Annotated in this window: 50 protein-coding genes and 1 riboswitch (1 of these 51 running past the window's edge); of the genes, 24 read left to right on the top strand and 26 right to left on the bottom strand. The window is 71.0% G+C overall.

Features of this window, described 5'->3' with window-relative positions:
• Positions 1-2,984: the 5' portion of an ATP-dependent helicase gene (locus AB1K54_RS04250; protein ID WP_371201457.1), read on the bottom strand. 286 nt of this gene lie to the left of the window's left edge; the window shows 2,984 of its 3,270 coding nt (coding positions 1-2,984); its start codon is at positions 2,982-2,984; its stop codon lies beyond the left edge, outside the window.
• A gap of 169 nt (positions 2,985-3,153) precedes the next feature.
• Between AB1K54_RS04250 and AB1K54_RS04245 the strand changes: the two genes are divergently transcribed.
• Positions 3,154-3,378 carry a DUF3107 domain-containing protein gene (locus tag AB1K54_RS04245; protein ID WP_371201456.1) on the top strand — a complete coding sequence of 75 codons (225 nt, stop codon included), beginning with the start codon at positions 3,154-3,156 and terminating at the stop codon, positions 3,376-3,378.
• A 1-nt stretch (position 3,379) separates the two neighbouring features.
• On the top strand, positions 3,380-3,670 hold the full coding sequence (locus AB1K54_RS04240) for a hypothetical protein (protein ID WP_371201455.1): 291 nt from the start codon (positions 3,380-3,382) through the stop codon (positions 3,668-3,670).
• A 68-nt stretch (positions 3,671-3,738) separates the two neighbouring features.
• Here AB1K54_RS04240 and AB1K54_RS04235 read toward each other — a convergent pair whose 3' ends face one another.
• Positions 3,739-4,452, bottom strand: coding sequence for a ferritin-like fold-containing protein (locus tag AB1K54_RS04235; protein WP_371201454.1), 714 nt, complete (start codon positions 4,450-4,452; stop codon positions 3,739-3,741).
• A 206-nt stretch (positions 4,453-4,658) separates the two neighbouring features.
• On the opposite strand from AB1K54_RS04235, the gene AB1K54_RS04230 reads away from it, so the two are divergent.
• Positions 4,659-6,167 (top strand): DEAD/DEAH box helicase, encoded by a 1,509-nt coding sequence (locus tag AB1K54_RS04230; RefSeq protein ID WP_371201453.1) that lies wholly within the window; start codon positions 4,659-4,661, stop codon positions 6,165-6,167.
• A gap of 196 nt (positions 6,168-6,363) precedes the next feature.
• Complete coding sequence (locus AB1K54_RS04225; RefSeq protein WP_371201452.1) at positions 6,364-7,215, top strand: endonuclease domain-containing protein; 852 nt, start codon at positions 6,364-6,366, stop codon at positions 7,213-7,215.
• Positions 7,216-7,222: 7 nt separating this feature from the next.
• On the opposite strand, the gene AB1K54_RS04220 is transcribed toward AB1K54_RS04225, so the two are convergent.
• Complete coding sequence (locus AB1K54_RS04220; protein WP_371201451.1) at positions 7,223-8,176, bottom strand: DUF817 domain-containing protein; 954 nt, start codon at positions 8,174-8,176, stop codon at positions 7,223-7,225.
• A 186-nt stretch (positions 8,177-8,362) separates the two neighbouring features.
• Between AB1K54_RS04220 and AB1K54_RS04215 the strand changes: the two genes are divergently transcribed.
• On the top strand, positions 8,363-8,749 hold the full coding sequence (locus AB1K54_RS04215) for an SHOCT domain-containing protein (RefSeq protein ID WP_371201450.1): 387 nt from the start codon (positions 8,363-8,365) through the stop codon (positions 8,747-8,749).
• 40 nt (positions 8,750-8,789) lie between these two features.
• On the opposite strand, the gene AB1K54_RS04210 is transcribed toward AB1K54_RS04215, so the two are convergent.
• A complete protein-coding gene (locus tag AB1K54_RS04210; protein ID WP_371201449.1) occupies positions 8,790-9,653 on the bottom strand; it encodes a PHP domain-containing protein in 864 nt (287 codons plus the stop codon).
• Between the two features lie 96 nt (positions 9,654-9,749).
• Here AB1K54_RS04210 and AB1K54_RS04205 point away from each other — a divergent pair, with 96 nt between their 5' ends.
• Genes AB1K54_RS04205 through AB1K54_RS04195 form a run of 3 tightly spaced genes read left to right on the top strand, consistent with a single transcriptional unit; the run spans position 9,750 to position 14,040 of the window.
• Positions 9,750-10,778, top strand: a complete 1,029-nt coding sequence (locus AB1K54_RS04205; RefSeq protein WP_371201448.1) for an endonuclease/exonuclease/phosphatase family protein — start codon at positions 9,750-9,752, stop codon at positions 10,776-10,778.
• Positions 10,779-10,822: 44 nt separating this feature from the next.
• Complete coding sequence (locus tag AB1K54_RS04200) at positions 10,823-12,241, top strand: aminopeptidase P family protein (protein ID WP_371201447.1); 1,419 nt, start codon at positions 10,823-10,825, stop codon at positions 12,239-12,241.
• Positions 12,238-14,040 carry a gamma-glutamyltransferase family protein gene (locus AB1K54_RS04195; RefSeq protein ID WP_371201446.1) on the top strand — a complete coding sequence of 601 codons (1,803 nt, stop codon included), beginning with the start codon at positions 12,238-12,240 and terminating at the stop codon, positions 14,038-14,040. Before AB1K54_RS04200 ends, AB1K54_RS04195 begins: the two co-directional genes overlap by 4 nt.
• 16 nt (positions 14,041-14,056) lie before the next feature.
• Here AB1K54_RS04195 and AB1K54_RS04190 read toward each other — a convergent pair whose 3' ends face one another.
• Both AB1K54_RS04190 and AB1K54_RS04185 read right to left on the bottom strand, forming a co-directional pair.
• Positions 14,057-14,713: an alpha/beta family hydrolase gene (locus tag AB1K54_RS04190; protein ID WP_371201482.1), complete on the bottom strand. Its 657-nt coding sequence runs from the start codon at positions 14,711-14,713 to the stop codon at positions 14,057-14,059.
• Between the two features lie 37 nt (positions 14,714-14,750).
• Positions 14,751-15,452, bottom strand: a complete 702-nt coding sequence (locus AB1K54_RS04185; RefSeq protein ID WP_371201445.1) for a general stress protein — start codon at positions 15,450-15,452, stop codon at positions 14,751-14,753.
• 40 nt (positions 15,453-15,492) lie between these two features.
• Between AB1K54_RS04185 and AB1K54_RS04180 the strand changes: the two genes are divergently transcribed.
• From AB1K54_RS04180 to AB1K54_RS04170, 3 genes are read left to right on the top strand one after another with little or no spacing between them, the layout of a single operon-like run.
• Entirely contained in the window at positions 15,493-16,785 is a 1,293-nt protein-coding gene (locus AB1K54_RS04180) for a magnesium transporter MgtE N-terminal domain-containing protein (RefSeq protein WP_371201444.1), read from the top strand.
• Positions 16,785-17,321 carry a DUF1003 domain-containing protein gene (locus AB1K54_RS04175; protein ID WP_371201443.1) on the top strand — a complete coding sequence of 179 codons (537 nt, stop codon included), beginning with the start codon at positions 16,785-16,787 and terminating at the stop codon, positions 17,319-17,321. Before AB1K54_RS04180 ends, AB1K54_RS04175 begins: the two co-directional genes overlap by 1 nt.
• The gene (locus AB1K54_RS04170) at positions 17,318-18,472 is read left to right on the top strand and encodes an Mrp/NBP35 family ATP-binding protein (RefSeq protein ID WP_371201442.1); all 1,155 of its coding nucleotides are present in this window, start codon (positions 17,318-17,320) and stop codon (positions 18,470-18,472) included. The genes AB1K54_RS04175 and AB1K54_RS04170 overlap by 4 nt, the downstream gene beginning before the upstream one ends.
• Positions 18,473-18,477: 5 nt before the next feature.
• Here the strand turns inward: AB1K54_RS04170 and AB1K54_RS04165 are convergent, their stop codons facing one another.
• Positions 18,478-18,858 (bottom strand): twin-arginine translocase TatA/TatE family subunit, encoded by a 381-nt coding sequence (locus tag AB1K54_RS04165; protein WP_371201441.1) that lies wholly within the window; start codon positions 18,856-18,858, stop codon positions 18,478-18,480.
• Positions 18,859-18,932: 74 nt separating this feature from the next.
• Here AB1K54_RS04165 and AB1K54_RS04160 point away from each other — a divergent pair, with 74 nt between their 5' ends.
• Positions 18,933-19,568 carry an O-methyltransferase gene (locus tag AB1K54_RS04160; RefSeq protein ID WP_371201440.1) on the top strand — a complete coding sequence of 212 codons (636 nt, stop codon included), beginning with the start codon at positions 18,933-18,935 and terminating at the stop codon, positions 19,566-19,568.
• Positions 19,569-19,624: 56 nt separating this feature from the next.
• Here AB1K54_RS04160 and AB1K54_RS04155 read toward each other — a convergent pair whose 3' ends face one another.
• The 3 genes from AB1K54_RS04155 to dapE all read right to left on the bottom strand — a co-directional run bounded on the left by AB1K54_RS04155 (position 19,625) and on the right by dapE (position 22,201).
• Entirely contained in the window at positions 19,625-19,798 is a 174-nt protein-coding gene (locus tag AB1K54_RS04155) for a DUF3117 domain-containing protein (protein ID WP_019179788.1), read from the bottom strand.
• A 94-nt stretch (positions 19,799-19,892) separates the two neighbouring features.
• On the bottom strand, positions 19,893-21,143 hold the full coding sequence (locus tag AB1K54_RS04150) for a hypothetical protein (protein ID WP_371201439.1): 1,251 nt from the start codon (positions 21,141-21,143) through the stop codon (positions 19,893-19,895).
• The gene (gene dapE / locus AB1K54_RS04145) at positions 21,131-22,201 is read right to left on the bottom strand and encodes a succinyl-diaminopimelate desuccinylase (protein ID WP_371201437.1); all 1,071 of its coding nucleotides are present in this window, start codon (positions 22,199-22,201) and stop codon (positions 21,131-21,133) included. Before dapE ends, AB1K54_RS04150 begins: the two co-directional genes overlap by 13 nt.
• 88 nt (positions 22,202-22,289) lie before the next feature.
• On the opposite strand from dapE, the gene dapD reads away from it, so the two are divergent.
• Complete coding sequence (dapD, locus tag AB1K54_RS04140; RefSeq protein WP_371201436.1) at positions 22,290-23,246, top strand: 2,3,4,5-tetrahydropyridine-2,6-dicarboxylate N-succinyltransferase; 957 nt, start codon at positions 22,290-22,292, stop codon at positions 23,244-23,246.
• 43 nt (positions 23,247-23,289) lie between these two features.
• The gene (gene ppk2 / locus AB1K54_RS04135; RefSeq protein ID WP_371201481.1) at positions 23,290-24,075 is read left to right on the top strand and encodes a polyphosphate kinase 2; all 786 of its coding nucleotides are present in this window, start codon (positions 23,290-23,292) and stop codon (positions 24,073-24,075) included.
• A gap of 56 nt (positions 24,076-24,131) precedes the next feature.
• Here ppk2 and AB1K54_RS04130 read toward each other — a convergent pair whose 3' ends face one another.
• The 8 genes from AB1K54_RS04130 to AB1K54_RS04095 all read right to left on the bottom strand — a co-directional run bounded on the left by AB1K54_RS04130 (position 24,132) and on the right by AB1K54_RS04095 (position 32,499).
• Positions 24,132-25,430 carry a citrate synthase gene (locus tag AB1K54_RS04130; RefSeq protein WP_371201435.1) on the bottom strand — a complete coding sequence of 433 codons (1,299 nt, stop codon included), beginning with the start codon at positions 25,428-25,430 and terminating at the stop codon, positions 24,132-24,134.
• Between the two features lie 188 nt (positions 25,431-25,618).
• On the bottom strand, positions 25,619-26,725 hold the full coding sequence (dapC, locus tag AB1K54_RS04125; protein WP_371201434.1) for a succinyldiaminopimelate transaminase: 1,107 nt from the start codon (positions 26,723-26,725) through the stop codon (positions 25,619-25,621).
• Entirely contained in the window at positions 26,725-27,045 is a 321-nt protein-coding gene (gene fdxA, locus AB1K54_RS04120; protein ID WP_371201433.1) for a ferredoxin, read from the bottom strand. Before fdxA ends, dapC begins: the two co-directional genes overlap by 1 nt.
• 9 nt (positions 27,046-27,054) lie before the next feature.
• Positions 27,055-27,531, bottom strand: a complete 477-nt coding sequence (locus AB1K54_RS04115; RefSeq protein WP_371201432.1) for a DUF6113 family protein — start codon at positions 27,529-27,531, stop codon at positions 27,055-27,057.
• Positions 27,532-27,562: 31 nt separating this feature from the next.
• Positions 27,563-27,877 (bottom strand): AzlD domain-containing protein, encoded by a 315-nt coding sequence (locus AB1K54_RS04110; RefSeq protein WP_371201431.1) that lies wholly within the window; start codon positions 27,875-27,877, stop codon positions 27,563-27,565.
• Positions 27,874-28,635 (bottom strand): AzlC family ABC transporter permease, encoded by a 762-nt coding sequence (locus AB1K54_RS04105; RefSeq protein WP_371201430.1) that lies wholly within the window; start codon positions 28,633-28,635, stop codon positions 27,874-27,876. The genes AB1K54_RS04110 and AB1K54_RS04105 overlap by 4 nt, the downstream gene beginning before the upstream one ends.
• 75 nt (positions 28,636-28,710) lie before the next feature.
• A complete protein-coding gene (gene typA, locus AB1K54_RS04100; RefSeq protein WP_371201429.1) occupies positions 28,711-30,624 on the bottom strand; it encodes a translational GTPase TypA in 1,914 nt (637 codons plus the stop codon).
• Positions 30,625-30,696: 72 nt separating this feature from the next.
• Complete coding sequence (locus AB1K54_RS04095; RefSeq protein ID WP_371201428.1) at positions 30,697-32,499, bottom strand: dipeptide ABC transporter ATP-binding protein; 1,803 nt, start codon at positions 32,497-32,499, stop codon at positions 30,697-30,699.
• 31 nt (positions 32,500-32,530) lie between these two features.
• On the opposite strand from AB1K54_RS04095, the gene AB1K54_RS04090 reads away from it, so the two are divergent.
• Entirely contained in the window at positions 32,531-33,139 is a 609-nt protein-coding gene (locus AB1K54_RS04090) for a PH domain-containing protein (RefSeq protein WP_371201427.1), read from the top strand.
• A 13-nt stretch (positions 33,140-33,152) separates the two neighbouring features.
• Here the strand turns inward: AB1K54_RS04090 and AB1K54_RS04085 are convergent, their stop codons facing one another.
• From AB1K54_RS04085 to AB1K54_RS04075, 3 genes are all read right to left on the bottom strand, one after another.
• Entirely contained in the window at positions 33,153-34,307 is a 1,155-nt protein-coding gene (locus AB1K54_RS04085) for an ABC transporter permease (protein ID WP_371201426.1), read from the bottom strand.
• Between the two features lies 1 nt (position 34,308).
• Entirely contained in the window at positions 34,309-35,826 is a 1,518-nt protein-coding gene (locus tag AB1K54_RS04080) for an ABC transporter permease (protein WP_371201425.1), read from the bottom strand.
• Positions 35,827-36,002: 176 nt separating this feature from the next.
• On the bottom strand, positions 36,003-37,832 hold the full coding sequence (locus AB1K54_RS04075; protein WP_371201424.1) for an ABC transporter family substrate-binding protein: 1,830 nt from the start codon (positions 37,830-37,832) through the stop codon (positions 36,003-36,005).
• 163 nt (positions 37,833-37,995) lie between these two features.
• On the opposite strand from AB1K54_RS04075, the gene AB1K54_RS04070 reads away from it, so the two are divergent.
• The gene (locus tag AB1K54_RS04070) at positions 37,996-38,841 is read left to right on the top strand and encodes a CPBP family intramembrane glutamic endopeptidase (protein WP_371201423.1); all 846 of its coding nucleotides are present in this window, start codon (positions 37,996-37,998) and stop codon (positions 38,839-38,841) included.
• 219 nt (positions 38,842-39,060) lie between these two features.
• Positions 39,061-40,155, top strand: a complete 1,095-nt coding sequence (locus AB1K54_RS04065) for a hypothetical protein (protein ID WP_371201422.1) — start codon at positions 39,061-39,063, stop codon at positions 40,153-40,155.
• A gap of 103 nt (positions 40,156-40,258) precedes the next feature.
• On the opposite strand, the gene gcvP is transcribed toward AB1K54_RS04065, so the two are convergent.
• The 4 genes from gcvP to AB1K54_RS04045 all read right to left on the bottom strand — a co-directional run bounded on the left by gcvP (position 40,259) and on the right by AB1K54_RS04045 (position 46,265).
• A complete protein-coding gene (gene gcvP / locus AB1K54_RS04060) occupies positions 40,259-43,174 on the bottom strand; it encodes an aminomethyl-transferring glycine dehydrogenase (RefSeq protein ID WP_371201421.1) in 2,916 nt (971 codons plus the stop codon).
• Positions 43,171-43,554: a glycine cleavage system protein GcvH gene (gene gcvH / locus AB1K54_RS04055; RefSeq protein WP_371201420.1), complete on the bottom strand. Its 384-nt coding sequence runs from the start codon at positions 43,552-43,554 to the stop codon at positions 43,171-43,173. Before gcvH ends, gcvP begins: the two co-directional genes overlap by 4 nt.
• The gene (locus AB1K54_RS04050) at positions 43,551-44,768 is read right to left on the bottom strand and encodes a glycine cleavage system aminomethyltransferase GcvT (protein WP_371201419.1); all 1,218 of its coding nucleotides are present in this window, start codon (positions 44,766-44,768) and stop codon (positions 43,551-43,553) included. Before AB1K54_RS04050 ends, gcvH begins: the two co-directional genes overlap by 4 nt.
• 141 nt (positions 44,769-44,909) lie before the next feature.
• Positions 44,910-45,005, bottom strand: a riboswitch (glycine riboswitch).
• Between the two features lie 87 nt (positions 45,006-45,092).
• Positions 45,093-46,265 (bottom strand): MarP family serine protease, encoded by a 1,173-nt coding sequence (locus tag AB1K54_RS04045; RefSeq protein ID WP_371201418.1) that lies wholly within the window; start codon positions 46,263-46,265, stop codon positions 45,093-45,095.
• A gap of 131 nt (positions 46,266-46,396) precedes the next feature.
• Between AB1K54_RS04045 and AB1K54_RS04040 the strand changes: the two genes are divergently transcribed.
• The 6 genes from AB1K54_RS04040 to AB1K54_RS04015 are packed head-to-tail and all read left to right on the top strand — an operon-like array spanning position 46,397 to position 53,125.
• On the top strand, positions 46,397-47,143 hold the full coding sequence (locus tag AB1K54_RS04040) for an NUDIX domain-containing protein (RefSeq protein ID WP_371201417.1): 747 nt from the start codon (positions 46,397-46,399) through the stop codon (positions 47,141-47,143).
• The gene (gene nadA / locus AB1K54_RS04035; RefSeq protein ID WP_371201416.1) at positions 47,140-48,489 is read left to right on the top strand and encodes a quinolinate synthase NadA; all 1,350 of its coding nucleotides are present in this window, start codon (positions 47,140-47,142) and stop codon (positions 48,487-48,489) included. The genes AB1K54_RS04040 and nadA overlap by 4 nt, the downstream gene beginning before the upstream one ends.
• Positions 48,486-50,180, top strand: coding sequence for an L-aspartate oxidase (gene nadB, locus AB1K54_RS04030; protein WP_371201415.1), 1,695 nt, complete (start codon positions 48,486-48,488; stop codon positions 50,178-50,180). The genes nadA and nadB overlap by 4 nt, the downstream gene beginning before the upstream one ends.
• Complete coding sequence (nadC, locus tag AB1K54_RS04025; protein WP_371201414.1) at positions 50,174-51,031, top strand: carboxylating nicotinate-nucleotide diphosphorylase; 858 nt, start codon at positions 50,174-50,176, stop codon at positions 51,029-51,031. Before nadB ends, nadC begins: the two co-directional genes overlap by 7 nt.
• A gap of 7 nt (positions 51,032-51,038) precedes the next feature.
• Positions 51,039-52,184 carry a cysteine desulfurase family protein gene (locus AB1K54_RS04020; RefSeq protein ID WP_371201480.1) on the top strand — a complete coding sequence of 382 codons (1,146 nt, stop codon included), beginning with the start codon at positions 51,039-51,041 and terminating at the stop codon, positions 52,182-52,184.
• On the top strand, positions 52,181-53,125 hold the full coding sequence (locus AB1K54_RS04015) for a glycosyltransferase family 2 protein (protein WP_371201413.1): 945 nt from the start codon (positions 52,181-52,183) through the stop codon (positions 53,123-53,125). Before AB1K54_RS04020 ends, AB1K54_RS04015 begins: the two co-directional genes overlap by 4 nt.
• Before the next feature lie 10 nt (positions 53,126-53,135).
• Here AB1K54_RS04015 and AB1K54_RS04010 read toward each other — a convergent pair whose 3' ends face one another.
• Positions 53,136-55,193, bottom strand: a complete 2,058-nt coding sequence (locus AB1K54_RS04010; RefSeq protein ID WP_371201479.1) for an ABC transporter ATP-binding protein — start codon at positions 55,191-55,193, stop codon at positions 53,136-53,138.
• Between the two features lie 202 nt (positions 55,194-55,395).
• Between AB1K54_RS04010 and AB1K54_RS04005 the strand changes: the two genes are divergently transcribed.
• Complete coding sequence (locus tag AB1K54_RS04005; RefSeq protein ID WP_371201412.1) at positions 55,396-56,925, top strand: DHA2 family efflux MFS transporter permease subunit; 1,530 nt, start codon at positions 55,396-55,398, stop codon at positions 56,923-56,925.
• Positions 56,926-57,068 lie beyond the last annotated feature (143 nt).

Raw genomic sequence — 57,068 nt, 5'->3', positions numbered from 1 at the left:
GCCGCCAGCTGCGCGTCGTCGACCACCTTCGGAGCGCTCACGCGGTTCTCGGACCGGCCCGTCTTGAGGTCGACCACGACCACCCTCTTGCCTCCCCCGCCGAACGGGACGTCTTCGCCGCGCTCAGGCGGATACACCTCGATCCGGTCGATCGAGCCGCTCAGCACCGCCGTCGCGGTGCCCTCCTGCGCCTCGTGCGCCGGTTCGCCGCCCTCGGCGGACACCGCGTCGCTCGCGAGTGCGCCCGTGTACGCGCGCACGCGGGGCGGGGCATCCGTCGCCTCGGGTGCCTCGATCGCGAGGCGGAAACGCGCCTCTGCGCCGGTCACCTCACCGCCCTCGCTCGCGAAGCGCGTGAGGTAGATCGCGAGCCGCTGCACGAGAGTCTCGGCCCACGCGCGCTCCTGCCGCTCGAGCCACGGCGCCTCGAAGTCGAGCTCTCCCCACCGCTCGTCGACGACGCGGCGCAGGTCGTCGATGCCGCCGCCGTGCTCCATCGCGGCGTGCAGGATCGTGCCCAGGCCCGACGAGAACGAGCGCGTATCGCCTCCGAGCGCCCGGATCGCCCAGTCCAGACCGCATGCCTCGAACCCCTCGAGCCGCGACGGCGAGACCTTCACCGGCGAGCGCTCCAGGTCGTGCAGGGGCGCGTCGGAACTGGGCGGCATCACGCCGTACCACTGCTCAGGCGCCGCGCCCGGCACCCCCGCCTCCGCCAGGAGCACGAGCTGGGCAGCGGATGCCGCGCGCGTCGCGTCGTCGTCGGTGGTCGTCAGCACACGGCGATGCCGGGCCACGAGCCCGCGCAGCGTGAGCGGATGGCCGGCCGCGGCATCGGTGTCGTCCTGCGGCTCGGGAAGGTAGGCGAACAGCGGGCTCGGCCCGAGATCGTCGTCGTCCACGGCGGTGACGACGAGCCGGCGCCGCGCCCGCGACACCGCGCGCGCGAACAGGCGCAGCTCTTCATGGAGCACCTCGCGACGCCGATCGAGGATGCCCGGCTGCACTGTGTCGTGGCCGGCCCGCCAGGCTTCGACGTCGTCGGCGAGACGCCACGCGTCGAGCAGCCCGCCGCGCAAGCGCGTGTTCGGCCACACCCCCTCCTGGAGTCCGGCGATCACGACGCACTCGAACTCGGCGCCGAGCGCCGCGGCGGGCGTCAGCAGCGCCACCGCGCCCGGACGATCGGGCGCCGTCAAGAGGTCTTCGGGAACCTCGCTGTCGAGGATGTCGCGGATGAAGGGGCCCGGCCCGACAGCTCCCGAGCCCTCGACCCCCGAACGCTCGACGTATCGCTTCGCCGCCCCGAACAGCGCCACGAGCGCATCCAGAGCCCGCCCCGCCTCGGCCGCCTGCGGCCCGGTTCCCGCGGCGCGCTGGCCCCAGGTGCGGTGCAGACCCGAGCGATCCCACACCAGCCACAGCAGGTCGTGGATCGTCTCGCCGCGCTCCCCCGCCTCGTGCACCAGCCGCAGGGTGGTCGCGAGCTTCTCGGCCCGGTGCGCGTCGGGCGCGTCGATCAGCGCGAGGACCGCGGGCTCGGCCATCGCCTCGGCCAGCAGCTCGCCCGCCGAGCGCGAGCCGCCGGCGGCGAGCTCGAGGGTGCGCAGCCGCGCCCGGACGCGACGCAGCCCCACCGCGTCCAGCCCGCCGTACGGCGTCAGCAGCGCGTCGCCGAGGGCGTCGGGGTCGCGCTCGTGAGGCTCGGCCAGACCCAGCCGCACCAGTCGCACCAGGTCGCGCACCACCTGCTCGCGACCGAGCGGGCGCGGCGCGCTCCCGGCGCGGACCGGCACCTCGCGCGCTGCCAGCTCGGTCTCGAGGTGGGCGATCTGCCGGGTGTCGTGGGCGATGACCGCCATCTCGTCCCACGGGATGTCGTCCATCACGTGCCACGTGCGCAGCACGCGCGCGATGCGATCCACCTCTTCGAAGGGCGACGCTGCCAGCACCGAGGCCACGCGCGGGTCGTCCACAGGCTCCCCCGGCGCTCGGCGGTGGTCTACCCGGCCGCTTGCCCCGATCGATGCGGTGACCGTTCGGGTGAGCCGTGTCAGCGCGGGCGACGCCCGGTGCGCGCCGCCCAGCACGTGGATCGGGCCGAGCACCCGCACGATGCGCTCGAAGAGCTCGGGGCCCGCGCCGCGGAAGGCTCCCGACCCGATGTCGGGATCGCCGAACGCGACGACTGCGATGCCGCGCTCGCGCGCCGCCTCGAGCAGGGCGACCCCGCCGCGCGTGAGCTCCTGCGCATCGTCGACGAGCAGCACCCGCAGCTGCCCGGCAGCGCCGATCGACCCCTCGCCCGCGCTCGCGAGGATGCCGGCGGCCTCGTGCACGAGCTCCGCCGGATCGCGGTGGGCGCCGCGCATGCGCGCGAGGGCATACCGGTAGTCCTCGAAGAACGCGGCAGCCGCCATCCACGTGTCGCGCCCGGTCGCCGCCCCGAGCGAGGCCAGCCCCCGAGGCGTCAGCCCGAGGTCGGAGCACTGCGCGAACAGCGCCCGCAGCTCGGCGCGGAAGGGCCTCGAGCGACGCACCGCCGAGCCGAGGGACTCGGGCCAGCGGTCGCGGCCGGCCGTCGCATCTTCTTCGTCGCCGGCCAGCAGCTCGGCGATGATGCGGTCCTGGTCTCCGGCGGTCAGCAGCAGCGGCGCCGGCTCGCCGCGCGCGACCGACGCGGCCCGCACGAGCTGAAAGGCGAACGACGCGACCGAGCGGGCGAGGGGCCCCGGCGCGGCGATGTCGAGCCCCGCGACGACGCGGTCGCGCAGGGCCGTGGCCGTCTGCCGCGTCGGGGTGAGCACGAGCAGCTGCTCGGGGCGCAGACCCCCGCTTCGCAGCAGCCGCGCCACGCGCGCCACGAGCGCCGCTGTCTTGCCGCTGCCAGGCGCGCCGACGACGACGCCGGATGCCTCGGGTGCGAGATCGACGACGGCTCGCTGCGCGTCGTCCTGTGCCGACGCAGGGCTTCCCGGGGTCATGACCAGCACGCTATCGCGCACCGGCGACATCGCCGCGATCGGCTCCGCGGGCTGGCGTGCCCGTTCGCCCACAGCGTGCGCCGCGCGCCCCGCCCGCGGGTCGCCGCGTTCCCGACCTGTCGTAGAGTTGCCATGCGCCCGATCCGGGCACGAGAGGAAGGGCAGTCACGTGGAGATCCGCATCGGCATCACGAACACCGGCCGCGAGCTCAGCTTCGAGACGAGCGAGAGCTCCGACGCGGTCAAGAAGTCGGTCGCCTCGGCCCTCGACTCGGGTGCCACGCACGTGACGTTCACCGACACCAAGGGCAACTCCTACATCGTGCCGACCGCGGGCCTGGCCTATGTCGAGCTCGGCACGGAGGAGTCGCGCCGCGTCGGGTTCGTGGCCTGACATGCAGATCCTCCTCGGGTTCATCGTCGGGGCGTGCATCGGCCTCGCGCTGCACTACGCCGCACCCCACCGCGACACGCGCGGTGTGGCCCTCGCACCGATCCTGGGCGCGCTCGCCGCGGGCCTGGCGTGGATGATCCTGACCTGGGCGGGCCAGGGCGTCGACAGCCTGTGGATCTGGCTCGCCGCCTTCGTCGCCCCCGCCGTGGTGGTCTACCCGACGCTGCTCGTGCTGGGTCGCGTGCGCATCGCGCACGACGAGCGCGAGCAGGCACGCCTGCGGATCGCCTGATCCGGCCGATCGCCTGATCCGGCGGATGCCTCGGCCGAGGCATCCGTCTCCGGCACTGCTGTGCGCTGCTACGCCGCCAGCCCCATCGCGTCCATGCGGCGCGAGTGGGCGGCCATGAGCTCGGTGAACACGGGCTCGACCTTGCGCTCGTCGGCGGCGTCCAGCCGCGCAGGTCGCAGCGCTCCGCGTGCGATGAGGAGCGTGTCGCCCACGAGCCTGCGGCCCCACATCGCCAGCAGGGACTCCCACTCCGGGTCGCTCGCGATGGCCGCGCCGAGGATGTCGACGATCGCCTCGCGGTCGTCGTCCGCCCGCAGCGCCCGCGCGACCCGGCGCCCGGTGTCGCCGTAGCTCGCCGACAGCGCGAGATAGAAGTCGTCGAGCATCCCCGCCGTGATGTGCACCGACAGCAGGGTCTCCTGCGGGCGCACGCCGTGGGTCGCGCGCCGGAACGCGTCGAGCGGCTCGCGGAAGGGCAGCATCAGTTCGGTCGGGTCGTCGCCGCGCTCGCGGATGAGCGCGACGAGCTCCTCGTGCTTGCGCAGCGCCGCGCCGGCCGCGCGCGAGAGGGCCTCCTTCTGCGCGAGCTCGGGGGTCGACGCGATCAGCTCGCTGAGCGTCTCGAAGAACCCGAGCTGCAGGTAGGCCGCCTGCCCGAGGAAGGTGTCGACGTCGGGAGCGAGCTGTTCGAACGCCACGCGCAACCCGTCGCCGAGGTCGCCGCGCGTGCGCAACTGCAGCTTGCGCCCGGTCTCTCGACGCTGCCAGAACCACCTCACCACGGCCCCAGCCTAATCGGCAGTCCCGGGCCGCACCGCGCGATCTCGAGCGGGTCCGGTATTCTGGAGGCGTCCCCGGCGTCGGACCGGGGCTCCCGCGCCTGTGGCAGAGAATGGGCGTGGACCGCATCTCCGCCCGCGCCGAGGCATTCTCCCGGCGCCCGGGCACGGACCCAGGCAGCATCTCACTGCCGGACAGGCACAGAATCGTGACGACCTTCGCCGAACTCGGCGTCGATCAGGACATCGTCGACACCCTCGCAACCCGCGGCATCATCGACGCGTTCCCGATCCAGGAGCAGACCATCCCCCTGGGCCTTCCCGGCCAGGACATCATCGGCCAGGCCAAGACCGGCACCGGCAAGACCTTCGGCTTCGGCATCCCCGTGGTCCAGCGCCTCGGGAAAGACCCCGCACCCGGTGTGAAGGCGCTGATCGTGGTGCCCACGCGCGAGCTCGCGGTGCAGGTCTACGAAGACATGGACATGCTGACCTCGGGCCGCTCGACCAGCGTCGTGGCCATCTACGGAGGCAAGGCCTACGAGGGCCAGATCGACCAGCTCAAGGCCGGCGCCCAGATCGTCGTGGGCACCCCCGGGCGCCTGATCGACCTCAACAACCAGCGTCTGCTCGACCTGTCGAACGCGACCGAGGTCGTGCTCGACGAGGCCGACAAGATGCTCGACCTCGGGTTCCTGCCCGACATCGAGAAGATCTTCTCGAAGGTGCCGGCGGTGCGCCACACGCAGCTGTTCTCGGCCACGATGCCCGGGCCCATCGTCGCCCTCGCGCGCCGGTTCATGTCGAACCCGATCCACATCCGGGCCACCGATCCCGACGAGGGCCTCACGCAGGCGAACATCCGTCACCTCGTCTACCGCGCGCACTCGCTCGACAAGGACGAGGTGATCGCCCGCATCCTGCAGGCCGACGGCCGCGGCAAGACGGTGATCTTCACGCGCACCAAGCGCGCCGCCCAGAGGCTCGTCGACGAACTGAGCGACCGCGGCTTCAACGCCGGCGCCGTGCACGGCGACATGAGCCAAGAGGCGCGCGAGCGCTCGATGGCGGGCTTCAAGGCCGGCAAGCGGGATGTGCTGATCGCCACCGACGTCGCCGCGCGCGGCATCGATGTCGATGACGTCACGCACGTCATCAACCACACGATCCCCGACGACGAGAAGACCTACCTGCACCGCGCGGGCCGCACCGGCCGCGCCGGAAAGACCGGCATCGCGGTGACGTTCGTCGACTGGGAGGACCTGCACAAGTGGGCCCTCATCAACCGCGCGCTCGAGTTCGGCCAGCCCGAGCCCGTCGAGACGTACTCGTCGAGCCCGCACCTTTACGCCGATCTCGACATCCCGGCTGGCACGAAGGGCCGCATCGCGACCGCCCCCAAGACGCAGACGGTCAAGTCCCAGCCGCAGCCCGAGAGGGCGACCGATGCCGCAGCAGAGGGCGAGTCGACCGGCGCGAGCCGTCGCCGTCGCCGGCGCCGCTCGTCGTCCGATCGCGTGGGCTCGACCTTCGAGGCACAGGCGGACGCCACCTCGACGAACCAATCCGACGGCGCCGCGGCATCCGACTCGGGCGACCGCGCCGACGGCGGCGGCACGCACAACGGGGGCGGCAAGGAGCACCACGACGGCAAGCCCGCTCCGGCACGTCGGCGCCGTCGTCGTGGCCCGCGCTCCAGCGCGCCCGCCGCGTCCTGACGCGCGGCGCGCGGCATCCAGAGAAGGGCGCTGCGCCGGAATCAGGACGCTGCGCCGACTTCGGTCCTGATCTCGACGCAGAAGCCTGATCTCGCAGCGCGCGGACGCCTCCTCCCCAGCGCGCCTCGAGCGCACAGCCTCCACAGATCCCACGCAACGCGAGTACGGCGCCCAGGCGCCCTGTGACGCTGGCCGTATGGGCAAGCATGTGCAGTTCCTCGAGTGGCTGGGTCGCAAGGGCGGTGTGACGCACACCCGTGAGGCGGGCCTCGCCGGGTACGCGAGCCGCACGATCGCCGAGGCGGAGCGCCGCGATCTCGTCCGGCGCATCCGCCGGTCGTGGATCGTGCTTCCGGGAACGGATGCCGCCACCCTGGCTGCGGTGTCGGTCGGCGGCCGGGTCACCTGCGTCACCGCCGCGTCCGCCCTCGGCATGTGGGTTCCGCACGCCGCGCAGGGCGCTGTCCCGCATGTGGCGGTCCCATCGACGGCTGGAAGAATCCCGCGTGAGGGCATCCGCCTGCACTGGGCCCGCGGACCCGCACCGATCCCCGCGCACGCCGTGCGCGAGCATCCGCTGAACGTGCTCGCCCATGTCGCGACGTGCCTGGATCGGGTCGACGCGCTCGCGGTGTGGAACTCGGCGGCGCGGATGCCACGGCTCGAGCCCGACGTGCTTCGATCCGTCGCGTGGTCCGACGCCCGCGCTCGCAAGCTGGCACGCGCGGTCTCGGTGCTGTCCGACTCGGGTCTGGAGACCCACGCGGTCGAGGGTCTGCGCGCTCTCGGCCTCCGGGTGCGTCAGCAGGTCTGGGTCGCCGATCAGCCCGTCGACGTGCTCGTCGGCGATCGGCTGGTCGTCCAACTCGACGGAGCCCATCATCTCGAGCAGGCACAGCGGCGCCGCGACATCCGTCATGACTCCCGGCTTCGGCTCATGGGCTACACGGTCATGCGCTTCGACTACCAGCAGGTGCTCTTCGACTGGCCGTTCGTCGAATCGACGATCACGGCGGCCGTCGCCCAGCGTCTGCACCTGGTGGCGTGACGCGGGATCAGGGCGATGCGCCGGAATCAGGACCCGATGCCGGGATCGGGCCTGTATTCGACGACGCAGCCTGATCTGGCTGCCCACGGCCGCGCCGCGCGGCGAACACCTCGACGGACGGCGGCCGCGGCGGATACACCCACGCCACGAGCACGACCGAGATGATCATGAGCAGGAACCACGACACGAGCTTCGTGATCGAGACCGGATTCCACCCCTCGGCCTGGCTCGGGTACAGCCACGCACCGGCCCACGTGCCGATGTTCTCGGCGAGATAGATGAACACGGCGACGCCCGCGAACGCCGCGAGCAGAGGCATCCGGATCACCCGCCGCCACACCCGCGCGTACATCACGGTGCGCAGCCACAGCACGATCACAAGCGCCAGCAGCACCCACCGCAGGTCCCACCAGAAGTGGTGCGTGAAGAAGTTGACATAGATCGCGGCGGCCACGAGCGCCGTGAGCCATCGGCGCGGGTAACGCGTGAACCCGAGATCGAAGAGGCGATACACGCGCACCATGTACGACCCCACGGCCGCGTACATGAAGCCGCTGAAGAGGGGCACCCCCGCGATGCGCAGCACGCCGTCGGCGGCATAGGCCCACGAGCCGACATCGGTCTTGAAGATCTCCATCACGGTGCCGGTGACGTGGAAGAGCACGATCACCCACAGCTCGCGGCCGGTCTCCAGGCGCGCGGCGACCATCACGACCTGGATGACCACCGCCGCGATCGTGAGGAAGTCGTTGCGTGCCAGCGCCGCCTCGTCGGGGTACCACAGCCGCACGGCGACGATCACCGCGAGCAGGGCCGCGCCGAAGACGCATGCCCATGCCTGCTTGAGCACGAACACCGCGAACTCCACGAGGTTCGCGCGCGCCCCTCGCTCGGGCGCGTTGCGCAGCAGACGATGGGCGACCGCGTCGATGCGCCGCTCGAGCGCGGTGGACTGCCGCATCCGTCTACGCTAACCCGCGCGGGCCGGCTCTCCGGATTCCCCCGCGGCGGGTGATCCTCCCTCCTTCGGGCAGCGCGTTCGCGCATCCCATTCCCTCAGGACTCGCGCCCCGCCATAATCAAGCCCAGGGGCGGTATCCGGCCGGCTCCGCGCTGCTGGCAGCGGCTTGACAACCGAGGAGTCTCGATGGACTTGTGGTCCAATTTCTGGAGCGTCATCTGGTGGTTCCTGTGGGCGTTCGTCTTCATCGCATACCTGTTCGCTCTCTTCGCGATCATCGGAGACCTCTTCCGCGACCAGAAGCTGAACGGCTGGTGGAAGGCGGTGTGGATCATCTTCCTGATCTTCGTGCCCTTCCTCACCGCGCTGATCTACCTGATCGCGCGCGGCAACGGCATGGCCCAGCGCAGCGCGAAAGAGGCCGCGGCCGCCCAGTCGGCTGCCGACCAGTACATCCGTCAGGTGGCCGGCGCCAGCCCGTCCGAAGAGATCGCGAAGGCCAAGGCCCTTCTCGACTCGGGCGCGATCTCGCAGGCCGAGTACGACCAGATCAAGGCGAAGGCTCTGTCCTGACCCGCTGAGCGCCGCGGTCGCCCGCGGCCAAGCGCCCCCGCTATGCGTAGACGGGGGCGCTTCCGCGTGCGCGCGCGATGAGACGCGCGAGCATGTCATCGCTCGTGGTGTGCTCGCCGGGCTGGTTGGGCTTGCCGAGGCCGTGGTAGTCGCTGGACCCGGTGACGAGCAGGTCTCGCTCGTCGCACAGGCGGCGCAGCACCCGCACGCCGCTCTCGCGGTTCTCGCGGTGGCCGAGTTCGAATCCGCCGAGTCCCGCGTCGAGCATCTCGTGCAGCAGCGGCATCGGCAGCAGCCCCGATCGACCCGCCGGGTGCGCGATGATCGGCACGCCCCCGGCGCCGGCCACGAGCGACACCGCCGTCACCGGATCGGGTGCGAACAGCGCCACGTAGTACGCTGCGCCCGGGCTGAGGATGCTCGAGAAGGCCTCGGCGCGATCGCGCACGACCCCTCGCGCGACGAGCGCGTCGGCGATGTGCGGGCGCCCGACGGTGGCGCCGTCGCTGGTCTGGGCGACGATGTCGTCCCAGTGCAGGTCGTAGTCGCGCGCGATGCGCTCTGCCATCACCCGCGCGCGGTCGAGCCGAGACGACCGGATGCGGTCGGTCATTGCCACCAGCGCCGCGTCGTCGGGGTCGAACAGGTACGCGAGCACGTGCACGCTGCGCCCGTTGTGCCGGGCCGAGAGCTCCATTCCCGGGATGAACGTCATGCCCAGCGATGCCGTGGCCTCGGCAGCCTCGGCCCAGCCCGAGGTCGTGTCGTGGTCGGTGAGGGCCGCGGTGCGCAGCCCTGTGCGATGGGCCGCCGCCATCACCTGTGCCGGAGGCTCGGTGCCGTCGGAGTGCGTGGAGTGCAGGTGGAGGTCGCTCGGCCCCTCGAAGCGCGCTCTGTCCGGCATCCTTCGAGGGTACCGCCCAGGGCATGACTCGCCGTGGATGACCGCCTCGGCCGGACGTTTCGGGATTTCCCAGCCTGCTCGCCTAGAGTCGCGTGCGTGCTTCGCCTGCTCGGGATCCTGATCGCCGTCCTGTGCGCGATCGCTGCCGCAGTCCTCACCTGGCCGGCGTTGTTCCGCATGGACCGCGTCTATCCGGTCGCCCAGGTGGTCTCGTTCCGCGGCGTGGTCGTGGTCGGGATGCTGGCGGTGCTCGTGATCGCGCTGCTGGTGGCGATCGCGCGCCCCGCCCGTGCGTTCGCCCTCTCGATCGCGGCGATCGCCGTCATCGCCGTGGTGGCCAACGGCGCGACGCTCGCCGCGCGCGGCATGGGCCGCGAGTCCCTGCCCGACCCGACGAAGACGAGCGTGCGGGTCATGACGTGGAACACCGCCGGCGACGCGACGGCACCAGACACGATCGCCCGGATCGCGGTGGCGATGGACGCCGACATCGTGGCGCTGCCCGAGACGACGATCGAGACCGGCGGGGCCGTCGCCGTCCTCATGCGCGAGCTCGGCCACCCGATGTGGGCGCACCACGCCGAGAACCCCACGACCGAGTGGGACGCCGGCTCGACGACCCTGCTCATCTCGCCCGACCTGGGCGAATACTCCGTGATCGAGTCGTCGCTGGACGGCTCGAGCAACACCTCGACCGTGCCGAGCGCGGTGGCGATGCCGATCTCGGGGGACGGACCGATCGTGGTGGCCGCGCACGCCGTTGCCCCGCGCGAATCGTACATGCAGAGCTGGCGCGACGACCTGCAGTGGCTCGCCGACCAGTGCGCCGTGCCGAACGTGATCCTCGCGGGCGACTTCAACGCCACGCTCGACCACATGGGCGGGCTCGGAACAGAAGGCGGAACGCTCGGGCGCTGCCACGACGCGGCCGCCGAGACCGGCAACGGCGCGATCGGAACGTGGACGACCACGCTGCCGGAGCTGCTGGGCGCCCCCATCGACCATGTGATGGCCACCGATGACTGGCACCCGACCGGCTCGCTGGTGCTCGGCTCGATGGACGGCGAGGGCAGCGACCACCGGCCGCTGATCGTGCAGCTCGACCAGGCGCCCGCGGACGACTGAGAATCGCCGGGTCGGGCGTGGCCGGTCCGTGGGAGACTGGGCAGATGAGCACGACAGGCGACACCACGAGCGAGATCCACGCCGAACCACAGGCCGAGGCCACCGCCACCACCAACCGCAAGCAGCCCTTCGGCCGCGGTTTTCTCGACACGATCTCGACCGGATGGGCCAACCGGCCGCAGTCCCTCCCGGCGCAGCGCGAGCAGGCCTCGTTCGCCGCGCGACGGCGTGAGGCGGTGTCGGCGGCGTTCCCCGGCAGACGGGTCGTCATCCCCGCCGGCGAGCAGAAGCAGCGCAGCAACGACACCGACTACGCGTTCCGCGCGCACTCCGCGTTCTCGCACCTCACCGGCTGGGGCGCCGACTCCGAGCCCGGCTCGGTGCTCGTGTTCGAGCCGCGGGCGGGCGGCCACGACGTCACGCTCTACTTCCGCGAGCGGGCCGACCGCACGACGGCGGAGTTCTATTCGGATGCCTCGATCGGCGAGTTCTGGATCGGGCCGCGCCCCGCACTCGCGGGCGTCGCAGCCGACCTCGGCGTCGCCACGGCGCACATCGACCACTTCGCGGCGGGCGAAGACGATGTGCTCCTCGGCGAGGACGACGACCTCACGCGCTTCGTGTCGGAGCTTCGGCTCACCAAGGACGACTACGAGCTCGCGCAGCTGCGCCTCGCGATCGCGGTGACCGCCGACGGCTTCGACGACATCGTCGCGAACCTGCCGCGCATCATCGAGCACCCGCGCGGCGAGCGCGTGGTCGAGGGCCTGTTCCACCAGCGCGCCCGCAACGAGGGCAACGGCGTGGGCTACGACACGATCGCCGCCTCCGGTCCGCACGCGTGCTACCTGCACTGGACCCGCAACGACGGCGCCGTGGTGGCGGGCGACCTGATCCTCATCGACGCGGGCGTCGAGGTCGACAGCCTGTACACCGCCGACATCACGCGGACGATCCCGGTCAGCGGCCGGTTCACCGACATCCAGCGCAAGATCTACGAGACGGTGCGCGAGGCGGCCGATGCGGCGTTCGCCGCCGCCCGGCCGGGCGTGACATTCCGCACCGTGCACGAAACGGCGATGTCGGTCATCGCCGCGCGCGTCGCCGAGTGGGGCCTGCTGCCGGTGACCGCCCAAGAGGCGCTGGATGCCGACGCCGGTGGCCAGCACCGCCGTTACATGGTGCACGGCACGAGCCACCATCTCGGCATCGACGTGCACGACTGCGCGCAGGCCCGCCGCGAGATGTACTACGACGGGCTGCTCGAACCCGGCATGGTGTTCACGATCGAGCCGGGGCTGTATTTCCAGATCGACGATGTGACGGTGCCCGAGGAGTACCGCGGCATCGGCGTGCGCATCGAGGACGACATCCTGATGACCGCGGACGGACCGGTCAACCTCTCGGCGGCGATCCCCCGCACCGCGGACGAGGTCGAGGACTGGGTCGCCCGGCTCGCATGAGCTTCACGCCGCCTGCGTCGTTCGCCACGCGCCCCACGCTCTCGGGCACGTTCGGCATGGCGGCCTCCACACACTGGCTCGCCACGGCGACCGCGCAGTCGGTGCTCGAACGGGGCGGCAACGCCTTCGACGCCGCGGTCGCGGGGGCGTTCGTGCTGCACGTCGTCGAGCCGCATCTGAACGGACCGGGCGGCGATCTGGTCGGCATCTTCGCGACGGCCGACGATGAGACGCCGACCGTGCTCATGGGCCAGGGGCCCGCGCCGGCGGCGGCCACGATCGAGCACTACCGCGGCGAGGGCCTCGAGCTGGTGCCGGGGGCGGGCGCGCTGGCGGCGGCGGTGCCCGGGGCGGTCGACGCGTGGCTGCTGCTGCTGCGCGACCACGGCACATGGGAGCTCACCGACGTCCTCGCGTACGCGATCGGCTACGCGCGAGGCGGCGTTCCGCTCCTGCCGCAGGCCGCGGCGACGATCGGGCGGGTGGCGGGGCTGTTCCGTGAGCACTGGCCCACCTCGGCCGCGCTGTGGATGCCCGACGGCGAGCCGCCCGCACCGGGCTCCATCGTGCGCAACCCGGCCTACGCCGATGTGCTCGACGGCCTCGTCCACACGTCCTGCACGGTGCGCGACGACGGGCCGGTGGGCCGCGCCGCGCGGATCGACTCGGCGCGGCGAGAGTGGAAGACGGGGATCGTGGCGCACGAGGCATCCGCGTTCCTGGCACGGCCGCACCGGCATTCCGAGAGCGGAACACACGCCGCCGTCATCACTCCTGACGACTTCGCCGCGTTCGATGCCGGGTACGAGCCGGCCGTCACGGCCCAGTTCCGCGGCGCGACGATCGCGAAGGCGGGCGCCTGGAGCCAGGGCCCGGCGATGCTGCAGACTCTGCGCCTGCTCGACCCGCTCGACGACGACCGCCTCGACCCTTCGCAGGTGATCGGCGCCCACACGATCCTCGAGGCGCAGAAGCTCGCCTATGCCGACCGAGACGCGTGGTACGGCGACGACGACGTCGACCTCGACACGCTCCTCTCGGACGACTACGCGGCCGAGCGCCGCGCGCTCATCGGCGAGACCGCCTCGGCCGAGCACCGCCCGGGACGGCTCGGCGGGCGCGACGGCTTCCGCCCGCCGCTGCGCACGGCCGATACCGCGCCTTCGGCCGCGGGCACCGGTGAGCCGACCGTCCAGACGTCGGGTCGAACGCGCGGCGACACCTGCCACATCGACGTGATCGACCGCTGGGGCAACATCGTGTCGGCGACGCCGTCGGGAGGCTGGCTGCAGTCGTCGCCGACGATCCCCGCGCTCGGCTTCTGCCTGGGCACACGCCTGCAGATGACGTGGCTCGAGCCGGGGCATCCGTCATCGCTCGTTCCCGGCCGCAGGCCGCGCACGACGCTCACGCCCACGCTCGTGCTGAAAGATGCGCGCCCGTGGTTCGCGATCGGCTCGCCCGGCGGCGACCAGCAGGATCAGTGGCAGCTGCTCGCGCTCCTGCGCATGATCGTCGGCGGCTACCGCGCGCAGGAGGCCATCGACGCCCCGGCGCTGCACACCACCGCGATGCCCGGGTCGTTCTGGCCGCGCGCGTGGACGCCCGCGGGCGCCGTCGTCGAAGATCGCCTCGGCGCCACCGTGATCGAGGGGCTGGAGCGCCGCGGCCACCGCGTGACGCGCGCCGGCGACTGGGCGCTCGGACGCGTGTCGGCCGTGGGGGTCGACCGCGACGCGGGCCTGCTGTGGGCGGCCGCGAACCCAAGGGGCATGCAGGGGTACGCGGCGGGGCGGTAGTGCGCCGCCTTCGGAGCTAGCGCGGCACGGCGAGGAACTGCGCCACCAGCGGCGCGAGTCCCGCCCCGATCTCGTCGGCCGGTCGCTTGCGCCCCTTCACCTCGAACGAGTGGCCGCCGCCCTCGATCCACGCGACGCGTGCGTCCTGGCACGCGGCGACGACCTCGTCCAGGCGCTCGCGGGGCTGGATGAAGGGGTCGTTCGTTCCTTCCACGAACAGCTGCCGCGCGGCCACGGCGGCAAGGTGCGCCGAGCGCTCCTTGTCGGGCCGCCCGGGCGGATGCAGCGGATACCCGAGGTACACCAGCGCCGCCGGCGAGATCGCCCCCTCGGCCGCGGCCATCGACGCCATGCGCCCGCCGTACGACTTGCCGGACGCGATCGCCGGCATGCCCGGCACGGCGGACGCCAGGTGGGTCATCGCCGCGGACCACGTCGCGATCGCGTGGGCGGCGGGCCCGGGCATCCGGCGCCCCGCCTCGACGTACGGGAACGCGAACCGCAGCGTCGCGAGGCCCTGCTCGCGCAGGGCGCGCGCGAAGCCGACGAGGAACGGATGCCGGTGCCCGGCGCCCGCGCCGTGCGCGATGGCCACAGCAGCCCAAGGTGCGGTGTCCGGAAGCTCGAGGTCGGCCGAGACCGGGGCGATCCCCTTGGGCAGCGCCACGGGAATCCGCTCTGCACCGGGCTCTGTCACCGCGTCCGGCCGATCACGCGCGCGGGTGGTCGCGATCGTCCGGCTCGGTCGGCGCGTCGGGGTCGGGGGGCGCGCCTTCCTCGTCCGCGGCATCCGTGCTCTCGGCGTCGGGCACGGCCGGGGCGACGCGCTGGCCGTACTTGGGCGGCTCGGACGAATCGGGCGCGACCCGTTCGCCGTACTGCGGCGGCCCGGGCCGTTGCGGTGCGGCCTCCGTCGCGGCAGGAGCCGACGCGGGCGTCGCCGGCACGGTGCCGAGCACCTGGCGGGCCCGGTGGATGCTGTTCGAGAGCACGTGCACCGCGTAGTTCTCGGCCACGACCTGCGTGACCGACGCGTAGTCACGGCGGCGGCGGACGATCGAGAAGGTGACGAGGCTCAGCAGCATGCCGATCGCGATGCCCACGAACAGCACCCCGACGAAAGCCTGGATCTGCACCGTGGGCGAGCCGAGCACGAAGATCGCGGCGAACAGCAGACCGAGCAGGAGTCCATTGACGGCGCCGGAGCGTGCCGCCGTGGCGTACCCGAGGCGACCGGTGACGCGTTCGACCGAACGCAGCCCGTTCCCGACGACGGAGATGTCGCGCGCGGGGATGTCGGCGGCGATCAGGGTCGACACCGCCTTCTGCGCGGCCTCGTAGGTGGTGAACTCCGCGACGGTGTGGCCTGTGTCGTCGGGTCCTTGCGGAAAGCGGCCGCCCATCATGCTCATGCCCCTCATCCTCCCACGCGGCCCGGACTACGCTGGACGGGTGAGCACGCAAAGGGTATTCGTCGCGCGCCTTGCTGGTTGCTCGGTCTTCGACCCCGCGGGTGACCGCCTGGGCCGCGTCCGTGATGTCGTCGTCATCTATCGAAAAGACGATCCGCCGCGGGTGGTCGGCCTCGTGGTCGAGATCCCGGGGCGCCGCCATGTGTTCATGTCGATCGGCCGCGTCAGCTCGATCGCGCCCGGCCAGGTCATCGCGACGGGTCTGATCAACGTGCGGCGGTTCCAGCCGCGCGGCGGCGAGGTGCGCGTGATGGCGGAGCTGTTGGGGCGGCGCGTCTTCCTCAACGACGGCTCGGGCGACGCCGTCATCGAGGACGTCGCCATCGAGCGCAGCCGCATCGGCGACTGGGACATCGGGCAGCTGTTCCTGCGCCGTCCGAAGACGAGCGCGTCGCCGTTCGCCAAGGGTCCGACGACCTTCGCCGCGTGGGCGGACGTGCGCACGAGCGCACCGGGCGAGGCGCAGTCGGCCGAGCAGCTCGTCGCGACCTACTCCGACCTCAAGCCGGCAGACCTGGCCAACACCCTGCTCGACCTTCCCGAGGATCGCCTGATCGAGGTCGCCGAGGAACTCCCCGACGACCGTCTCGCCGACGCGCTCGAAGAGATGCCCGAAGAGGAGCAGGTGCACATCCTCGAGGCGCTGGGCGACGAGCGCGCCGCCGACATCCTCGATGCGATGGAGCCCGATGACGCCGCCGACGTGCTGGGCCAGCTCTCTGAGGACCGTCTCGAAGAGCTGCTCGAGCTCATGGAGCCCGAAGAGGCCGAGGACGTCCGTGCGCTGCTGAAGTACGGCCCCGACACCGCGGGCGGACTCATGACGAGCGAGCCCATCGTGCTGTCGGCGGACTCGACCGTCGCCGAGGCGCTCGCGCTCATCCGCCGCCACGAGCTGCACCCTGCGCTGGCCGCCGCGGTGTTCGTCACGCTTCCGCCGTACGAGACTCCGACCGGGCGGCTGCTGGGCACCGTGCATTTCCAGCGGATGCTGCGCTACCCGCCGCACGAGCGGCTCGGCACGATCATCGACGACACGCTCGAGCCGGTGGCCGCTGGCGCCAGCGCCGCCGAGGTCGCGCGCCTGCTGGCGAGCTACAACCTCGTCTCGGTCCCCGTCGTCGACCAGGGCCATCGCCTCGTCGGCGCGGTCAGCATCGACGACGTGCTGGACTATCTGCTGCCCGACGACTGGCGATCGCATGACGCCGATCATCCGGTCGAGGCATCCGAATCCCGACCCACGACCGCGAGCATCCCGAGGAGGCGCTGATGGCACGCACCAACCGCCGGATGGCGCTGGATGCCCCGCGCGGGCGCTCGGGCATGCTCGGCGCGCGCACACCGCAGCCCTCGCGCGATCGCTTCGGCCGGTTCTCAGAGGCCTTCGCGCGCGGCATGGGCACCTCGGGATTCCTCATCGGCATGACGGTCTTCGTCGTCGTGTGGCTGACCTGGAACACGCTGGCCCCGCGCGAGCTGCAGTTCGACCCGCGCGAGTACAACTACACGCTGCTGACACTGATCCTGTCGCTGCAGGCCTCGTACGCGGCGCCCCTGATCCTGCTGGCGCAGAACCGGCAGGACGACCGTGACCGCGTGCAGATCGAGCAGGATCGCCAGCGCGCCGAGCGCAACCTCGCCGACACCGAGTACCTGGCGCGCGAGGTCGTGGCCCTGCGGATGGCGCTCACCGACGTGTCGAGCGAGGTGCTCACGCGCGATGCGCTGCGCGCCGAGCTGAAGGCCCTGCTGGATCAGCTGCAGCCACGCACCGAGGTCGCCGAGCCCGACCGCGCGGCGAAATGACCGACGCCTCCCGGACCCAGCGCGTGCGGGCCGCGGTCGGCGCCGTCACCGACCCCGAGCTTCGGCGCCCGCTTTCTGAGCTCGGCATGCTCCGCGAGATCGCGGTGCGCGGGGCGGTCGCGCACGTGGGCATCGCGCTGACGATCGTCGGATGCCCCGCCGCGACGCGCATCGAACGCGACGTGCGTGAGGCCGCGGCATCGGTCGTCGGCGTAGAGGAGGTCGAGGTGACGGTGGGGGTGATGACCCCCGCCGAGCGCGCCTGGCTCACCGAGCGGCTGCGCGGTGGCCGCGCGCCGCGCACGATGCCGTTCGGCCCCGACTCGCTCACCCGCGTGATCGCGGTCACCAGCGGCAAGGGCGGCGTCGGCAAGTCGACCGTCACGGCGAACCTGGCTGTCGCGCTCGCCGAGCGGGGCCTGGCCGTCGGGCTCGTGGACGCCGACGTGCACGGCTTCTCGATCCCCGGGCTGCTCGGCCTCGTGGACGCCGACGGGCTGCCGCCGCAGCCGACGCGCATCGACGACCTCATGCTGCCGCCGGTCGCGTACGGGGTGAAGACGATCTCGATCGGCATGTTCCTGCGCCGCGGCGACGCCAACGGCCCGCTGGGCGCCGTCGCGTGGCGCGGTCCGATGCTCCATCGCACGGTGCAGCAGTTCCTCACCGACGTGCATTTCGGCGACCTCGACGTGCTGCTGCTGGACATGCCGCCCGGCACGGGCGATGTCGCCATCTCGGTCGGGCAGCTGCTGCCCCACGCCGAGGTCGTCGTCGTGACCACGCCGCAGGCGGCGGCGTCCGACGTCGCCGTGCGCAGCGGCCTGGTGGCCCGTCAGACCGGGCAAAGGGTGATCGGCGTCATCGAGAACATGGCGGCCCTCGTGCTGCCGGACGGCTCGACGCTCGACCTGTTCGGGTCGGGCGGCGGTGCGGATGTCGCGGCGGCGCTGTCCCGCGACGGCGAGGACGTGGCGCTGCTCGCGTCGATCCCCCTCAGTGCCTCGCTGCGCGCCGACGGCGACGCCGGCACGCCCGTCGTGATCGCCCATCCGGACGACCCCGCAGCCGTCGCCGTGCTGGCGCTCGCGGAGCGTCTGGCGGGCCCCCGCGGGCTCTCGGGCCGCTCGCTGCCGCTGCGCCCCGCGTGAGCGGGTCAGGTGGCTTCGGAGTCGAACGGCGGCACCTCGCCCGGCGAGAACCGCGCCGGGGGGTCCGGGGGCGCGAGCGGCGCGGTGATCGCCGCTGCGGCAGCCGCCGTCTTCACCGTCGCGACCGGCGCGTCCTCGAGCAGCGCCTCACGGATGATGCGGCGCGGGTCGTACCGGCGCGGGTCGAGCGTGCGCCAGTCGATGTCGTCGAAGTCCTCACCCATCTCGTCCTTGACGCGCGACTTCGCGTCGGTGAGGTAGCCGCGCACGCGCTTGGTCAGGTTGGCGAGAGCCTCCGCGTAGCGAGGCAGCCGCTCGGGGCCGATCACGAACGCGGCGATGACACCGATCAGCAGAAGCTTCTCGATCGTCAGGCCGAAGAACATGCACTCAGATTACCCGCGAGCGCGGCGCCTTCCCGCACCGCACGGTCGCAGTAGGCTGGCGCGGAAGGAGAACCATGCCCGACCTGCACGCGAACAACCGGTTCGCCGATGAAGCGACCTTCGAACCCGAGCACATCGCCCGCGCCCGCGCGCACGCGATGGAACTCGGCGCGGCACCGGTCAGCCCCGCCGTGGGCGCGCAGTGCGCGGTCATCGCCGCCGCCTCACGGGCCCTCAACATCGTCGAGATCGGCACGGGCGCGGGCGTGTCGAGCCTGTGGCTGCTGTACGGTTCGCCGCGGGCCACCCTCACCACGATCGACAACGAGCCCGAGCACCTGGGCGCCGCGCGTCAGGCGTTCGCCGACGCGAAGATCCCGCCCGCGCGCGCCCGCTTCATCACGGGGCGCGCGTCCGAGGTGCTTCCGCGCATGAACGAGGCGTCGTATGACATCGTCCTCGTCGACGCCGACCCCGAAGGGGTCATCGAGTACGTCGAGCACGGCCTGCGCCTCGTGCGCGCCGGCGGCACGGTGCTCGTCCCGCGCGTGCTGGCGGGGGGCGCCGTGGCCGATCCTGTCCGGCGCGACCCGATCACGTCGGCGTACCGCTCGCTCATCCAAGAGACCCAGGCCTCGCCCGCCGTCATCGGCGCGCTGTCGATCGTCGGCGAGGGGCTGCTTCAGCTCACCACGGTTGAGGCGGACTGACGCAGAAGCGGAACGGCCGGTCTGAGGACCGGCCGTTCCGCTTCTGCGTCAGCGTGTCACGCGGCGTTGACCACACCGCCGAGCACGTCGTAGAGTTCCTTCGCTTCGGCGTCGTTCACCGATACGACGAGGCGTCCGCCGCCTTCGAGCGGAACGCGGACGATGATGAGGCGCCCTTCCTTCACGGCCTCCATTGGCCCGTCTCCGGTTCTCGGCTTCATCGCTGCCATGGTGGCTCCCTTTCGTCGATAGGTCTGCCTCCCAAGTTTATCCCGTGCCGCGACGCCCCGAAAATCGCGGCCCGGGCACTGGGGATCCGCCGACTCACGGAACGCTCCAGATCGTGTTGCCGAGCCCGTACATGTTGTAGATCCACCACCACTGCCCGACGAGGCACGCCAGGACCACTCCGGCGCGCCACCAGGCCGACCGCGGCATGGCCGCGGCACCCCACAGCGGCGAGAGCGGGACGAGCAGCCGAAAGAGGCTCGACTGCGGAAAGAACACCGCCAGCAGGTACACGAGGTAGGCGGCGGCCCACAGCCGGATGTCGGCGCCCAGCCGCCGCACGTGCGGCTCGAACAGCAGCAGCGCGGCGGCGCCGATCACAGCCGCCACGAGCGCCGCGACCGCGAGCCAGGCCGGCAGCCCCCACTGCGCGAACCAGTACTGCGCGCCGATCACGAACCCGTCGAACGGGAGGAAGGCTCCGTCCCACCCGGGGATCCAGTTGCGCCGCCAGGCGAGTTCGGTCGAGAGGTACGCGGACGAGTCCCCGGTGACGACCGCGGCGATCACCTGCCACGCGAAGCCGACGACCGCCGCCAGCAGCCCCGTCGCCACGATGTGGACGACCTGCGCCGTCGAAAGCGCCTCGCGCCGCCGCGTCACCCAGCGCACGACCCCGTGGAGGGCGAGGAAGAGCGAGAAGGCCAGAACGCCAGGACGAGTGAAGCCCATCAGCGGGATGAGCAGGTACAGCCACGCGTAGCGGCGCAGCATCACCGCCCACAGCGCGAGGAACAGCAACAGCAGGAAGAGCGTCTCGGCGTACGCGACCTGGAACAGGCCCGCGAGCGGCCCGAACGCGAAGAACACCACCGCCCACGTCGCCATCGCGTCGTCACCGCGCAGGCGGAGCATCCGGTACAGCACGAGGCAGGCGCCGTAGCCCGCCGCGAGCGATACGAGGATCGCACCTTCCGGCCAGCCGCCCAGCAGCACCCCGAAGGCGTTCGAGAGATATGCGTAGATCGGCATGAAGGCCCACGGGTTCTCGGCCACCTGACCGGCTCCCGTGAGCGGGAGCACCGACGGGTACCCGTTCAGGGCGGCGAACCAGTACCACTGGCCGTCCCAGCCGGTGACGAGCGTGACGAGACTCGGCGCCACACCGAACCGTGACGAGAATCCCGACATCGCACTGGTCATCAAGAACAAGACCGTCGTCACGGCCCGTGCAATGACATAGATCGCGAGCACCCGCACCGCGACCGGCAGGCGCCCCCATGCCCGCACCAGCCCCGGCCGGGTCGGCGGCTTCTGCGGCTCCGGCGGCTCGGTCAGCTCAGCCACGCCCGCAGGCCGCGCTCGACGTCTGCTATCTGGGCGAGCGGCACGCGCTCCTGGTCGTGGTGCGCCAGGCTCGGGTCGCCCGGCCCGTAGTTGACCGCGGGAACCCCCAGCGCCGAGAAGCGCGCCACGTCGGTCCAGCCGTACTTGGGCCGCGGCTGGGCACCGACCGCCGCGACGAACTCCTGCGCGAGCGGGGCGTCCAGCCCGGGGCGGGCGCCGGCGGCGCGATCGATGACCTCGACCTCGAAGCCCGCGAGCACCTCGGTCACATGCGCGATCGCCTCGTCGATCGAACGGCTCGGGGCGAAGCGATAGTTCACCTCGACCTCGCACAGGTCGGGAATGACGTTGCCGGCGATGCCGCCGCCGATGCGCACCGCGTTCAGCCCTTCGCGGTAGGCGAGGCCGTCCACGACGATCTCCTGCGGCTCGTACCCCGCCAGCCGCGCGAGGATCGGGGCCGCCGCGTGGATCGCGTTGTCGCCCATCCACGCGCGGGCGCTGTGCGCGCGCACGCCGTGGGTGCGCACGATCGCCCGCAGGTTGCCGTTGCATCCGCCCTCGACCTGGCCGTTGCTCGGCTCGCCGAGGATCGCGAAGTCGCCGGCGAACAGGTCGGGCCGCGTGCGCGCGAGCCGGGTCAGGCCGTTGAGATCGGCATCCACCTCCTCGTGGTCGTACCACATCCACGTGAGGTCGACGCGAGGGTCGGAGAGCTCGGCCGCGAGCTTGAGCTGCACCGCGACGCCGGCCTTCATGTCGACGGTGCCGCGACCCCACAGGTACGCCTCGCCGTCGATCTCGATGTCGCGCGTGGGAAGGTTCGCGTTGATCGGCACCGTGTCGATGTGCCCCGCGATGACCACCCGCTGCGCACGCCCCAGGTCGGTCCGCGCGACGATGGTGTCGCCGTCGCGGTACACCTCGAGATGCGGCAGCGCCCGCACGGCCTGGTCGATCGCGTCGGCGAGGGCGAGCTCGTCGCCCGAGACGCTCGGGAGGTCGCAGATGGTTCGGGTCAGATCGACGGATGACGCGGAGAGGTCGAGCGGCGGCATCCCCCGAGTCTATCGACCGCGCCTTCGTCGCCCGCCCTCGGCCGCCGCGAGCGCGGGGGTCGAGACGAACCGCGCTACCGTGGAGGGCATGACTGACGCGCGCTGGGTGTGGGGTGTGGGCCTTGCCACGACCTCCGAGAACGGAACCGTGCTCGATACGTGGTTCCCCGAGCCGAAGGCGGGGCGCATCCCGCTCGGCTACGACCCCACGATGCCCCCGGAAGACCTCGAGCGCCACGCCGTGGCCGACCCCCGGCGCGCAGTCACCGTCGACGTGGTGACCCTCGAGGTCGATCTCGACGCGGCGCCGGCGTCGACCTCGGACGCGTACCTGCGTCTGCACGCGCTCTCGCACCGGCTCGCGCGTCCCAACGAGGTCAACCTCGACGGGGTGTTCGCCCACCTGCCGAACGTCGCGTGGACGACTGCGGGGCCGATGCATCCCGACGACGCGACGCGCCTGCGGCCGTTCCTGCAGCGCGACGGCGTGCAGCTGCAGGGCCTCGACAAGTTCCCGCGCCTGCTCGACTACGTCACGCCCCCGGGTGTGCGGATCGCGGATGCCTCGCGTGTGCGCCTCGGGGCCTACCTCTCCCCCGGCACCACCGTGATGCACGAAGGCTTCGTGAATTTCAACGCCGGCACCCTCGGCGCGTCCATGGTCGAGGGGCGCATCTCGCAGGGCGTCGTCGTCGGCGACGGCAGCGACATCGGGGGCGGCGCATCCATCATGGGCACGCTGTCGGGCGGCGGCACGCACAAGGTCTCGATCGGGGCGCGCACCCTCCTGGGCGCCAACGCGGGAGTGGGCATCTCGCTCGGCGACGACTGCGTCGTCGAGGCGGGGCTCTACGTCACCGCGGGGTCGAAGATCGTCCTGGCGGACGAGCCGCCGAAGGCGGACGGCACGCGGCCCATCGCGAAGGGGTCCGAGCTGTCAGGCGTCGACGGGCTGCTGTTGCGGCGCAACTCGATCACCGGCGCGGTCGAGGCGGTTCGGCGCTCAGGCGTGGGCGTGGCGCTCAACGAGGCGCTGCACGCCTGAGACGGCATCCGAGGCGGGCTAGGCTCCCAGCATGTCGAAGCGCATGAGCAAGAGCGTCTACGAGTCCGAACTGCGCACCCTGCAGTCACGCCTGGTCGACATGCAGGCGTGGGTGCAGGCCTCCGGCGCCCGCGTCGTGGTGATCTTCGAGGGGCGCGACGCGGCGGGCAAGGGTTCCACGATCAAGCGCGTCTCGGAGTACCTCAATCCCCGCGTGGCGCGGATCGTCGCGCTGCCCGCGCCGACCGAGCGCGAACGCACGCAATGGTACTTCCAGCGCTATGTGCCGCACATGCCCGCCGCGGGCGAGATCGTGCTGATGGACCGGTCCTGGTACAACCGCGCCGGCGTCGAGCACGTCATGGGGTACTGCACGAACACCGAATACCACCGGTTCCTGCACCAGGCTCCGATCTTCGAGCGCATGCTGGTCGAAGACGGAGTGATCCTGCTGAAGTACTGGTTCAGCGTGTCGCCCGAGGAGCAGGAGAACCGCTTCCGGTCCCGCGCCGAAGACCCGATGCGCCGATGGAAGCTGTCGGCCAACGACGTCCTGTCGATCACGAAGTGGGAGGACTACTCTCGCGCGAAGGACACCATGTTCGTGCACACCGACATCCCCGAGGCGCCGTGGTTCGAGGTCCCGTCGATCGACAAGCGCCGCAGCCGCATCAACATGATCCACCACCTGCTCTCGCGCATCCCCTACGAGCTCGTCGAGCGGGCGCCGATCGTGATCCCCCCGCGGCCGCCCTCGGGCGGCTACGAGAGGCCGCCGCGAAACCTCGAGAACTATGTGCCGGACTACGCCGCGACGCTGATGGACTGAACAGAAAGGGGGCCAAGAGCGGATGCCGCTCCTGGCCCCCTTTCGTGTGCTCGCCGTCAGGCCAGGCCGGGGTAGTCGCGCTCGGGGGCGCCGATATACAGCTGCTGCGGGCGTCCGATCTTGGTCTGCGGGTCGCCCACGGCCTCGCGCCACTGCGCGAGCCAGCCGGGCAGGCGGCCGATCGCGAACAGCACGGTGAACATGCGCGTCGGGAAGCCCATCGCCTTGTAGATGACACCGGTGTAGAAGTCGACGTTGGGGTAGAGCCGCCGCTCCTTGAAGTAGTCGTCGTTGAGGGCGATCTCTTCGAGCTCTTTCGCAAGGTCGAGGAGCGGATCGTGTACGCCCAGCTCGCGCAGCACCTCGTCGGCGGACTCCTTGACGAGCTTCGCGCGCGGGTCGTAGTTCTTGTAGACGCGGTGCCCGAAGCCCATGAGCTTGACGCCGTCTTCTTTGTTCTTGACGCGCTCGACGAAACGCTGCACCGACTCGCCGGACTCGCGGATCTGGGCGAGCATGTTCAGGACGGCCTCGTTCGCGCCGCCGTGCAGCGGGCCGTACAGAGCGTTGATGCCCGCCGAGATCGATGAGAACTGGTTGGCCCCCGTCGAGCCCACCAGGCGCACCGTCGAGGTCGACGCGTTCTGCTCGTGGTCCTCGTGGAGGATCAGCAGGCGCTCGAGCGCACGCGACATGACGGGGTTGACCTCGTAGATCTCGCTCAGCACGCCGAAGTTCAGCTTCAGGAAGTTGTCGACGAAGCCCAGCGAGTTGTCGGGGTAGAGGAACGCCTGCCCGATGCTCTTCTTGTGCGCGTAGGCGGCGATCACCGGCAGCTTCGCGAGCATGCGGACGGTGTTGAGCTCGACGTGCTCGGGGTTGGCCGGGTCGGACTGGTTCTCGTAGTAGGTCGACAGCGCCGAGACGGCCGACGACAGCACCGACATGGGGTGCGCGGTGTGCGGCAGGGCCGAGAAGAAGCGCTTGAGGTCTTCGTGCAGCAGCGTGTGGCGTCGGATGCGCTCGTCGAACGCCGCGAGCTCGTCGGCGGTCGGCAGCTCGCCGTAGATGAGCAGCCACGCCACCTCGAGGTAGGTGCTGTTCTTCGCGAGTTGCTCGATCGGGTAGCCGCGATAGCGCAGGATGCCCTGGTCGCCGTCGATGTACGTGATGGCGGACTTCGTCGCCGAGGTGTTGACGAATCCGTAGTCGAGCGTCGTCAGGCCGGTCTGGCGGGTGAACGTCGAGATGTCGACGCTCGCGAGCCCGTCGGTACCCCTCAGCACCGGGAACTCGGCCGTGCGATCTCCGATCGTCAGAGTGGCCTTCTCGTGCTGGGTGCCCGCATCGCTCACGGTGCCTCCTCGCGTTGTCAACGTACCGGGGTCGGCCGGTGCGGTCGCGCCGAGGCGGCCAGTCCGCAAACCGGAACGGCGACGCGGATTGCGCATCACCGTGCACTTACAGCCTAACGGCCCCCCGGACATAGTGCCGACACAGCCGCCATCTGCCGCGATCGGCGGGTGGTTTCGGGTGAACCGGTTCAGCAGTGGCGCAGACGAGCCGCGGCGGCGTCGATGCGCTCGTCGGACGCCGTGAGCGAGAGCCGCACGTGCTGCAGATAATGAGCGCCGTAGAAATGCCCGGGTCCAGCGAGGATTCCGAGATCGGCGAGTCGATCGAGGCTCTCCCACGCATCCCGGCCCTCGGTGGCCCACAGGTAGAGACCTGCCTCGCTGCGGTCGACCCGGAAGCCGGCCGCCTCGACGGCGGGCTTGAGCACCTCGCGGCGTCGACGGTAGAGCTCCTTCTGCGCCGCCACGTGCGCTTCGTCGCCGAGCGCGGCGACCATCGCCGCCTGCACCGGGGCCGGCAGCATCAGGCCCAGGTGCTTGCGCGCCGTGAGCAGCCGTGCCACGAGGCCGGGGTCGCCCGCGAGGAACGCCGCGCGGTAGCCCGCGAGGTTCGACTGCTTGCTGAGGGAGTAGACCGACAGCGCGCCCGTCAGATCCGAGCCCACCACGCGCGGGTCGAGCACCGACGGCACCGGCTCGGCATCCCACGGGGCATCCCACCCCAGTTCGGCGTAGCACTCGTCGCTGGCCAGCACCGCCCCCAGCGCGCGTGCGCGTACGACCGCGGCGCGAAGGGAGGCGGCATCCCACACCCGCCCGTCCGGATTGCCGGGCGAGTTCACCCACACCAGCCGCGTGCCCTCGGGCCACTGGTCGGGATCGTCCGCCGCGACCGGGGTCGCGCCGACCAGCTTCGCGCCGACCTCATAAGTCGGGTAGGCCGCCCGCGGATGCACCACGACATCGCCCGGCCCCAGGCCCAGCAGCAGCGGCAGCAGCGCGACGAGCTCTTTCGATCCGATCGTCGGCAGCACGTTCTCGGGGCCGAGGCCCGAAACGCCGCGACGGCGCGCATACCACTCGGCGATCGCCTCGCGCAGGGCCGGGGTGCCGACCGTCTGCGGGTAGGCGTGGGCGTCGGTCGCGCGCGCGATGGCCTCGGCCACGACAGCCGGCGTCGGGTCGACCGGCGAGCCGATCGAGAGGTCGACGATGCCGTCCGGGTGTGCGCGGGCGCGCTCGGCGTAGGGCGCGACCGAGTCCCACGGGTAGTCCGCGAGGTCGGCGACCCCCATCAGTGCGCCTGCGGGGGAAGCGCCTCGATGATCGGGTGATCCTTGTGGATCACGCCCACCTTGGCGGCGCCGCCGGGCGAGCCGACGTCGTCGAAGAACTCGACATTAGCCTTGTAGTAGTCCTGCCATTCGTCGGGCAGGTCGTCTTCGTAGTAGATCGCCTCGACCGGGCACACCGGCTCGCACGCACCACAGTCGACGCACTCGTCGGGATGGATGTAGAGGCTGCGTTCGCCCTCGTAGATGCAGTCGACCGGACACTCGTCGATGCACGCGCGGTCCTTGACGTCCACGCACGGGAGGGCGATCACATAAGTCACGGATCCAGTCTAAGCCGAGCCGTGCGGTGAGGATGCCTCGGCCCCGCCCGCGTCGCCGGAGGCGGCATCCGCCTCCCGCCCCTCGCGCGGCAAGCCCCGCCCGCCCTGCCCCGCACCCGTCGGCGGCACCATGCGCGGCAGCCGATCGGGCCACGCGACGGCCACCGCGACCAGCAGCGGGACCGCGATCGTCCACACGACGCCGAGGATCGACTGCGGCACGATGACCGAGCCGCCCGGACCCGCGCCCGAGAACACCAGCGTCGCGAGCATGAGGCCCAGCCCGATCGCGAGGGTCGCCCAGCGGTCCCGCGTGAGCAGCCGCACAGCCAGCAGCAGCGCGGCCGTCCCGATCAGCGCGAGCACCAATCCCAGCGGGAACCACCCGAGCGTGAACGCGTGCGCGACCGTGCCGGCGACGCCGTAGACCGCGCCCACGATGAACGCGACGACCCAGGTGCCGATCCGAGACCACGAGACTGCCACCCGACGAGTCTAGATCGCCGACGGCAAGCGCTCACGCCGCCCAGCCCCACAGACGCAGCAGCGCCGCCACGACCGCCGCGGCGGCCACCACCACCAGGAACGGCGCCCGCAGCAGCAGCAGTCCGGCCGCGACCAGCACCGCGGGGATGCGCGCATCGACGACGACCTGCTGGCCCGCCCCCAGGGTCTGCACAGCCACGAGCGCGGCAAGCAGCGCGACGGTCAGCAGGTCCGAGATGCGCGCGGGCCGCGGCGCCTCGAGCACGCGCGGCGGCACGAGATAGCCGAGGGTCTTCAGCGCAACGCAGATGATGGATGCCACGAGCGTGGCCGTCCACAGGGTCATGGCAGTCCCTCCCGCTCGGCGACGCCGGCCGGTTCGTCGGGCGGCGCCTCGTCAGCGCCCAGCCAGTTGAACCACCCCACGAGCACCGCGACCACCGCGGCCACGAGCACAGGCGGGCCCGGCATGAGCACCGGGGTCAGGATCGTCGCCACGACCGCGGCCGCGATTCCCACCGCGATCGGCTGCAGCCGGTGCAGGCGCGGCCACAGCAACGCGAGGAACGCCGCAGCGGCGGCCGCGTCGAGCCCGTACGCGCGCGGATCGCCCAGCACGTCGCCCAGGAGCGCGCCGGCGAGCGTTGAGACATTCCAGCCGACGTAGATGCCCAGCCCCGTCACCCAGAAGCCGACCAGCCGCGCGTGCGCGGACCGCTGCGCGAGCGACACCGCGGTCGACTCGTCGATCGTGTACTGCGCCGCCGCCGCACGCCGCCAGAACCCGGGGCCGATCACGGGCGACATGCGCATGCCGTAGGCGACGTTGCGCACGCCCAGCAAAGACGCCGATGCGATCGCCGCCGGAGCGGCGGCCACTCCCCCGGCCCCGATAACGCCGGCGAACGCGAACTGCGAGCCGCCCGTGAACATCAACAGGCTCAGCACGCAGGTCTGCCAGATGTCGAGACCGGATGCCACCGCCAGCGCACCGAACGAGACGCCGTACGCGCTCGTGGCGAGCGCCACGCCGAGCCCCTGCCGCCACGCGCGACGGGCCTCGGTGGAGGCATCCGCGTCGTCGAAGTCGGGAGCAGGAGTCACCCGCTCGATGCTACCGATTCGGCGCGCTTCGCCCGTCGGTCCACCCGGCTGCGGGCGGACCGGCCGTCCCGCGGGTCAGGCGTTCGCGTCCTGGCGCTTGAGGCGCGAGGCGGCGCGGCCGCGCTCGGTCGCGTCGAGCACGACCTTGCGGATGCGCACCTTCTCGGGCGTGACCTCGACGCATTCGTCGTCGCGCGCGAACTCGAGGCTCTCTTCGAGCGACAGCAGGCGCGGAGGGGTCATCGACTCGAACGTGTCGGCCGTGGAGGAGCGCATGTTGGTGAGCTTCTTCTCCTTGGTGATGTTCACGTCCATGTCGTCGGCGCGCGAGTTCTCGCCCACGACCATGCCCTCGTAGACCTCTTCGGTCGGCTGCACGAAGAACGACATGCGCTCCTGGAGCGCGATCATCGCGAACGGCGTGACGACCCCGGCGCGGTCGGCCACGATCGAGCCGTTCTGACGCGCGACGATGTGTCCGGCCCAGTCGTCGTAGCCGTGCGAGATCGCGTTGGCGATGCCCGTGCCGCGGGTGGTCGAGAGGAACTCGGTGCGAAACCCGATGAGCCCGCGCGACGGCACGACGAATTCCATGCGCACCCAGCCGGTGCCGTGGTTGGTCATGGTCTCCATGCGGCCCTTGCGCGCCGCCATGAGCTGCGTGATCGCGCCCAGGTACTCCTCGGGAGCATCGATCGTCAGGTGCTCGTAGGGCTCTTTGACCTTGCCGTCCTCGCCCTTCTTGGTCACGACCTGGGGCTTGCCGACGGTCAGCTCGAAGCCCTCGCGGCGCATGTTCTCGACGAGGATCGCGAGGGCCAGCTCGCCGCGGCCCTGCACCTCCCACGCGTCGGGGCGGCCGATGTCGACGACCTTCAGCGACACGTTGCCGACCAGCTCGCGGTCGAGGCGGTCCTTGACCATGCGAGCGGTGAGCTTGTGGCCCTTCACCTTGCCGACCAGCGGCGACGTGTTGGTGCCGATCGTCATGGAGATGGCCGGGTCGTCGACGTGGATCGCCGGGAGCGGGCGCACGTCTTCGGGGTCGGCGATCGTCTCGCCGATCGTGATCTCTTCGATGCCCGCGATCGCGACGATGTCGCCGGGGCCGGCGGACTCGGCCGGGTAGCGCTCGAGGGCGCGGGTCTTCAGCAGCTCGGTGACGCGGGCGTTGGAGTGCGTGCCGTCGTGGCGCACCCACGCGACGGTCTGGCCCTTCTTCAGGGTGCCGTTGAAGACGCGCAGCAGCGCGAGCCGGCCGAGGAACGGGCTGGAGTCGAGATTGGTGACCCACGCCTGCAACGGCGCGTCGTCGTCGTAGGCCGGAGCCGGAACGTGCTCGAGGATCGCTTCGAACAGCGGCTCGAGGTCGTCGTTGTCGGGCAGTTCTCCGTTGCCGGGACGGTTGCGCGATGCCGCGCCGGCGCGGCCGGACGCGTAGACGACCGGCACATCGAGCAGGGCGTCGACGTCGAGGTCGGGAACGTCGTCGTGCAGGTCGGATGCCAGACCGAGCAGCAGGTCGTGCGCCTCTTCCTCGACCTCGGCGATGCGCGCGTCAGGACGGTCGGTCTTGTTCACGAGGAGGATGACCGGCAGCTTCGCCTCCAGCGCCTTGCGCAGCACGAAGCGCGTCTGCGGCAGGGGGCCCTCGCTCGCGTCGACCAGCAGCACCACGCCGTCGACCATCGAGAGGCCTCGCTCGACCTCGCCGCCGAAGTCGGCGTGGCCGGGCGTGTCGATCACGTTGATCGTCACCGGCACATCGGTGTGCGCGCCGTTGTACGTGATCGCCGTGTTCTTGGCGAGGATCGTGATCCCCTTCTCGCGCTCGAGGTCGTTCGAGTCCATGGCGCGCTCTTCGACATGCGCGTGCTCGCCGAACGAGCCGGTCTGGCGAAGCATCGCGTCGACGAGAGTGGTCTTGCCGTGGTCGACATGCGCGACGATCGCGACGTTGCGGAGATCGGTACGGAGGGCGCGCGCCATGAGGGTCATCCTAGAAAGAAGAGGGGACGCCGGGAATCCGGCATCCCCTATTCTATCGGGCTGTCGCCTGCGTCACGCCTGAGCGTCGTCTCCGCGCTGCACAAGCAGGGCGCGGGCCTCGCGGCGCACCCTCTGCTCCTCGGGGTTCGGAACCGGGACCGCGGCGATGAGACGCTGCGTGTAGGGATCCTGAGCGCCCCGCAAGATCTCGTCGCGCGTGCCGGTCTCAACGAGCTTGCCGTGGTGCATCACCGCGATCCGGTGGGCGAGGATGTCGACGACGGCGAGGTCGTGGCTGATGAACAGGCACGCGAACTGCAGCTCCTCCTGGAGCTCCTGAAGCAGCTCCAGGAAGCGCGCCTGCACCGACACGTCCAGCGCCGAGGTCGGCTCGTCGGCCACCAGCAGCTCGGGGGCGAGCGCGAGGGCGCGGGCGATGCCCACACGCTGACGCTGGCCGCCCGACAGCTCGTGCGGGAAGCGGTTGCGATACGATCTCGGCAGCTCCACCTGGCTGAGGAGCGTCTCGACGCGCCTGTCGAGGTCCTTGCCCTTGGCCAGCCCCGACAGCAGGATCGGCTCGCCGATCGACTGGCCGATCGGCATGCGCGGGTTCAGCGACGACGCCGGGTCCTGGAAGACGATGCCGGTGCGCCGGCGGATCGCGAACAGCTCCTTCTGGGTCGCCCTCGAGATGTCGGTTCCCACCGCGGTGAGCCTGCCCTCGGCGATCGGCAGCAGACCGATCGCGGCACGGCCGAGCGTGGTCTTGCCCGAGCCCGACTCCCCCACGAGCCCGACGATCTCGCCCGGGTAGATGGCCAGGTCGATGTGCTCGGCGGCACGGAAGGCGGGGATGCGCCCGCGCTTGGGGTACTCGATCGCGACGTCCTCGAAGGACAGCACGGGAGTGCGCGTCTCGATCGTCTCCTCGGCCGCGTCGGTGGCCCGCTCGCGGATCGATGACACCGACGGGACGGCGGTCTCCTCCATGACGGCGGCGGGGCCGGCGTCGGCATCCTCGAGCACCCCGAGGCCGAGGTGCGGCACCGAGGCGAGCAGCTGCTGCGTGTACGGATGCTTCGGCGCGTGGAAGATCTCGCTCACCGTGCCGGACTCGACCACGACCCCGCTCTTCATGACCAGGATGCGGTCGGCGAGGTCGGCGACCACCCCCATGTCGTGCGTGATGAGGATGATCGCCGAGTCCAGGCGCTTGTGGAGGTTCCGCAGCAGGTCGAGGATCTCGGCCTGCACCGTGACGTCCAGCGCCGTAGTGGGCTCGTCCGCGATGAGCAGCAGCGGGTCGCACGAGATCGTCTGCGCGATCATCGCACGCTGGCGCTGCCCGCCCGACAACTGATGCGGGTACTTGTGGAACGACTGCTCGGGGTTGGGCATCTCGACCATGCGCAGCAGTTCGACCGCCCGCTCTTTGGCGATCGAGGGAGCGAGCGAACGGTCGTGCGAGCGCAGCGCCTCGACGATCTGGAAGCCGATCGTGTAGACCGGGTTGAGCGCGGTCATCGGCTCCTGGAAGATGACCGCGATCTCATTGCCGCGCAGCGACCGCAGGGTCGCGTCGTCCACACCGCGCAGTTCGCGTCCCAGCAGCTTGATCGAACCCGTCACGCGCGAGTTCTCCGGCAGCAGGCCCAGAAGCGCCATCGAGCTCGTGCTCTTTCCCGACCCCGACTCGCCCACGATCGCGAGCACCTCGCCGCGCCGCACGACGTAGTTCATGTCGACCGCGGCGGGATAGAACTCGCCCTCGACCCAGAACTCGACGCCGAGACCGCCGACGTCGAGGATCGTCTCGGGCAGGGCGTTGTGCGCCGCCGCGATATCGGCGTCGATGCCCGTGGTGTCAGTCATTCGTGGTGTCCCATCTGAGAAGCTTGGGGTCATGCCGTTCCAGGAGGTCTTCTATCGGCCGGTGTTCAGCCGGATCCTCGCTGCGGTGACGATCGGCGTCTGCGCCATAGGCGTGATCGCGATGGTCTGGCAGGACGCGGAGTCGGCCGTGCGATACGCGTGGCTGCTGGCGCTCATCGCCGTGGTGGCATGGGCGATGTTCTGGCGTCCGAGCCTGCGGGTGCAGGAGCACGGCATCACCGTCGTGAACGTCTTTCGCACGCACTTCGTCGCGTGGCCGGCGATCGAGGCCATCGAGACGAAGTACTCGCTGACGCTGCGCACCGCGCACGGCGTGGTCCGCGCGTGGGCCTCGCCCGCTCCCGGGCGCCAGCGCACGTACGGCCTTGCGCGCAAGGACTTCGACGGCGTCGGGCAGTCGGCTCGCGGCGAGCACGAAAGCCTCCGGCCGAGCGACGCGCTGAGCACGCCCGGCGGAAACCTCGCGCAGGTCATCCGCGGCCACTGGGAGCGGATGAGCGCCGCGGGCCTGTTCGCGAGCGGCGTCGACCCCGAGGCATCCGTCACCACCTGGCATTGGACGACGATCGCCGTGATCGCCGGCCTGGCGGCGGCGACGATCGTCGGCCTGCTGGTGTAGCAGCGTCACCACGTCATCGCTCCGTGTCGCGCGCAGCGTCGTCGGGGTCCAGCGGACTCTGATCGGTCGCGCGCGCGATGTCGGTGATGTCGGGTGCGTCCGTCATCGTCAGAGCGGCCGACTCGAGCGCGGCCGGAGCGATCGGGCCGTTTGCCCGGGCCGCTCGAGCCATCGCGCGCTCGCTCGGCATCTTCTTCTGGCGCGGGTCGAACGCATCGCGCAGACCGTCGCCGATGAAGTTCACGCACAGGGCGATGACGATGATGAAGATGCCGGGCCACCAGAAGATCCAAGGACGCGTCGAGAACGCCGCCTGGTTCTCGGAGATGATCTTGCCGAGAGAGGTGTCGGGCGACTGCACGCCGAAGCCGAGGAAGCTCAGCGACGACTCGAGCAGGATCGCGCCGGCCATGAGCAGCGTCGCGTTCACCACGATCACGCCCACGGAGTTGGGCAGGATGTGCCGGAAGATGATGCGACGATCGCGGGCGCCCGACACGCGCGCGGCATCCACGAACTCGCGCTCGCGCAGCGAGAGGAACTCCCCGCGCACGAGCCTTGCCATGGTCGTCCACGCGAAGATGCCGATCACCACACCGAGCACGGCCGCGCCGAGGCTGCCGAAGGTGTTTCCGAGCACCGATCCGATCACGATCAGCGGGATCGTGATGATGACGTCGGTGAAGCGCATGAGCACCGAGTCGGTCCACTTGCCGTAGTAGCCGGCCACCGCGCCGATGACGACGCCGATCACGGTCGCGACGACGCCGGCGAGCACCATCACCATGAGCGACTGCTGCGCGCCGCGCATCACGACGGCGAAGATGTCGCGGCCGACCTCGTCCTGACCGAACGGGTGATCGCCGAACTGCAGCGGCCACAGGGTCATCGTCGGCACGCCGTTGTTGACCTTCGGGGGGATCTCGTCCCACGAGTACTGCCACCAGCCGGGAATGCGCAGACCCCACAGATTCACGCCGACCGAGGTGAACGCGAGGATCACGATGAACCCGAGCACGATCATCGAGACAAGCGCGCCGCGGTGCCGGAAGAACCGGCGCCGGACGATCTGCCCCTGGCTGAGGCCCTCGGTCTCTTTCTGCTCGATGGAGACTTCCGCCATCGCCTCGCTCTCGCGGGCGTCGGGTTCGTTGAGGCTCGTGGTCATGTCAGCCCACCTTGATTCTCGGGTCGAGTGCCGCGTAGACGAGGTCCGCGATGAGGTTGAACAGGACCGCGAGCGTGCCGGTGACGACGAAGAACGCCATCACCGGGTTCGGGTCGTGCGCGTCGAGGGCGGTGACGAACAGGCGCCCCATGCCCGTCCACCCGAAGACCGTCTCGGTGACGACCGCGCCGCCGATGATCGCGCCGACGTCGAAGGCGATGATCGTCGTGATGGGAATCAGCGCGTTGCGGAACGCGTGGCGGACGACGACGGTGCGCTGGGTCAAGCCCTTGGCCCGCGCCGTGCGGATGTAGTCCTGGTTCATCACCTCGAGCAGGCTCGCACGCGAGTAGCGCGTGTAGCTCGCGAAGGAGATGAGGATGATCGCGATCGTCGGCAGCAGCAGGTGCGTGTACAGGTCGATGCCCTGCACCCAGAAGTTGCCGCCGAGACCCGGCGTCGAGGCGCCGACGGTCGCGATCGGGCGCCCGCGCACACGGCTGGAGTTCGAGTAGGCCTGCCAGTACGACATGAACTTGTCGAGGGCGGTGAGGCCCGCGACCAGGAACCCGACGATCGCGGTCGTGCGAGCCACAGGGGGACGGTCGGGCGACCCCATGAACCAGCCGATCGCACCGCTGACGACGATCGCCAGCACAATGAGCACGAGGAAGAACCACAGGGTCATCCCGTTGAGGATGTAGTTCATCATCGGGAAGTACAGGGCGATGCCCAGGGCTGCGACGATGAGCGACGCGTACAGCGCCTTGCGGTTGCGAAGACCGGTCGAGACCGCGGTCACGCCGAAGGCGATGCCGATGGCCAGGAACGCGTAGACGACGATCCCGATGCTCGGGTCGGCGAACCATTCGGTCAGCGACAGGAACGCGAGCACCGCGCCGGTGGCGACCGCCGAGATCGCCAGCACGGTCAGACGTCGTCGCCATCGGCCGCCGATGAGAGACATCCAGATCAGGCCCGCGACGAGTGAGATGCCGATGATCACCGGCACCGAGATCGTCGGATCGCCCAGCCAGTTGTTCATCTGGATCGCGCCGTACTGCTTGAGCAGCACCGCGACCCAGAAGATCGGCAGCGAGAAGAACAGGAATGACAGCAGCGTCACTCCGTAGTCGAAGCCGGTGTACTGACGCAGCGCCGAGACGATGCCGACGGTGATGCCCAAGACGATCGCCACGACGGTGGCGGTGGTGACCAGCGTCAGCGTCGACGAGATCGCGTTGCCCAGCAGTGCGTTCACCGACTGGTTCTGGATGCTGATGCCGAAGTCTCCGCGAAACAGCCCGCCGAGCCACAGGAAGTAGCGCAGCGGCGGCGGGACGTCGAGATTCAGAAGCTTGGTGCGAGCTTCGATGAGTTCCAGCTTGTTCGGCGCGTTGCCCTGTCGCAGGTCTTCGAGCGGATCGCCCGAGAAGGACACGAGCAGATACATCAGGAACGTGGCCGCGAAGAGCACGAAGATCGACGCGATCAGTCGCCGGATGATGAATGAAGCCATAACTGTGGCCGCCTGCCAATCGATGATTCGGCGCAGCAGCAGACCGGCGTCGACACCCGGCCTCCTGCTCCGCCGCTGGGAGGAGTCTAACGCGCGGGGGTGCAGGCCCCCTTATGGGACCTGCACCCCTCGCAGTGGCTCACCGGACCGCGGTCCGATGGCTGCCGCTCAGGCGATTACTCGCCCGTGACCTCCCAATCCCAGGCGTTCCAGAACACCGTCGGAGCCAGGATCGACGACGTCACGTTGGTGACGCGGTCGCTCACCGCGGTGACCTCGGGGAACTGGAAGATCGTCACACCGTAGAAGTCATTCCACAGCGCGGTGTCCAGGTCGATCTGCAGGTCGATCTTCTTGTCCTCGTCGAACTCGACGTTGAGGGCCGCCACGGCCGCGTCCACATCCGCGTTGGAGAAGAAGTTCAGGTTGTTGACGCCGCCGGTCTCGAACGTCGGAAGCGAGTTCGTGACGCCGAGGCTCGTGGACTGCCATCCGAACAGCGACGCGTCGTAGGCGCCCGGCGTGCCGAGAAGACCGCCCCAATCCTCAGAGCCGCAGTCAGTGACGTTGAAGCCCGCCTTGGCGGCCGAGGCCTGGATCAGCGCGAACTCGTTGACACGACGCGGGTTGTTCGAGGCGTACAGGATGCAGACCGAGGTGTCGGTGATGCCGGACTCGGCCAGCAGCGCCTTCGCGCCCTCGATGTCGACGTCGGCGAACGCGTCGGAGCCGTTGACGGCGACCGACTCGTCGTAGCCTTCTGCGCCGGGCACGAAGATCTGCGAGTTGCGGACGATCGCGGTGTCGCCGATGATCGGCTTGATCAGCGTGTCGACGATCTCCTGACGGGGGATCACCTTCATGAACGCCTCACGGACCTTGGGGTTCGAGAAGATGTTCTGCGGGTTCTTGCCATTGTCGAACTGCAGGTCGACGTGCTCGTACGTGCCACCGAGGCTCGTGTCGACGGTGATGCCGTCGATACCCTCGAGAGCGGTCGTGAGGTCGGCCGTGGCCTGCGGCTGGATGATGTCGACCTCGCCGTTCTCCAGCGCCTGCACCGCCGCGAGCGGGTCAGGGATGAAGCGGATCGTGATCTCTTCGATGCTCGGGGTGTTGTCACCCGTGTACTCGGGGTTGGCCGTCAGCGTGACGTACTGGTCGGCGACGTAGTCGCTGATCTGGTACGGGCCGCTGGCGACGACGAGGTCCGGGTCGTCGGGCATCTCGGTGAAGTTGAAGCCCGAGTTCCAGAACGCCGAGATCGGCGCGAGCGCCGCGGCGTCGTTGTTCTCGATCGCGTCGACGACCGCCTGGGCGGCCTCTTCGTTGTCGTCGATGCCGAGCGCCTTCTTGCCCACGATGTGAGCAGGCAGCATCTCGCCCATCGTGGCGAAGGTGAGCTCCCAGTCGACGAAGGGCTGGTCGTACGTGATGGTGACCGAGCGGCCGTCATCGCCGACCTCGGGCAGCTCCGACACGAGGCCGAGGCCCGAGGTCGGGGTGGCGCCGGAGTCGAAGTAGACGACGTCCGTCGGGAACGCGTCGGTGAACTCGCCCGTGTCGGGGTCGGTGAAGTCCGCCGGGTCGAAGTCCGGCGTGTCGAGCGAACCCGACTCGGCAACCCAGTAGAGCAGGAGGTCGGAGACGTCGATCGGCGCACCGTCCGACCACTTCTTGCCCTCGGCGATCGTGTACTTCACCGTCAGCGGGTCTTCGCTGAGGAGCTCGTACGAGCCGAACGAGGTGTTCTGCACCAACTCCGGGGTGTTGTTGTAGTAGTTGAAGCCGTCGAGCACCAGGTAGTTGATGTTGTTGTTCGCGGTCGCGTTGCCGAACGACGTGTTGCCGTTCATCGAGTAGAACGCCTGGTTCCACGCCGCGGTGATCGACGAGCCCTCGACGAGACCGGAGTCGTCGCCGTTGTCGCCGCCACCGGCGGCGCAGCCCGAGATGGCCAGTGCGCCGACCGCGGTGAGTGCCACCGCGGCCGAGATGCGCTTCATTCTCACTGTTCCTCCTGTGCAGGGTTGAGCGCACACGCCTAGCAGGGGCTGGCGGGCGCTGGATGGGAACACCCTAAGCGCGTCATATGAGGTGGTCAAAACAAACCGCGAAAACGTTACAGAGGCTTAACTCAACGCGAACGCGGTGTGGCAATCTGACAAGATGAGCCCCCCTGAGCGCGGCACCCTTGTGGCACGCAACGATCGCGTGCCGAGTCGATCCGGCTATGAGCGATCCCGCCTGTGGTGGGAGATCGCCATCGTCCTCGCGCTCTCGGTCGGCCGCTCCGCCCTGTACTCGGTCCTGTCGCTGATCCAGGCGCTCACGCGCGAGACGGCGATCGGCGACCAGTCGACAGCGCTCAACCCGTCGGCCGACGCGCAGGCGTTCTGGGACGTGCTCTACCAGTTCCTCGCGGTGGGCTTCGGGCTCGCCGCGGTCGCCCTTACACTGTGGATGCTGTGGGAGCCGGCTGCGGGACCCTTCCGCCGCATCGGGCTCGACCTGCGGCATCCGCTCACCGATCTCGCTCGCGCCGGACTCCTTCTCGTGGTGATCGGCGTGCCCGGGCTCGCCCTCTATGCGGCCGGCCGCGCGCTCGGCATCACGGTGCAGGTCGACGCGTCGCCGCTCGACCCGTCGTGGTGGACGGTGCCCCTGCTCGTGCTCGCGGCGCTGCGCGCCGGACTCACCGAGGAGGTCATCTTCATCGGGTACCTCTTCGACCGCCTGCGGCGTCTCGGGTGGGGGTGGTGGACGATCATCCTGGCCACCGCCGGACTGCGCGCCGCCTACCACGCCTACCAGGGGTTCGGTCCGATCATCGGCAACTTCGCCATGGGCGTCGTGTTCGGCTGGTGCTACCGCCGGTGGGGCCGGGTCATGCCTCTCGTCGTCGCGCACGCGCTCATCGACATCGTGGCCTTCGTCGGCTACCCCCTCGCCGTCGCCCTGTGGCCCGCCCTGTTCGCCCCCGTGCCCGCCCCCACCCCGACCCCGGGCGCATAGTCGACGGAGCCAGCCGATGCCGCGGGCTGCGGCATCCGCTCGTCGGCTCGTTTCTCGCAGGGCGGGTGAAAACACGACCCGCCCTCGAAGGAATGAGCCGGGCAGCCCGCGACTGGCTGCGACGGCTATGACTCCTCCACAGCAGCGGTCGTGCGCGTGTTGTCCACGGGATGCCCGCGTGGCGTGCGCCGACCGCCGGGCACCGCACATGATCGGCGCATGACTTCGCTCACCGCCCGATCCGTCCGTCCGTCGCGCCTGCTGCTGTCCGCCGACGCGCAGCGCGAGGGCTGGTACGGGATGCTGCAGACCGCTGTTCGCAACGGCCACGTCGTGAAGGTTCGACCCGGCGTGTACATCGACGAGCCGCGCTGGCAGCGCATGACGTCGGTCGAGCGCTACCTCGCGCGCATCCACGCCGTCGGCGCGACGTTCTCGAACCCGGTCTTCGCGCGCCAGTCGGCGGCAGTCGTGCACGGACTGCCACTGCTGAATTCACGGCTGACGCGGATTCACCTCCACCAGACGACGCCCCGAGGCTCGGGTCGCCGCGGCGACGTCACGGTGCACGCCGGCTCCGACGACCCTGACATCGTCACCCGCGACGGGCTTCGGCTGACCTCGGCGGTCCGCACGGTGGTCGACCTCGCGCGACTGCTGCCCCACGGCGAGGCACTCGCCCTCGCGGACGCCGCGATCCGCCCTCAGCCGGTCACCCGCGGGATCGACGGGACGGGAGCGCCGATCGCTTCGCAGGCCGAGATTCTCGACGCGCTGCGCACCTCTTGCGCACGTCGCGGTGCGTGGGCGGCCTATCTCGCGATCTCGGAGGCTGATGCCGCCTCCGGTTCCGTCGGCGAGTCGCTCGCCAGGTCTCTGTTCTGCAGACTGGGCGCTACGCGGCCCGAACTGCAGACCCCGTTGTGGGATGCTGACGGACTCATCGGATACGCCGACTTCTTCTGGCGGGAGTTCGGCGTCGTCGGCGAGTTCGACGGCAAGCTGAAGTACGGAGCGGACAATCCGAGCGGTCGGGCGCCCGAGGAGGTCGTGTATCGCGAGAAGCTCCGTGAGGACCGCATCCGACGGGTCACGAGCGGCTTCGTGCGCCTCGGATGGCGCGACCTCGACGACCCGCCTCGCGTGGCCAGGCTGCTCACGGGAGCGGGCGTTCCCCTCTCGAGCGCCTCAGCGTGGCCGCAGCTGCGACCCGTCGTGCGCGCCGCCGCCGCGCGAGCGGATTCCCCGCGGGTGCGTTCGTCGGCTCAGAACTCCGTGCGCGGCTCACGATACGAGCCGTCGACGCAGAAATGAGCCGACGAGGCGGCGGGACGTGCCGGCGCAGCGCGGCGCAGCCGCAGGGAGAGAGAGGAGGGGACGGATGCCGCGGGTCGCGGCATCCGTCCCCTTCCGGCCGCTACGCGAAGGCCTCGACGGGGGGGCAGGCGCACACGAGGTGGCGGTCGCCGAAGGCCTGGTCGATGCGGCGCACGGGGGGCCAGTACTTCGTGCGCACGAGCGACGCGACCGGGTACACGGCGACCTCGCGCGAATACGGATGCGACCACTGGCCCGCGATCGCCGACGAGGCGGTGTGCGGGGCGTTCACGAGCGGGTTGTCGTCCGCGGGCCACTCCCCCGCGGCGACGGCGAGCGCTTCGGCCCTGATCGCGATCATCGCCTCGACGAAGCGGTCCAGCTCGGCGAGATCCTCGGACTCGGTCGGCTCGACCATGAGCGTTCCGGCGACCGGGAACGACATCGTCGGCGCGTGGAAGCCGTAGTCGATGAGGCGCTTGGCCACGTCGTCCACGGTCACCCCGGTCGCTTCGCGCAGGGGGCGCAGATCGAGGATGCACTCGTGCGCGACGAGCCCGCTGTCGCCGGTGTACAGCACCGGGTAGTGCTCGCGCAGCCGCACGGCGATGTAGTTCGCGGCGAGCACGGCGGCGGCCGTGGCATCCGCCAGCCCCTTCTCGCCCATCATGCGGACGTATGCCCACGAGATCGGGAGGATGCCCGCCGAGCCGGCCGGGGCCGCCGACACCGGGCCGCCGTCGAAGACGAACCCGCCCGCGTGGTCGGCACGCTGCGCGAACGGATGCCCCGGCAGGAACGGCGCCAGGTGCGCCTTGGCCGCGACCGGCCCGACGCCCGGTCCGCCTCCGCCGTGCGGGATCGCGAACGTCTTGTGCAGGTTGAGGTGCGACACGTCGCCGCCCAGGTCGCCGAAGCGGGCGAAGCCGAGGAGGGCGTTGAGGTTCGCCCCGTCGACGTAGACCTGTCCGCCCGCGTCATGGACGGCGGCGGTGATGTCGAGCACGTCGTGCTCGTACACGCCGTGCGTCGACGGGTAGGTGATCATGAGCGCGGCAAGCTCGTCCGCGTGCGCGGCGATCTTCGCGCGAAGGTCGGCGAGGTCGACGTTTCCGGCCTCGTCGCATGCGACCACGACGACCCGCATGCCGGCGAGCACCGCAGAGGCGGCGTTCGTGCCATGCGCCGACGACGGGATCAGGCACACCGTGCGACCGGTGTCGCCGTTCGCGAGGTGGTACCCGCGGATCGCGAGCAGGCCCGCAAGCTCGCCCTGCGAGCCGGCGTTCGGCTGCAGCGACACCGCGTCGTAGCCGGTCACCTCGGCAAGCCACGTCTCGAGCTGCTCGATCATCGCGAGGTAACCGCGCACGTCGGCCTCGGGGGCGAAGGGGTGCACGCGCGAGAACTCCGGCCACGACACCGCCGCCATCTCGGTCGCCGCGTTGAGCTTCATCGTGCACGAGCCGAGCGGGATCATGCCGCGGTCCAGCGCATAGTCGCGGTCGGCGAGGGTCTTGAGATAGCGCATCATGGCGGTCTCGCTGCGGTGCGAGTGGAAGACCGGATGCGTCAGATACGCGTCTTCGCGCAGCAGCGACGTCGCGACGACGGCCAGGGGCGCGGCATCCGTGAACGGCACCGCCCGCTCGCCCTCGTGGCCTGCTCCGTCGAACTCGGCGTCCGGAAGCCCGAACGCCCACGCGACGGCCGCGAGGTCATCGGCGGTCGTGGTCTCGTCGACCGAGACACCCACCGTCGCGTCGTCGACCCACAGCAGCTGGTAGCCGCGCGACCGCGCGCGCTCGATCACGCGCCGCGCCGGGCCGGGGGTGGTGACCCGGATCGTGTCGAAGAACGCGTCCGACGCGAGCGAGAACCCGTACTCGCGCAGCCGTGCGGCGAGCGCCTCGGCCTTCTTCGAGACGTCGGCGGCGATCGCGCGGAGCCCGTCCGGGCCGTGGTAGACCGCGTACATCGCCGCCATGACGGCCAGCAGCACCTGCGCGGTGCAGATGTTCGAAGTCGCCTTCTCGCGGCGGATGTGCTGCTCGCGCGTCTGCAGAGAGAGGCGATAGGCCGGATGCCCCGCGGCATCCTGCGACACGCCCACGAGGCGCCCCGGCAGCTGGCGTTCGAGTCCCTGCCGCACGGCCATGTAGCCCGCGTGCGGGCCTCCGAAGCCGAGGGGAACGCCGAAGCGCTGCGTCGTGCCGACGGCGACGTCTGCGCCGAGCGCACCCGGCGAGCGCAGCAGCGTGAGCGCGAGGAGGTCGGCCGCGACGACGGCGAGGCCGCCGGCGAGGTGGATCGCGTCGATCACGCCCGAAGGGTCCCACACGCGGCCGGAGGCGCCGGGGTACTGCACGAACACGCCGAACGGGGCCGCTCCCTCCGGCTCGGGCAGCGTCGCACCGTGCGCGAGGTCGAGCTCGACCAGCTCGATGCCCACCGCGGCGGCGCGGGCTGCCAGCAGCGCCTTGGTCTGCGGCAGCGCGTCGGCGTCGACGACGAACACGTTCGACCCCGACCGCGTGGCGCGGCGGGCCAGCAGCATTCCCTCGACCACCGCGGTGGACTCGTCGAGCATCGACGCGTTCGCGGTGGCAAGACCCGTGAGGTCGGCGACCATCGTCTGGAAGTTGATGAGCGCCTCGAGGCGCCCCTGCGAGATCTCGGGCTGGTACGGCGTGTACGCGGTGTACCACGAGGGGTTCTCGAGGACGTTGCGCGCGATCACGGACGGCGTGAAGGTGTCGTAGTAGCCGAGCCCGATCATCGGGCGGGCCGCACGGTTGTGCGACGCGAGCTCGCGCAGCTCGGCGAGCGCCTCGGCCTCGGTCGCGGCCGGCAGCAGGTCGCTCGTCGCGCGCTTGGTCGTGTGGATGGATGCCGGCACCGCGGCCTGCACGAGGGCGTCGACGTCGTCGTAGCCGAGCGCGTCGAGCATGGTGCGCTGGGCTGCGGCATCCGTTCCGATGTGCCGGTCTGCGAACCGGCCCTGGGCGCCCGTCATGCCGCGCCCTCGGTGAGCGCGACGTACGCGGCGCGGTCGAGGAGCCCCTCGGTGGAGAACTCGTCGGCGCGCAGCTTGACCAGCCAGCCCTCGCCGAACGCGTCGGCGTTGACGATCGCGGGATCGTCGACCACGGCGTCGTTCACGGCGACGACCTCGCCCGAGAGCGGTGTGTACAGCTCGCCGACCGACTTCGTGGACTCGATCTCGCCGCAGACCTCACCGGCCGTGACGGACGAGCCGACCGCGGGCAGGTCGACGAAGACGACGTCGCCGAGCTTGTCTGCGGCGTAGTCGGTGATGCCGATGGTCACGGTGTCGCCGTCGACGGCGATCCATTCGTGCTCGGCGGTGTACGAGAGGCTGTCGAGGTCGGTCATGAGTTCCTCCGGTAGAAAGGCAGGGCGGTGACGGTCGCGGGAATGCGCGTGCCGCGCACGTCGATGAACAGGGTGGCGCCCGGCGCGCTGACGGCGGGCGCGACGTAGGCCATGGCGATCGGATGCCCCAGGGTGGGGCTCAGCGCGCCGCTGGTGATCTCTCCGACCGGGGCTCCTCCGGCGTCGAGCACGGCGTAGCCCGCGCGTCCGGCGCGACGGCCCTCGGCGACGAGGCCCACGAGCACCGGGGCGTCGTCCGCGTCCGCGGCGGCGCGGGCCGCGAGCGCGGCTTTGCCGACGAACTCCGCCTTGTCGGCGGCGACGACGCGACCGAGTCCGGCCTGGGCGGGCACAGTGTCGAGCGAGAGCTCGTGCCCGTACAGCGGCATGCCCGCCTCGAGGCGGAGCGTGTCGCGCGAGGCGAGCCCGGCCGGCACGAGGCCGAGCGGGGCGCCGGCGGTCAGGAGCGCGTCCCACAGGGCACCGGCGGCGCGGCTGGGCACGAGCAGCTCGAAGCCGTCCTCGCCGGTGTAGCCGGTGCGGGCCACGAACAGCGGCTCGCCGTCGAATGCGCCGTTCGTCCAGGCGTAGTAGCCGAGGTCGGGAAGCGGGGTGCCAGAGATCTCGACGCCCTCGGTCGCCTCGACGATCTCGCGGGCGAGCGGACCCTGCACGGCGATCAGCGCCGTCTGGTCCGAGACGTCCTCGATGCGCGGGACTTCCGCGCCGGGAATCCAGGCATGATCGCCCGGGCCGAGCGGACCGTCGAGGAACGCAGCGACGCGGCTCCACGCCGCCAGCGCCTCGTCGAACGCCACGGCCACCGCTTCGCGGTTGCCGGCGTTGGAGATCACCAGGAAGTACTGCTCGCCGGTGCGGTACACGATGACGTCGTCGACGATGCCGCCGTCGGCGGCCAGAACGAGCGAGTACTTCGCCTTGCCGACCGGCATCGTCGAGATGCGTCCGGCGAGCGCGTAGTCGAGGAAGTCCGCCGCGCGCCCGTCGTGCACCCAGAACTCGGCCATGTGCGAGATGTCGAACAGGCCCGCGGCGGTGCGCACGGCGTGGTGCTCGGCGAGGTCGGACGAGTAGCGCACCGGCATCGACCAGCCGCCGAAGTCGGTGAACGCGGCGCCGAGCGCACGATGGCGGTCTGCGAGCGGGGTCTCGCGCGGCGGTGGTGCCGCGGAGGGCGAAGGCGCATCGGTCAAGAGTTCTCCCGTCGGATCGGGTGGCGCAGTGGTGCGCCGGGAACTCCCCCTCTGTCATGGGCCTGAGAGCTTCGCCGTCCGCGCGGCGGCGGACGGCTTTCACCTTCGGCGGATTCGGAGCGAATCGCTTTCCAGAGCGGCCGGACGCGCACGGTACGCGGTACCTGAGAGATTGGCGGGGAGGCTTGCTCCTTCGGTGCTCGATCGCTCGGATCGAGGCTCTCCCGCACGCGTCATACGGCCTGTCTTCGGTTGTGCCGCTCAGCCTACCGGGCGAAAGCCGTCAGCACATCGCGCACCGGCCCCGCGTCGTCGATGCGGCGCTCAGTCCGAGCAGCGGCCGGAGTCGACGGGCGCCGACCACGCCGACGCCTGCGCGGCGATCGGCCCGAGCTCGGCCATCGTCATCGCGTACCCGCGCTCGGCCTCGTTCTCGCCGCGGCCGAACACGACGCCGGCCACCGCACCGTCGCCGGTGAGCACCGGCCCGCCGGAGTTTCCCGGCTGCACGTCGGCCTCGAGCGCGTAGATCTCGCGCGAGTGCGCGCCCTCTCCGTAGATGTCCGGCAGCGGCGCGGCGCCCACCGCGAGCACGGCCGCCGGCACCATCGTGAACGGCCCGCCGAACGGGTACCCCTGCACGACGGCCGACGCTCCCGCCGCCAGCGTCGAGGTGAGCGGCAGGGGCACCGCCTCGAGCCCGTCGACCGCGATCACCGCGAGGTCGCGCGCCGCGTCGAAGTGAACGACGCGCCCGTCGAGTGCGGCACGACCCGGAAGCTCGACGACCGGGGTCTCGACGCCCGCGACGACATGGGCGTTCGTCACGACACGGTCCGGCGCGATCACGAACCCCGATCCGCTGAGCCCCGTCCCGCACGCGAACGCGGTGCCCGAGATGCGGGCGACGGATGCCGCGGCCCGCTGCAGTTCGGGATCGTCCAGCGCCACCGGGGGCGAGGTGGGGGCGAGCCCCGCGTCGAGCAGCTCGCCGAAGCGGGGCAGCCCGTCCTCGAACACGACCGCGCGCAGCTGTGCGAGCGCGGCGTCCATCGGCTCCGGGGTGAGCTGGTCGATCACGCCGAGCACCCGCGACGAGGCGACGGCCGCCGAGATGCCGGGCATCCCGGTGACGGCCAGGCTCGGGGCGATGACGACGAGGGCGAGGGCTGTGGTGACCACGACGGCGACGCCGCCGAGCGCGCGGTCCACGCCGCGCAGCGAGGTCTTGTCGACGCCGTTGCGCATGGCGCTGCCGACCACGGCGCCGATCGCGGCACCGGCGGCCACCAGGCCGATCGCGGTTGCGACGACCACGACGCTGCGCCACGCCAGGGAGGGCACCCAGGCCGAGACGAGCGGGGTGAGCCAGAACGCCGCGGCGGCCCCCACCACGAGCCCGAGGATGCTGCCGATGCTGCCGAGGAACCCGCGGCGGATCCCGACGATCAGGGCGACCACCAGCACCGCGACGATCAGCACGTCGACGAGGATCATCCGCCACTCCCTTCGGCTCTTCGTCGCGGGTCGGCCCAGCGTACGTGCTCTGGCTGTGAACTCCCGGTCGGCTCGCTGGTTGCACTTCAGGTGCAGGTGACTATAAGATCGACCCGACAGTTAGAGTCATCATGACACAAAGCATCCTCCCTCCCGCTTCCGACGCGATCCGTCTCGCGGTCTCGACGGTGATCTTCACCGTCCGCCGCGACGGCGACGACGATCGGCCGTCGATCGCCCTGCCGCTCGTGCGCCGCACCCGCGACCCGCACGAAGGCCTGTGGGCGCTGCCCGGCGGCTGGCTCGGCACCTCCGAGGGGCTCGACGCCGCAGCATCCCGCACCCTCGCCCAGACGACCGGGCTGGCACCGAGCTATCTCGAGCAGCTGTACGCGTTCGGCGACCCCCACCGCTCGCCCACGCGCGTGGTGTCGATCATCTACTGGGCGCTGCTGCGGGCCGACGAGGTCGACGCGCAGCTGGCCGCCCGCGGCGGCGTGCCCGAGAACGTGCAGTGGTTCGATGCGGCGTCGCTTCCGACCCTCGCCTTCGACCACAACCAGATCGTCGACTACGCCCTGTGGCGCCTGCGCAACAAGGCCGGGTACAGCCGCATCGCGCACGGCCTGCTGCCTGACGAGTTCACGCTCGCCGAACTGCGCGAAGTGTACGAGGCGATCCTCGGCAAGCGTCTCGACCCGGCCAACTTCCGCCGGCAGATCGACGTGTCGGGCACCCTGATCCCGACCGAGTCCTTCCGCACCGGCAGCCACCGCCCGGCACGCCTCTACCGCTACGACCGCGACGTCGAGCTGGCCGAGCACGGCCCCCTCGTCGCCGCACAGCTTCACCCCCTCACCGAATCGAGCACGACATGAGCGCCACCCTGCTGACCCTCGGCCCTCGCCCCGAGGACCCTTCGGTCGACCACCGCATCGCCGCGATCGTCGCGGGCGAAGCCGTCGGCGAGACGTGCAACACCGACCTCGCCGCGGGCCCCTGGAACTTCGACGAGCGGCCCGGGTACGGTCCCGGCGCGTCGATGGGCGATGTCATCCCGACCGGCTCGCCCCGCCAGGGCGCGCTGCCCGCCGAGTACCGCGAGGCGTCCGCCGACGAGCTTCACGCGCGCATCCGCGCCGCGAAGGCGACGCTCGGCGACCGTGTCGTCGTGCTCGGCCACTTCTACCAGCGCGAAGAGGTCGTGCGGCACGCCGACTACGTCGGAGACTCGTTCCAGCTCGCGGGCGCCGCGCTGGAGCATCCGGACGCCGAGGCCATCGTGTTCTGCGGGGTGCACTTCATGGCCGAGACCGCCGACCTTCTCTCCCGACCCGAGCAGGCCGTCATCCTGCCGAACCTCGCCGCGGGCTGCTCGATGGCCGACATGGCCGACATCGACCAGGTCGAGGAGTGCTGGGAGCAGCTCGAAGAGATCTACGGCGACCTGGACGCCGCCGACGAAGACGGCCTCGTGCCCGTCATCCCCGTCACCTACATGAACTCGTCGGCGGCGATCAAGGGCTTCGTGGGGCGCCACGGCGGCATCGTCTGCACGTCGTCGAATGCCCGCACCGTGCTCGAATGGGCGTTCGCCCGCGGGCGCCGCGTGCTGTTCTTTCCCGACCAGCACCTCGGGCGCAACACCGCGAAGGCGATGGGGGTGCCCCTCGAGCAGATGCCGATGTGGAACCCGCGCAAGCCGCTGGGAGGGTCGACACAAGCCGTGCTCGAAGATGCCCGGGTCATCCTGTGGCACGGCTTCTGCTCGGTGCACCGCCGCTTCACCGTCGACCAGATCGACAGGGCCCGCGCCGACCACCCCGGCGTGCGCGTGATCGTGCACCCGGAGTGCCCGATGGACGTCGTCGACGCGGCGGACGAGTCGGGCTCGACCGACTACATCCGCAAGGCGATCGAGGCGGCGACCGAGCCCACGACCTTCGCGATCGGCACCGAGGTCAACCTCGTGCAGCGCCTCGCGGCCGACAACCCGCAGCACGAGATCTTCTGCCTCGACCCCGTCGTGTGCCCCTGCTCGACGATGTACCGCATCCACCCCGGCTACCTCGCGTGGGTGCTCGAAGGGCTGGTGCGCGGCGAGGTGCTCAACCGCATCACGGTGCCGGGCTCGGTCGCCGATCCCGCGCGCGTGGCCCTTCAGCGCATGCTGGCCGCCAAGCCCCCGGCCGCGCCGGCCGCCGACTGGGAGAACGCCTCATGAGCGTGCATGCGGTGATCGTCGGCTCCGGCATCGCGGGGCTGCTGACGGCGCTGCACGCCGTCGAGAGCGGATGCTCCGTCACGGTGGTCACCAAGGACGTGCTCGAACACGCCAACACGCGCTTCGCGCAGGGCGGCATCGCCGGGGTCATGTTCGACGACGACCGCACCAGCGACCACGTGCGCGACACGCTGGTCGCAGGCGCGGGGCTGGGCGACCCCGACGCCGTGCGCGTGCTCGTCGAGGAAGGGCCGGATCGCATCCGCGAGCTCATCGACCTCGGCGTGGGCTTCGACCGCGGCGCCGACGGCGAGTTCGTCAAAGGCCTCGAGGCCGCCCACTCCTACCCCCGCATCCTGCATTCGGGAGGCGATGCCACGGGCACCGCGATCGAGAAGGCTCTGGTCGCGCGCCTGCGCGCGAGCGAGGTCGCGGTCATCGAGCACGCGTTCCTGGTGGCACTCGTGGTCGACGGCGGACGCATCCGCGGCGTCGAACTGCTCGTGGACGACCGCGAGCGCGTCGTCATCACGGCCGACGCGGTCGTGCTCGCGACCGGCGGCGCCGGCGAGCTGTACGCGCACTCGACGAATCCGCCTGTCGCGACCGGCGACGGCATCGCGGCGGCGCTGCGCGTGGGCGCCGAGGTCGCCGATCTCGAGTTCTTCCAGTTCCACCCCACGGTGCTCGAGGGCGGCGCCGACGGCGCGCGCGACTCGTTTCTCGTGTCGGAGGCCGTGCGCGGCGAAGGCGCGACGCTCATCGACGAGCACGGCCGGCGCTTCGCGTTGGACGCGCACCCCGACGGCGAACTCGCTCCGCGCGATGTCGTCTCGCGCGCGATCGCGCGGCAGATGGACGCCCAGGGCGGGCGCTCGGTGCGCCTGGACGCCACGCGTCTGGGCTCGCCCGAACCCGTCGAGCGCGCGGCCTTCCTCGCACGGCGCTTCCCGACGATCGACCGCGCCGTGCGCGAGCGCGGGCTCGACTGGGTGAATCACCCGATCCCCGTGACCCCGGCCGCGCATTACCTCATGGGCGGCGTGGTCACCGATCTGCACGGCCGCACCACACTCCCGGGGCTGTACGCGGTCGGCGAGGTCGCGCGCACGGGAGTGCACGGCGCCAACCGTCTCGCGTCGAACTCGCTCCTCGAGGGCGCCGTGTTCGGCGCGCGCGCGGGCGACGCGATCGCTGCGGACGCGGCATCCGGAATCTGGCCCGTCTCTGGCCGCTTCTGGCCTCATCTGTCTTCCGCTCCGCAGCCGCAGAACGTGGTTCCCGTCGGCGCAGCTCCGCGGGATGCGGCTGCGGAGCGGTTCTCACGTCGGGCGCTGCAGGAGCTCATGTGGGAGCACGCGGGGCTCGTGCGGGGCGAAGCCGGGTTGCGGCAGGCGGCATCGGTCATCGCGACCTGGCGCGCGCAGCCGCGCGATGCGCGCACCGAGCACGACCTCGAGAACGAGAACCTGCTGCTGGTCGCCGACCGCCTCGTCGCCGCCGCGCTCGCGCGGCGCGCGTCGGTGGGCGCGCACTTCCGGTCGGACGATCCGGCGCGCACAACTCCTGAACAACCGCAGCCGGATGCCGCCACCCGCCGTGCGACAGACCTCCAGCCGCCGAATCACAGGAGTTCCGCACGCCCGGCCCCGGCACCAGCCCTTGCCGGGAAGGAGCCCGTCGCATGCTGACGCGCGCCACCATCGACCGCGTGGTCGCCGCCGCCCTCGAAGAGGACGCGCCCTGGGGCGACATCACCAGCGAGACGCTCATCGTCCACACGGCGATCGCGCGTGCGGATCTCGTCGCGCGCGAGGCGGGCGTCTTCAGCGGCGGCGACGTGTTTCGGGCGGCGTTCGGCCTGACCGACGCGTCCATCGACGTCGAGGTCATCGTCGAGGACGGCGAGCACTTCGAGCCCGGCGCCGTGCTCGCCGTCGTGAGCGGTCCGGCGCGCGGGGTGCTCACGGCAGAGCGCGTGGCCCTGAACTTCGTGCAGCGGATGTCGGGCATCGCGACGCTCACCGCCCAGTACGTCGCCCAGGTCGCGCACACCGGCGCGCGCATCGCCGACACCCGCAAGACGACCCCGGGTCTGCGCGCCTTCGAACGGCACGCCGTCATCGACGGCGGCGGGCACAACCACCGCCACTCGCTGTCAGACGCCGTGATGGCGAAGGACAACCACCTCGCGGTGCTCGCGCAGAAGGGCGTGTCGGTGACGGCGGCGCTGCAGGGCGCGATCGCTCGCCTGCCGCACACCACGCACGTCGAGGTCGAGATCGACCGGCTCGACCAGCTCGACGCGGTGCTCGCGGCAGGGGTCGACACGATCATGCTCGACAACTTCTCGCTCGACGACCTGCGCGAGGGGGTCGAGCGCATCGCCGGCCGCGCCACCGTCGACGCGTCCGGCGGCGTCACGCTCGACACCGTGCGGGCGATCGCCGAGACCGGCGTCGACGTCATCTCGGTGGGGGCCCTCACCCACTCCGCACGTGCGCTCGACCTCGGACTCGACGTGCGCGTCGGCCTGGAGTAGGCACCCCGTGCTGTACCTCGACAACGCAGCCACCACGCCCGTGCGCCCGGAGGTGCTCGAGGCGATGATGCCGTTGCTGACGACGTGGTACGGCAACCCGTCGAGCCACCACACCGTCGGCGAGGCCGCCGCGCACGCGCTCGCCGACGCGCGAGCGCGCGTCGCGCACGTGCTGGGTCTGCGGGCCGGCGACGTCGTCTTCACGTCGGGCGGCACCGAGGCGAACAACCTCGCGGTCAAGGGCATCGCGATCGCCGCGCAGCAGCACCGCGGCGCCGCGCACGTGGTCACCACCCCGATCGAGCACGAGTCGATCCTCGAGTCCGCCGACTATCTCTCCCGCGTGCACGGCTTCGAAGTCGCGCACGTCCTCGTCGACGGGAACGGATGCCTCTCCCCCGCCGACGTCGCCGGCGCTGTGCGCGACGACACGGCACTCGTCTCGTTCGGCTACGCGAACAACGAGGTGGGCACGGTCCAAGACGTCGCCGCGGTCGCCGCGGCGGTCCGCGAGCGGCGCATCCCCGTGCACGTCGACGCCGTCCAGGCGGCAGGCTGGCTGCCGCTGTCGGCGGCCGACCTCGGCGTCGACGCGATCTCGATCGCAGGGCACAAGCTCGGCGCGCCGAAGGGCACGGGCGTGCTCGGGGTGCGCGGACGAATCCCCCTCGAGCCGGTGCTGCACGGCGGGGGCCAGGAGCGCGGCAAGCGCAGCGGCACCGAGAACGTCGCCGGTGCGGTGGGCCTCGCCGTGGCACTCGAACTGGCCGAGGCGGAGCGGGTCGAGGCATCCGTCCGCGTCTCGGCTCTGCGCGACCGCTTCATCGCGCGCGTGCTCGCGGCGGTGCCGTCGGCCGCCCTCACCGGCCACCCCGTGCGGCGCCTGCCCGGCACGGCGAGCTTCACCTTCGCGGGCACGAGCGGCGAGGCGGTGCTGCTCGAACTCGAACGGCGCGGTGTGGTGTCGTCGAGCGGGTCGGCGTGCGCCGCCGGCAGCGACGAGCCTTCGCACGTGCTCGTGGCGATGGGCATCGCGCCCGAGGTCGCGCAGACAGCGGTGCGCTTCACGTTCCCGCATGACCTTCAGGAGCCTCTGGACGCCGTCGCCGACGCGGTCGCGGCCTCGGTGGCGGCGGTACAGTCGAACCGATGACGCCTTCTTCCGCCGCTCCCCTCGTGACGGTGATCGTCCCCGGCTTCGACGTGGCCGAGTTCGCCGCCGAGGCGCTGGACTCCCTTCGCCGTCAGACCCTCGCCGAGTGGACCGCGATCCTCGTCGATGACGCCTCGACGGATGCCACGGCCGCGCTGTTCGCCGAGGCGGCGGCATCCGACCCGCGGTTCCGTCTCGTGCGGCACGAGCGGCGCCGCGGCCTCGGCGCGGCGCGCAACACCGCGCTGGATCTCGTCCAGACGCCGTTGGTGGGCTTCCTCGACGCGGACGACGTACTCACCGACCACGCGCTCGAGGTGCTGGTCGGCGCTTTGTCGCGAAGCGGCAGCGACTTCGTGATCGGCGCCTACGTGCGGCTGCGGCCGGAACACGGCGGGTACACGGCCGGCGCCGTGCAGCCGTGGGTGAGCGCGGCGACCGACCCCGCGCGCACCGGCACGACCATCGACCTGCACCCCGCGGCATCCGGCAACATCGTCGCGTGGTCGAAGGTGAGCCGCATCGACTTCTGGCGGCGCACGGGACTGCGGTTCCCCGAGGGGGTGGCGTACGAGGATCAGATCGTCGCGCAGCGCATGTACGCGCAGGCGCGCGCTTTCGACACGGTTCCGGACGTCGTCGTGCTGTGGCGCGAACGCGCGAACGGCACCTCGATCACCCAGCGCAAGGATGAGCTGCCCGTGCTCGTCGACTACCTCGAGGCGATGCGGGGCGGGATCGCCGTGCTCGACGCGGCGGAGCATGCGGCGGCCGCGCAGGCCCGCGTGCGGCTGATTCTCGATCTGGACGTGCCGCCGCTCGTGCAGATCGCGTTCGACCACCCCGACGACGCGTACCGCCGCGCACTCGGAGAATTCGTTCGCGAACTCGCCGGGCGTGCTCCGCACTCGAGCGAGGTCGCCGCCGCGGCGCTGTGGTGATCGGCTCTGCTCACAGATCGTCGCCGAGCTGCGCCCACGCACGCTCGTCGGGCGGGTCGCTCGCGATCGATGCCTCACCGCCATCGGCCGGCAGTTCGTCCGGGAGCGGGTCGTCGGGCGCGCGATCGCCACGGCGACCGGGGTGGTCTGCGGGCGGCTCGGCCTGCTCGGCGTCGAGGATGCGCGACGCGGCCAGCTGCTCCGCCGCCAGTTCGGTGTAGAGCCCTCCGGCCGCGAGGAGCGACGCGTGGGTGCCCGACTCCACGATGCGCCCCGCCTCGACAACGTGGATCACGTCGGCGCCGATGACCGTCGACAGCCGGTGTGCGATCGAAAGTGTGGTGCGGCCTCGGGCCGCGGCATCCAGCGCCTCTTGCACCACCCGCTCGGAGACCGTGTCCAGTGCCGAAGTCGCCTCGTCCAGGAGCAGCACCGGGGGGTCCTTCAGCAGCACGCGCGCGATCGCGATGCGCTGCTTCTCACCGCCCGAGAGGCGGTAGCCCCGCTCGCCGACGAGCGTGTCGTAGCCCAGCTCGAAGCCGGCTATCACATGGTGGATGTTCGCCGCGCGACAGGCCGCTTCGAGCTCGGCATCGGTCGCATCGGGTTTCGCGTACCGCAGGTTCTCGCGGATCGTCGCGTGGAACAGGTAGGTCTCTTGCGAGACGATCCCGACGCTGTCGATGATCGAGCCGTGGCGCAGTCGCCGGACGTCTTCTCCGGCGAAGAGCACGGTCCCGCCCGATGCCTCGTACAGCCGGGGGGTCAGGTAGAGCACCGTCGTCTTGCCGGCCCCGGACGGCCCGACGAACGCGACGTGCTGCCCCGGCTCGGCGGTGAACGAGACGCCCTCGAGCGTCGGGCGGGCATCGGCCGCGGCATCCGGATACCGGAAGACGACGTCTCGGAACTCGATGCGCCCCAGCGGCCCGGGCGCCTGCGACACGGCGATCGCGTCGGGTGCGTCCTGGATGGCCGGGACGAGGTCGAGGTACTCGAAGATGCGCGCGAACAGCGCCGCCGAGGTCTGCAGGTCCAGGGCGACCCGCATGAGGCCCATGAGCGGCATCAGCAGCCGCGCCTGCACCGTGGTGAACGCGACGATCGTTCCCGCGGTGATCGTGTCGACGCCGCCGGTGACGAGGTAGCCGGCGACCAGGTAGATGATCGCCGGCACGCTTGCCATGAGCACCTGCACGACCGCGAAGAACCCCTGGCCGCTCATGGCCCGCCGCACCTGCAGGCGCACCTGGTTGACATTCTCGTCGCCGTAGCGCGCGGACTCGGCGCCCTGCCGGTTGAACGACTTCGACAGCAGGATTCCCGAGACGCTCAGGGTCTCTTGCGTGATGGCGCTCAGCTCGGACAGCGACTCCTGCGTCTCGCCCGCGATGCGCGCCCGCACCTGCCCGACGCGGCGCTGCACGAACACCAGAAAGGGCATGAGCACGACGGCGATCAGCGTCAGCCGCCAGTCGATGATGAGCATCGCGACCAGCGACGCGGCAACGGTCACGAGGTTGCCGAGGATGCTCGTGACGGTGTTGGTCAGCACCCCCGAGACCCCGCCGACGTCGTTCTGCAGGCGCGACTGGATCGCCCCGGTCTTGGTGCGCGTGAAGAACGCGAGCTCCATCGCCTGCAGGTGGTCGAACAGCCGCACGCGCAGGTCGCCAGTGACGGCGTTTCCGACCGTCGAGGTGAACCAGGTCTGCGCGACGCCGAGCGCCGCCGAGAGCAGGAACAGCGCGATCATGATCGACACCAGCCGCCACAGCAGCGGGATGTCGGGGGCCGAGCCGTCGACGGGGAACAGCGCGTCGTCGAAGATGCGCTGCACGATGAGCGGCGGGATCACCGCGACCCCGGCGCCTGCCACGACGAGGATCGCCGTCACCACCAGCCGCCCCAGGTACGGGCGGAAAAGCGCCACGACGCGGCGTCCCAGGTGCGCGATGGTCGGAGCCTGCGCGTTGAGCTTCTTCTGCGCGGCGATGTCGACGCCGCGGAACCCCGGCGCGCCTCCGGCTGATCCGTGGCCGCCGCCCCCGGTTCCTCGCGCGCCCATGCTCATGCGGGCAAGCCTAGTCACGGCCCACGACAGCGGGTCGGTCGAGGCTGGGCTGAGCGCATGACCCCGGCTCCTGACGTGCCCGAGCACGGCGGCAATCGGCCCGTCGAGCCGGGAATTCCGTCGCGGCCGACACGGTTGTCGGAAGGGTGCGCCACCATGGTGCAGTCACCCCCGCCGATCATCGAGGAGACGACCTATGGCTGCGACCGACACCAGACCGGGCACCGGAGACATCCGGATCCCCGCCCGCGCCGAGGCCGGCGCCGCCGACGCGCGGCTGACTCCCGCGCAGAACCGCGTCGTCTGGCTGCTGCTTGCGGCGGCCTTCGTCGCGATCCTCAACGAGACGACGATGGGCATCGCGATCCCGCACCTCATCGGCGACCTGGGCATCACCGCGCTGCAGGCGCAGTGGCTCACGACGGCGTTCATGCTGACGATGGCCGTCATCATCCCGATCACGGGCTTCCTGCTGCGCCGCTTCACCACGCGCGCGGTGTTCGTCGCCGCCATGAGCCTGTTCTCGCTCGGCACCTTGATCGCCCTCGTAGCCCCGGGCTACGAGGTGCTGGTCGCTGCCCGGGTGGTGCAGGCATCCGGCACCGCGATCATGATGCCGCTGCTGATGACCACCCTCATGACCGTCGTTGCGCCGCACGCGCGCGGCCGCATGATGGGCCGGGTGAGCGTGGTCATCGCGCTCGCGCCCGCGATCGGGCCGACCATGGCGGGCCTCGTGCTCGACACCCTCAGCTGGCGGTGGATCTTCGGAATCGTGCTGCCGATCGCCCTCGTCGCGCTCGGGGTGGGCGCGCGCTGGATCCACAACCTCGGCGAGACGACCCGCGCCCCGATCGACGCGCTGTCGATCGTGCTGTCGGCGTTCGGCTTCGGCGGGATCGTGTTCGGGCTGAGCCAGATCGGCGTCGTGGCCGAGCAGAGCACGGCGGATTCCGCGACCGGCGCCCTCTCGATCGTGACGCTGTCGGTCGCGTTCGGCGTCGGCGTCGTGTCGCTGGGGCTGTTCGTGTGGCGCCAGATCGTGCTGCAGCGCGTGGACGATGCGCTGCTCGATCTGCGCGTGTTCCGCTCGCTGAACTTCTCGCTCGCGATCGGCCAGATCGCGCTGCTGTCGATCGCGTTCTTCGGCGCGATCACCGTGCTTCCGCTCTACATGAAGACGGTGCTCGGCATCGGCGCGCTCGAGACCGGGCTCGCGGTGCTCCCAGGCGCGCTGGTGATGGGCCTGGTTGGCCCGATCGTGGGCCGCGTGTACGACCGCCGGGGCACGCGCGTGCTGCTCGTGCCGGGCACGATCATCGCGAGCGCGCTGCTGTGGTTCTATACGACGTTCGACCAGAGCACGACGATCTGGACGATCGCGGTCGCCCAGACGATCCTCTCGCTCGGGCTCGCGATGTCGTTCACCCCGCTGTTCACGGCGTCGCTCGCGTCGCTCCAGCCGCGCTTCTACTCCTACGGCTCTGCGGTGCTGGGCACGGTGCAGCAGGTAGCCGGCGCGGCCGGGATCGCGCTGATGGTGACGGTGCTGACGGCGGTGACGGCGTCAGCCGCCGGAGCAGGAGCGACGGAGGCGGCGGCCGGCGCGGCGGGAGCAGACGCGGCGTTCCTCATCGCGGCGATCGCGTCCGTGCCGATGATCGTCGGCGCGTTCCTCATCCGCAAGCCCGCCGACACCCCCGAGGCGATGCCGGCCGGGCACTGATCGGCCTGTCAGACGCTGCAGCAGCCTCCGCCGCAGCACGAGTCACTGGACTCGATCGGCGCGAGCAGGTTCTTGTCGTCGGCGATCGGCTGGAGGGTCGGCGTGGGCAGCGGCGAAGTCGTCATGAACCCATCGTAAACGCG

Source organism: Microbacterium sp. BWT-B31 (genome assembly GCF_041379855.1).
Classification (GTDB): domain Bacteria; phylum Actinomycetota; class Actinomycetes; order Actinomycetales; family Microbacteriaceae; genus Microbacterium.
The sequence above is the reverse complement of the archived record's forward strand: the minus strand, read 5'-3'. Positions and strand labels throughout refer to the sequence as shown.

Bases quoted from the DNA above. Each gene is read 5' to 3' on its own strand.
- nadA (WP_371201416.1), top strand. From the start codon at position 47,140: ATGAGCGCCACCCTGCTGACCCTCGGCCCTCGCCCCGAGGACCCTTCG.
- AB1K54_RS04110 (WP_371201431.1), bottom strand. From the start codon at position 27,877: ATGACCCTGTGGACGGCCACGCTCGTGGCATCCATCATCTGCGTTGCG.
- AB1K54_RS04165 (WP_371201441.1), bottom strand. From the start codon at position 18,858: ATGTTCTTCGGCCTGACGATCGAGAAGCTTCTGCTGATCGGTGTCATC.
- AB1K54_RS04090 (WP_371201427.1), top strand. From the start codon at position 32,531: ATGCCGTTCCAGGAGGTCTTCTATCGGCCGGTGTTCAGCCGGATCCTC.
- dapC (WP_371201434.1), bottom strand. From the start codon at position 26,725: ATGGGGGTCGCCGACCTCGCGGACTACCCGTGGGACTCGGTCGCGCCC.
- AB1K54_RS04215 (WP_371201450.1), top strand. From the start codon at position 8,363: ATGGACTTGTGGTCCAATTTCTGGAGCGTCATCTGGTGGTTCCTGTGG.
- typA (WP_371201429.1), bottom strand. From the start codon at position 30,624: ATGGCGCGCGCCCTCCGTACCGATCTCCGCAACGTCGCGATCGTCGCG.
- AB1K54_RS04085 (WP_371201426.1), bottom strand. From the start codon at position 34,307: ATGACCACGAGCCTCAACGAACCCGACGCCCGCGAGAGCGAGGCGATG.
- AB1K54_RS04070 (WP_371201423.1), top strand. From the start codon at position 37,996: ATGAGCCCCCCTGAGCGCGGCACCCTTGTGGCACGCAACGATCGCGTG.
- gcvP (WP_371201421.1), bottom strand. From the start codon at position 43,174: ATGACGGGCGCCCAGGGCCGGTTCGCAGACCGGCACATCGGAACGGAT.
- AB1K54_RS04045 (WP_371201418.1), bottom strand. From the start codon at position 46,265: ATGATCCTCGTCGACGTGCTGATCGTCGCGGTGCTGGTGGTCGCCCTG.
- AB1K54_RS04160 (WP_371201440.1), top strand. From the start codon at position 18,933: ATGCCCGACCTGCACGCGAACAACCGGTTCGCCGATGAAGCGACCTTC.
- AB1K54_RS04040 (WP_371201417.1), top strand. From the start codon at position 46,397: ATGACACAAAGCATCCTCCCTCCCGCTTCCGACGCGATCCGTCTCGCG.
- gcvH (WP_371201420.1), bottom strand. From the start codon at position 43,554: ATGACCGACCTCGACAGCCTCTCGTACACCGCCGAGCACGAATGGATC.
- AB1K54_RS04210 (WP_371201449.1), bottom strand. From the start codon at position 9,653: ATGCCGGACAGAGCGCGCTTCGAGGGGCCGAGCGACCTCCACCTGCAC.
- AB1K54_RS04005 (WP_371201412.1), top strand. From the start codon at position 55,396: ATGGCTGCGACCGACACCAGACCGGGCACCGGAGACATCCGGATCCCC.
- dapE (WP_371201437.1), bottom strand. From the start codon at position 22,201: ATGCCGCCGCTCGACCTCTCCGCGTCATCCGTCGATCTGACCCGAACC.
- nadC (WP_371201414.1), top strand. From the start codon at position 50,174: ATGCTGACGCGCGCCACCATCGACCGCGTGGTCGCCGCCGCCCTCGAA.
- AB1K54_RS04195 (WP_371201446.1), top strand. From the start codon at position 12,238: ATGAGCTTCACGCCGCCTGCGTCGTTCGCCACGCGCCCCACGCTCTCG.
- dapD (WP_371201436.1), top strand. From the start codon at position 22,290: ATGACTGACGCGCGCTGGGTGTGGGGTGTGGGCCTTGCCACGACCTCC.
- AB1K54_RS04155 (WP_019179788.1), bottom strand. From the start codon at position 19,798: ATGGCAGCGATGAAGCCGAGAACCGGAGACGGGCCAATGGAGGCCGTG.
- nadB (WP_371201415.1), top strand. From the start codon at position 48,486: ATGAGCGTGCATGCGGTGATCGTCGGCTCCGGCATCGCGGGGCTGCTG.
- AB1K54_RS04185 (WP_371201445.1), bottom strand. From the start codon at position 15,452: ATGAGCATGATGGGCGGCCGCTTTCCGCAAGGACCCGACGACACAGGC.
- AB1K54_RS04015 (WP_371201413.1), top strand. From the start codon at position 52,181: ATGACGCCTTCTTCCGCCGCTCCCCTCGTGACGGTGATCGTCCCCGGC.
- AB1K54_RS04220 (WP_371201451.1), bottom strand. From the start codon at position 8,176: ATGCGGCAGTCCACCGCGCTCGAGCGGCGCATCGACGCGGTCGCCCAT.
- ppk2 (WP_371201481.1), top strand. From the start codon at position 23,290: ATGAGCAAGAGCGTCTACGAGTCCGAACTGCGCACCCTGCAGTCACGC.
- AB1K54_RS04175 (WP_371201443.1), top strand. From the start codon at position 16,785: ATGGCACGCACCAACCGCCGGATGGCGCTGGATGCCCCGCGCGGGCGC.
- AB1K54_RS04075 (WP_371201424.1), bottom strand. From the start codon at position 37,832: ATGAAGCGCATCTCGGCCGCGGTGGCACTCACCGCGGTCGGCGCACTG.
- AB1K54_RS04170 (WP_371201442.1), top strand. From the start codon at position 17,318: ATGACCGACGCCTCCCGGACCCAGCGCGTGCGGGCCGCGGTCGGCGCC.
- AB1K54_RS04010 (WP_371201479.1), bottom strand. From the start codon at position 55,193: ATGGGCGCGCGAGGAACCGGGGGCGGCGGCCACGGATCAGCCGGAGGC.
- AB1K54_RS04200 (WP_371201447.1), top strand. From the start codon at position 10,823: ATGAGCACGACAGGCGACACCACGAGCGAGATCCACGCCGAACCACAG.
- AB1K54_RS04225 (WP_371201452.1), top strand. From the start codon at position 6,364: ATGGGCAAGCATGTGCAGTTCCTCGAGTGGCTGGGTCGCAAGGGCGGT.
- AB1K54_RS04080 (WP_371201425.1), bottom strand. From the start codon at position 35,826: ATGGCTTCATTCATCATCCGGCGACTGATCGCGTCGATCTTCGTGCTC.
- AB1K54_RS04065 (WP_371201422.1), top strand. From the start codon at position 39,061: ATGACTTCGCTCACCGCCCGATCCGTCCGTCCGTCGCGCCTGCTGCTG.
- AB1K54_RS04240 (WP_371201455.1), top strand. From the start codon at position 3,380: ATGCAGATCCTCCTCGGGTTCATCGTCGGGGCGTGCATCGGCCTCGCG.
- AB1K54_RS04095 (WP_371201428.1), bottom strand. From the start codon at position 32,499: ATGACTGACACCACGGGCATCGACGCCGATATCGCGGCGGCGCACAAC.